This is a genomic window from Kushneria sp. AK178 (assembly GCF_053903105.1).
Window position 1 is genome coordinate 3379320 of sequence record NZ_CP096381.1, and the last position, 56683, is coordinate 3436002.

A 56683-nucleotide genomic window follows, 5' to 3' on the forward strand; every position below is an offset into this window, starting at 1 on the left:
ATCCTGCGAGAACCGACGGGTCTCGTTGGCAAACTCGTAAAAGCCGGGCTTGTCCTTGATGTAGATCTCCTCGGTCATCACCATGCAGGACTGGTCATCAAAGGTGCCGGCCGTGAACGCATAGCCGTTGTCGGGCGTATGGCGAAAGTAGAGCTGGCTGCCGCAGCGCAGGCAGAAACCGCGCTCGCCCTGCTCGGAGGCGTGATAGATGCCCACGGGCGAGCCTTCGTCAAAGACCGGCTCGCCGTCACAGACCACGCCCAGCATGGGCCCGCCCGTGGCCTTGCGACACAGCGAGCAGTGACAGACATGCACCTCGCCGCCGTGACGCACCGTGAACCGTACCTGACCACACAGACACCCGCCTGCTCGCTCCTTGATCTCGGTCATCTCTCTCTCCCTGATGGTGATCGGTGATCCGTTCTGTCGTGGATCGGCCCATTGACCGCTTCTACGCGCTCAAGGCGTCAAACGCCATGGCCGATAAGCACTATATAAGGAAAAACGATCGCCGATTGCCAGCCTCACGCGCATGGCCGCGCGACTTCCCGTTCATCACACACCGTTATTCGTCATGCCCCAAATCGTCAATGCGCCTTCACTGTTGAGTCCCGTCTACCGTTACGCGCATCGGCTGATGTCGATCATCCTGCTGCTGCTGTTGCTGTCCTGCCTGGCGCTGGCGCCCCTCCATGACCGGTGGTCGGCAGCCATTGTCATCGGGCTCCCTGCCTGTGCCGTCCCCCTTCTGGCCATGCGTCTCTGGCCGGATGCCCTGACGAGCCGGGTTCTGGCCGCGCTGGGCCTGATGATTTTCACCATGCTGCAGATTCATCTGCTCTCCGGGCTGATCGAGGCCCACTTCATGATCTTCATTCTGATCTCGGTTCTGCTGGCCTATCGCGACTGGCGTCCGATCCTGTGCGCGGCGCTGGCCATCGCCGGGCATCATCTGCTGCTGGGCTGGTGGCAGAGTCGAGGCGGGCCGGTGTATGTCATGCCGGCACACCACGTCATGCAGAGCTGGCTGAGCATGGTCCTGACCCATGCCGCCTATCTGGTTCTCCATACGCTGGTGCTGATCGCCATGGCCCGCATGATGCGCCGCGAGGCCGTGGCGGCACAGGAGCTGGGCGGGCTCAGCGCTCGTATCGCCCGCCACGGGAATCGCTTCGACCTGGGGGGCGATGATCGATCCATGATCAGCTCGCTGGGCGAGGCCTTCAACCACACCCTGGCGGCCGTGCGCGCGACCCTGACCGACGTTCGCAACAGCATCGGCACCATCGTGACGACCAGCGACCGGATCACCGAGGGCAATCAACAGCTCTCGGCGCGCTCGCAGCGCCAGAGTCGGGCCATGGCAGAGATCGTGACCACGCTCGAGCAGCTCAGCGGCCGGATTCATCACAACGCCCGTCACGCCGACACCGCCAGTGACGACGCCCAGCAGGCCTGCACGCGCATGCAGCGGGGGCGCGAGCGCACGGACCGCCTCGGTCAGGTCATGAACGACATGCGCGACAGTGCCGGACGTATCGCCGAGATCACATCGATGATCGATACCATTGCCTTTCAGACCAATATTCTGGCCCTCAATGCGGCCGTGGAAGCCGCACGGGCCGGTGACAGCGGCCGCGGTTTCTCGGTCGTGGCCGCCGAGGTCGGCGCGCTGGCCGGCAAGAGTGCCGAGGCCTCCCGGGAGATCGCCGCGCTGGTGGAAGAGACCCGCACACGCATTCAGGAAGGCCATGACTGTACCGTCGAGGTGCACGCCAGCATGGAAGAGATCGGTACGGGGATCGAGAGCGTGGCCGAACTGATGCAGCACATCCGTCACGGCAGCGACGAGCAGCGTCAGGACGTCAATCGGGTCAATACGGCGATGAGCGACATCCATGACGACATTCACCACAACATGACCCTGGTCAACACCTTCGGCGAGGATGTCGACGCGCTTCGCCAACAGACCGCCCGGGTTGATCGGGCGCTATCGGTCTTTATCCTGCATCGCGCGGAGCACGGCGCTGGCCGCGACACTGTCGACCAGGCGCCTTCCGACGCGACAGATGACCGGGAAACGATGTCGTGGAATAACGCGATGCCCCCGGCCGATGGCCTGCTACGCTGAAGGGGACACTGTCCCCCTGACCACCCCGGGAGTTGCGCATGACCATGGAACTGTACCTGTTGGGCTGGACGCTGGTGCTTGCCATCGTCCAGATCCTGCTGCCCGCGATGTATCGCAATCGCGAGACCGGCATCGACTACAACGCCGGGCCCCGCGACAAGGAAGGCCCACCGATGGGCGTGGTGACGGCGCGGCTGTTTCGCGCCCAGAGAAACCTGTTCGAGACCCTGCCCCTGTTTATCGGCGCCGTTGTGATCGCCCATGTGGGGAACCAGGAAGGCGCGATGACGGCGCTGGGCGCCTGGCTCTATTTTCTGGCGCGCGTCGCCTACGTGCCCCTTTACGCCATGGGCATTCCCTATGTCCGCTCGATGGTCTGGGGCATCAGCCTGCTCGGACTCGTGCTGGTGATCCTGCCGGTCATCTTCTAGACCGGATTGTCTACCCCCGCAGCACCAGTATCAAAACGCCCGGCGCATGGCCGGGCGTTTTGATGTCGATGTCAGTGCCGGACTTTCCGGCAGGCCATGAAGGCCGGACACGACAATGCCGCCTCGAGGGCGGCATTTCGAAATATCCGTAGCGTCTGCAGTGATCAGGCGGAGACGCGCTGGCCGATCTGATGATCGTTGATGGGGCGGCTCTCGCGGGCCATCATCAGCGTCAGCGTTCTGGACTTGTTCAGGGTCTGCATGGCGAAGGAGGGCGAATGCAGATCGTTCCAGTGCCCGACGGTGTCCAGAAATTCGCCGCATTCGGAGCAGGTGATCTCGTCCCACTCATTGCAGCTGTCCATCGGAGTGTGTTGATCGTGACCACAGCGTGTGCAGGAGATGTAATGTGTCATGATTCAATTCCTTCCCTGGTCGTGAGACCGGCCATCCTGGCCGGTATATGTGGCAATCCTTGCCCTGGCCATCCTGGCCGATATCTGCGGCAGTCCCTGCCGTGGCGCTCCTCGCCGTTCGGGCCGACGTCCCTGTCGACCCCATGTCAGCGTCCCTGCTGACCGTGTGAGAACACTCTGGCATAGCGCCGGGTAATGTACAAGCCTTGTACACAATAAATTTCTGTCGCCCTTAACCCCGGGCCAGGAAAGCATTTTTGATCGGATTCTGTATGACAGCCTGATGACCGCTGGCTGACACATGACCCATATTTATCACGACTTGTACAACGCTGTTTTTAATTGTCGTGGTGACGGCTGCTGGCGCTACGCCATGCCCGAGGGCCGGTCGAGGTTTTCCGGGCCGAAGGAGTCCGGCAGCAGCGTGTTCATGTCGTAGTGCCTGAGCGGGCGGCCTTCACCATTGACCACGACAATGTCGGTATCGGACGTGGCGAATTCGCGAATGCGCTGACGACAGTCGCCGCAGGGCGTACACAGCGCCTCCCCCGGCCCGATGATATAAATCGCCCGGATTTCGCGCTCGCCGGCGGCCACCATGGCGGCAATGGCGCCGGCCTCGGCGCAGAGCCCCTTGTAGTGGGCACTCTCCACGTTGCAGCCGGCATAGGGGGTACCGCTGTGACTGAGCACCAGCGCCCCGACCGGGTGACCGGAATAGGGCGCATGGGCATTGTCACGCACGGCGATGAGCGCGCGGCGCAGATGGTCGGGCAGCGGAGCAGGTACGGCGTCGGTCATGAAAATCTCCTGATAAGGGTGATGGCGCATTGTCGCAGCGCCTTCCGGCCGGCAACAGCCTCGCGGGGTGAATTCGACCGGCGCTGCGTCAGCCGGCTGCCTTCGGATCAATGCCCGTATCACCCGGCGTCGCCCATGCCCTCTCCAGCGACGCAACGAGAACAGGATGGACGGCGCCGCCGGGTCAGGATGGAGGCTATCCGGACCGTTTGATCCACTATCGCCTGACCGCCCCTGTACCGGGGCGGTCAGCGGCAGTAGCGGATTCGATCAAGCCCTCATTCACCGGCCACACGATCGCGGCGCTCTGCGTTGCCGCTGTCGTGAAGGAGAGAATCGACATGACAGCCACTGCCACTGATGCCAGCGCCCACCACTCGCGCGGTCTGACGCTGGCCACCCTCGGCATTGTCGTTTTGAGCTTCGATAGTCTGCTGGTGCGGCTGGCAGCGACCGACGGCTGGAACATCGCCTTCTGGCGCGGAGCGTTGATGGCGCTGATCATGGGGGCGCTGTACTGCCAGCCCCGCCGGCTGGCCACGCTCAACGTCCAGCGCGGCGCCTCACTGGTCTCCGCCGCCCTGCTGGCGGCCATCTCGCTGCTGTTCGTGATGGCGGTGATGCACACCCGCGTGGCCAATGTGGTGGTGATCCTGAGTACCGCGCCGCTGTTCGCGGCCATCTTTACCCGCCTGTTTCTGCAGGAGCGGGTGGCAACGCGTACCTGGGTGGCGATCGGACTGGCCATGCTGGGGCTGGTGATTGTCTTTGCCGGATCATTGACCGGTGAGGGGCTGCTGGGCGATCTCTACGCGCTCGGTGCCGCCATGGCAGTCGGCGCCAACCTGACACTGCTGCGGCGCTACCCGGTGCTGGACCGGCTGCCCCTGATCGCCGGCGGCGGCGTGATCACGGCCATTATTGCCTGGCCCATGGCGACACCGCTGGCGCTGGAGACACAGAGCTATGTCGTGCTCGCCATCATGGGCCTTTTGCAGATGCCGCTGGCCACGGCGCTGATCAACAATGCCACGCGCTATCTGCCCTCCGCCGAGGTAGCGCTTTTCTATCTGGTCGAGGCGATCCTCGGCACGCTGTGGGTCTGGTGGTTTCTCGGCGAGCAGCCTCCCGAGGCAACGCTTTACGGGGGCCTGCTGACCCTGGTGACGCTGCTCGTCAACGGCTGGCTGGGTGTACGGCGCGCCCGGGTCCGACGGGTCGCGACTACTTCCCGCTCCGGCTGACCCCGTCAGCAGCGCCTGCCGCGACGGCCGAACGTCAGGAGGTCAATGCCATGTCCGGAGCCGTGTCTGGCTCGACCGCCCCGGTCACATGGTGGCCCCGGAACTGCTCGGGTCGGGTAACGGCCGCCAGCAGCCGCCGGGCATCGGGCTGCCAGAGCACGATGTCCTGCGGCCCTCGCGGAGCGAATTTCAGCGACTTGCGCTTTTGCACCAGTGCCATCACCGGCACATCCAGCGCCGCGCCGATATGCAGGGGTCCGGAGTCCGGGCTGACCAGGTAGCGGGCGTGGTGCAGCATGGCGGCGAAGGTGCGCAGCGGCCGGGGGCGACACAGCGCGCCGTGCCGGCCCGCAGCCACCCTGTGTTCGAGGGCGTCGGCGCAACGCAGCTCTTCGGGGCCGATAAACACCACGTAGCGCTGTCCGGCCGATTCCAGGGCATCGATGCTTTCCTGCCAGAACGTCAGCGGCAGGCGCTTGTCGAGATGCCCGCCCACGAACAGCGCCACAAAGGGCGCCGCCCGGCCGGCACTGTCAAAATCGATGCCGAGCTCCTCCAGCTCGCCGCGCCCGATGCTGCACTCGCCGCGGCTCAGCATCATCAGCGGGCGATCGCGACAGGGGGTGCCCAGGGCGCGCGCAAACATCTGCGGTATGTCATAGGCATGCGTCTGATCCCCGCTGACCTCGATATCGAACCAGCGCTGGCCGCGCTTGCCCTTGCCCATGGTGTGGCGACTGCCGATACAGCGTACGAAGATCAGCCCGGTCAGCGAGCTGGGGCCGGCCTGCACGGCCAGATCGTATTTCTCCCTGCGCAGACGCCAGAGCATGGCGGGAAAGCGCCAGGGGCGGGTGATGGCATCACGCGACAGGGTCAGAAGATGATCCACGCCCTGATGGCGAAACAGCGTCTGCGTATTGTCGGTGGTGAGCAGATCGATCCGTGCCTCGGGAAAGCGCTGTCGAAATGTCTCGATAACCGGCGACATGATCAGGGCATTGCCAATGCGATAGTTGGGTCGTACCAGCAGTATTTTCAAAGGCCCCTGAAGCTGATCGGCTTCAACGCCCTCACTCTTTTGCAGGTATTTCGCCATGAGAAGGGTCACGCCGCGCCGTGCGCTCTTCTCGACGCTCTGCGCTATTTTCTTGAGCAATGTATTGGTGCGAATCGCTGTTTTCAGAGACATCCCATCACCTGATCAGGGCGTTCATGGCGAAAATTCTCCCACCATGATTAACAATTTATTAAAAAATGTGTTGCTGTTTTGACGCCGATAAAAGACCACGATGTCAGGCCATGGTTCCAGAGTTCAAGTAACTTTTTCTGAAAAAGACGCCTCAATAATGAAGGCAATATTAAAAAGTCGCTTTTATTAAATTTTCATTAAAACGGTCTTTTTTTCTTCCTTATGGCAACCATTTTTGGAAAACAATGTTTTTTAAATCGACTCAGCCATCGACGCTGCGCCCGCCAGGGCCCGGGCATGACCCCGATGCTCCGATCCCGCGGGTCGTGTATAACCGGCAGGGCAATGCCGGAAAAGACACAGCGCGCTATCTAACGCTATGCTGATACTCATCACCAAAACGGGGGACGGATTGTGACGACAGGCAAGAAGGTGGAACGCGACGTCGATTGCTGGCTGACCGACATGGATGGTGTGCTGGTACACGAAAACAAGGCCATTCCCGGGGCGGCCGAGCTGATCAACCAGTGGCGGGAGAAGCAAAAGCCCTTTCTGGTGCTGACCAACAACTCCATCTACACCCCGCGTGATTTAAGCGCGCGTCTGGCACGCAGCGGCATCGACGTGCCCGAGGAGCAGCTGTGGACCTCGGCACTGGCGACCGCGGCCTTTCTGAAGGATCAGTCCCCGGGCGGTTCGGCCTTTGTCATCGGCGAGGCCGGTATTACCACGGCCCTGCATGAAGCCGGCTTTATCATGACCGACACCGACCCGGACTACGTGGTACTGGGCGAAACCCGCACCTACTCGTTCGAGGCGATCACGCGCGCCATTCGCCTGATCAATGACGGGGCGCGCTTTATCGTCACCAATCCGGACGTGACCAGCCCCAGCCAGGAAGGGCCGCTGCCGGCTACCGGCGCCGTGGCGGCGCTGATTACCAGTGCCACCAAGCGCGACCCCTACGTGGTCGGCAAGCCCAACCCGATGATGTTCCGCTCGGCGCTCAACAAGCTGGGTGCCCACTCCATGCGCACCGGCATGATCGGTGATCGCATGGACACCGACGTGGTCGCCGGCATCGAGGCGGGCCTTCATACCGTGCTGGTGCTGACCGGCATTGCCGACCACTCCGAGGTCGAGCGCTATCCGTATCGCCCCAAGGAGATTCTCGATTCGGTGGCGGATCTGCTGGAGGATGACAAGGCCCCCCAGAGCCGGAAAAAAACGGACGACAACGCCAAAAAATCCGACAACGAAAAGTGATACCGCGCCGGGGTGGCAATCCGGGAGCGTCAGCCCCTGCCCGCCCCTCGGGGCGGGCGCAGTCGATTGGATCCAGCGTGATAACGTATTATCCGGCGCTGCCCTGCAGGCATTCGACGCCGATGCCGTAACGCCGTCCGGGCATCTTTCTTCGGAGATTTCACCATGCTGACCCTGCGCCCCGGTCATGAACGCGGCCACGCCGACCACGGCTGGCTCGAGAGCCATCACTCCTTCTCCTTTGCCGGTTATTTCGACCCGAACCATGTACAGTTCGGCCCCCTGCGGGTGATCAATGAAGACCGCGTCGCCCCCGGCGGCGGCTTTGGCCGGCACGGCCATCGCGACATGGAAATATTTTCCTGGGTGCTGTCCGGCGAGCTGGCCCACCGCGACACGCTGGGCAACAGCGCCAGCCTCAAACCGGGGCGCGTGCAGCTGATGACCACCGGCACCGGCGTGGAACACAGCGAGTTCAACCCCTCGGACAGTGAGCCGGTACACTTCCTGCAGATCTGGCTCCTCCCCCGCGAAACGGGTCTGACGCCACGCTACAGCGAGGCGGACTTTCCGCCCGAGACCCGGCGCGACCGGCTGCGACTGGTCCTCTCGCCCGACGGCCGCGAGGATTCGCTGCGCATCGAGCAGGACGCCTTCATCTACGCCACGCTGCTGGACAGCGATACCGCCCTGACCCACACGCTCGCCCCCGGCCGGCGCGGCTACGTGCACCTCGCGCGCGGCGCGCTCGAGGTCAACGACCATGCGCTTGAGGGCGGCGACGCCCTGAGGCTGGAAGACGAGGCGCAGATCACGCTGGCCCGCGGCCGCGACGCCGAAGCCCTGGTGTTTGATCTGCCCTGAATCGTTGGTCTGCCCTGAATCGACAAGAGACCTGGTTGTGTTCGATGATCACGCCAGATCACTGTCTACAGCGAGGCCCTCATGTCATTACCGAACCAGCCGTCCTCCGGGTCGGCCACCGTCTACAACTACGGCTCGATCAACATCGACCATGTCTATCGCGTGCCGCATCTGGTGCGCCCGGGCGAGACGCTCTCCAGCACCGACTATCAGATCGTGCTGGGCGGCAAGGGCGCCAATCAGACCATCGCGCTGGCCCGGGCCGGCGGGCAGGTGGCCCACTGGGGTCAGCTCGGCAGGAGCGACGACTGGGCGCTGTCAACGCTCAAGGACGCCGGCGCCGACATCGAGGATGTCACGCTGCTCGAGGGCGCCAGCGGCCATACCGTGATTCAGGTCGATGATGACGGCGAAAACACCATCGTGCTGTTCGGCGGCACCAATCAGCGCTTCACGTCCGAACGAATCGATGAGCTGGTCAACGGCGCTGACAGCAACGGCTGGCTGCTGCTGCAAAACGAGTGCAACGATATTGACGCCGTCATCCGTCAGGCGCTGGACCGGGGGCTGAAGGTCGCCTTCAACCCGGCACCGATGACGCCGGCCATTCGCGAGCTGCCGCTCGCTGCGCTGTCGCTGTTGTTCGTCAATCGCGGCGAGGCGGCCGCGCTGGTGGATCTGGCCGAGGACAGCGACACCGACAGCCTGATTCAGGCGCTGCAGCAGGCACTGCCGGGGACCGATATCGTGCTCACCCTTGGCTCGGAGGGCGCCTGGCGTATCGACGGCGCGCGCGGTGACACCCTGTATCAGCCGGCCCGCCCGGTGCAGGCCGTGGACACCACCGGCGCCGGCGACACCTTTATCGGCTACTACATGGCCGCCCTGCAGGCCGGCCGTGATGCCACCACCTGTCTCGAACGCGCCACCGCCGCCGCGGCGCTGGCGGTACAGCGCGCCGGGGCCGCCACCGGCATTCCCACTGTCGAGGAGGTCGAAACCTTTTTGCAGATTGCCGCCCGCTCCGAGTAACGCCGGGCCGGTGGCCGAGCGCGGACAGACGGCATCAAAAAAGGCCCCGCCGATGGCGGGGCCTTTCGTCTTCGCAGCGGGCGACGTGACTACTGACTGCTTGGCTCGCCGAGCAGGGTTTCGATCAGATCGAGGCCTTCGTTGAGCACCTCGTCGCTGATGGTCACCGGCATCAAAAAGCGGATCGTGTTGCCGTAAAGACCGCAGGAGAGCAGGATCAGGCCGCGCTCGCGCGCCGTCTTGCAGAGCCTGCCGGCAAGCTCGGTATCCGGCTCGCCATCGGGACGGACCAGGTCGATGGCCGCCATGGCGCCCAGATGGCGCGAATTGCGCACGCCATCAAAGCGGCGCTCCCAGTGCTGGAACCGCTCGCCAAGCTTGTCGCCCAGCGCCTGGCTCTTCTCGAGAATGTTTTCTTCCTCGAACACCTCCAGCACCGCCAGAACCGCGGCGCAGGAGACCGGGCTGCCGGTATAGGTGCCGCCCAGCGAGTTGCCGCCGGAGGCGTCCATGACGCTGTCGGTGCCCACCACCGCCGAAATCGGCATGCCATCGCCCATGCTCTTGGCCATGGTCATGATGTCGGGCTCGACACCGGTATGCTCGATGGCAAACATCCTGCCGGTACGGCCGAAGCCGGACTGCACTTCATCGACGATCAGCAAAATGCCGTGCTCGTCACAGATCTCGCGCAGCGCCTTCATGAAGCTCGGCGACGCCGCGTGGAAGCCGCCCTCGCCCAGCACCGGCTCGATGACAATCGCGGCGGTATCCTTCGGATTGGCATCGGTCTTGAAGGTCATCTTCAGCCCGCGCAGCGCCTCTTCCTCGCTGACACCGATCGACTCGACCGGATAGGGCGCGCGATAGACCTGCCCCGGCATGGGGCCGAAGTCGGTTCGATAGGGGGCCACCTTGCCGTTCATCGCCATGGTCATGAAGGTACGACCGTGATAGCCACCGGTGAAGCAGATCACGCTGGAGCGGCCGGTCGCGGCACGCGCCACCTTGACAGCGTTTTCCAGCGCCTCGGCGCCGGAGTTGGCCAGCATCACCTTGCCATGGCCGCGTACCGGCGTAATGTGGCTGAGCTTCTCGGCCACCTTCACGTAGCCCTCGTAAGGCATGACGGTCTGGCAGGTATGCATGACCTTATCGAGCTGCGCCTTGACCGCCTCGACCACCTTCGGATGGCGGTGGCCGATGTTGAGCACGCCGATGCCGCCGGCAAAGTCGATAAAGCGCTTGCCATCGGCGTCCCAGAGTTCGGCGTTGTCGGCGTGGTCGGCAAAATGGGTATCCGGGCTTGCCGCGCCGCTGGCGACATAGCGCTGTTTCAGCTCGTTGAGTTCGTGATTGTTCATCCCGCAATCTCCTTTGATGTGCAGCAATTACAGCCCGCCAAGACAGACATACTTGAGCTCGGTAAACTCCTCCAGTCCGTGGTGCGAACCCTCTCGACCCAGCCCGGACTCCTTGATCCCGCCAAAGGGCGCCAGCTCGGTCGACAACAGCCCTTCGTTGACGGCCACCATGCCGTACTCCAGCGCCTCCATCACCTGCCAGATGCGCCTGTAGTCGCGGGCATAGAAGTAGGCCGCCAGGCCGAAGGGCGTATCGTTGGCCATCGCGATGGCCTGTTCATCCTGGTCGAAACGAAACACCGCGGCCACCGGGCCGAAGGTTTCTTCATGGGCCACGGCCATCCCGGGCGTGACATCGGCCAGCACGGTCGGCTCATAAAACGAGTGTCCCAGCGCGTGGGGCTGCCCCCCTTCGACCCGCCGAGCGCCCTTGTCGAGGGCGTCAGCAACGTGGGCGCTGACCTTGTCCACCGCCGCCTGATTGATCAGCGGCCCGATGGTCATGCCCGCTTCCAGACCGTTGCCGACCCGGAACTCGCGCACCCGCGCGGCGAGCTTGTCGACAAAGGCGTCATACACGCCGGACTGGACCAGAAAGCGGTTGGTGCAGACGCAGGTCTGGCCGGCGTTGCGGTATTTCGAGGCGATCGCGCCCTCGACGGCCGCGTCAACATCGGCATCATCAAAGACGATAAAGGGCGCGTTGCCGCCCAGCTCCATCGCGGTCTTCTTGACCGTCGAGGCACACTGCGCCAGCAGTTTCTTGCCCACCGGGGTGGAGCCGGTAAAGGAGACCTTGCGCACCCGCGGGTCGGTGGTCAGCACTTCTCCCACCGCGGCGGGGCTTTTGGCGGTGACCACGTTGATGGCGCCCTGCGGGATGCCGGCCTCCAGCGCCAGGGCCGCAAGCGCCAGCGCGGTCAGCGGCGTCGCCTCGGCGGGCTTGATCACCACCGTGCAGCCGGCGGCCAGCGCCGGGGCGCACTTGCGGGTAATCATCGCCAGCGGGAAGTTCCAGGGCGTGATGGCCGCCACCACGCCGATCGGCTCGCGCATGACCAGAATGCGCTTGTCCGCGCCGTGGCCCGGCAGGGTCTCCCCGGCAATGCGCTTGGCCTCTTCGGCGTAGAACTCGATAAAGGAGGCGCCGTAACCGACCTCGCCGCGCGACTCCGCCAGCGGCTTGCCCTGTTCCAGCGTCATCAGCCGCGCCAGAGCGTCGGTGTTCTCGATGACCAGATCAAACCAGCGGCGCAGCAGGCGCGAGCGCTCTTTCGCGGGTGTTTTTCGCCACTCGGCCAGCGCCGCCTCGGCGGCGGCCACGGCGTCACGGGTCTCGTCAGCCCCCAGATCCGCCACCTCGGCGATCAGCTCGCCGGTGGCCGGATTGTTCACCGCAAAGCGCTGCTCACCCTCGAGCCAGCGCTCGCCGATCAGCGCGTCAGCGCGCTGGTTCGTGAATTCGATATCCAACATGTCTCTACCTCATGGCTGTGATGTCAGCGGTCGTAGACGTCCTGCATGACCCGGTCACTGAAGGCGCGTCCGTACCGATTGAGCGCAAAGAGATACATCGCAAGCCCCAGCCCCATCCAGCCGCCGAACACGACCCACTCGACCCCGGTCAGCGCCGAGGGGCTGCCCGGCAGATACAGACAGATCATGCCCAGCGACAGCACCACCGCCAGGGCGCCGACCACCCGGCCGTTGCCGACCCGGAAGGGGCGGTCCAGCCCGGGCTCGCGCTTTCTGAGCACCAGAAAGGAGATCGCGACGAACAGATAGGCAATCACGATGCCCAGGCCCCCGGCATCGACCAGCCAGACCATGGCCGGACGGCCCAGAAAGGGCGCGATCGTCGACAAAAGCCCCATCATGATGATGGCGTTGGTGGGAGTCTTGTATTTTGGATGCAGCCGGCCCAGAAAGGCCGGCAGCATGCCGGAGTGCGCCAACGCATAGATCGCCCGCGACCCGCCGATGTAAAAGGCGTTCCAGCTGGTGATGATGCCGGCGATGCCCGCCAGCACCATCAGCTTGCTGCCCCAGACGCTGCCCATGACCGCCGCCATGGCGTCCGGCACCGCCAGCGAGCTGCCCTGCAGCCCATCGTGATCGAGCATCAACCCGGTGCCCAGAATGATCAGCGAGTACCAGACCACCGCCATCAGTACCGAGGTGACCAGCACCTTGCCGATATCACGAAACGGCAGATCGATCTCCTCGGCGGCCTGGGGGATGACGTCAAAGCCCACGAACAGAAAGGGCACCATCACCAGTACCGCCATGATGCCGCCGATCAGGCCGCCGCTGGCTTCGTGATTAAAAAGCGGCGTCATGCTGGCGGCCTCGCCGGTAAACAGCGCCCCGGTCACGAACAATACGCCCACCACCAGGATCAGCCCGGTCACCAGCTTCTGGATCAGTGCCGCGGTGGTAATGCCGACATAGTTGATCGCCATCATGATCAGCGAGCCGATCACGCCGACCGCCACCCAGCTGGCCTTGACGTCCCAGCCGGCCACCGTCCAGAGATGGCCCACGTCGTAGCCCGGGACAAGCTGCTCGACCACGGTGGGCAGGGCGACGGCCTCAAAGGAGACCACGCTGACGTAGCCCAGCACGATGCTCCAGGTACAGATAAAGGAGGCGAAGTGCCCCAGGGCGCGATAGCTGTAGACATGCTCACCGCCCACTCTGGGCATGGCGGCGGCCAGTTCGGCGTAGGTCAGCCCCACCAGCAGCACGGCAATGCCACCGATGATAAAGGCCAGGATGGCGCCGAGACTGCCGGCGTCGAGAATGGCGCCGCCGGTCAATACGATCCAGCCCCAGCCGACCATGGCGCCGAAGGCCAGGGCCAGCACGTCGGCGCGGGCCAGAACGCGTACCAGTTCGCGGGGTTTTGTGGTGCTCTGCATGGTGTTATCCGTCATTGTTATGGACAGTCAGGGCAGTCGGAGTCTCTGTTGGCGCGGGGCCTTGTTGTTGCTCCTGATCACACGCTACCACTGTCCTGCATTCAAGAGGTGAACCACTCGGGCGTTTGACTGGACCACTGCGACGCCCCCTGACCATAATGGCGCTCCACTCCCCCGCCGGAAGGGTCGACTCCCACCATGCTGCGATCCGTTGAAGAGGCGCTGGATGACATCGCCGTGGCCTGGCAGCGTCAACCCGACCGGCTGAGCAAGCAGGTACGGCTGGAGCAGGCGCTGGCGGGTCTGATCCAGACCGGCTGGGAGGATGGCCAGCGCCTGCCGGCCCATCGCCATATCTGCCAGCGGCTGGGCCTGGCGCGCAGCACGCTGGCCGGCGTCATGGACAGCCTGCAGGCCCAGGGGCTGCTGGCCACCCAGCACGGCCGCGGCAGCTGGACCCACCGCAGCGCCCCTGCCGGGGCCATCGATAACGCCCCGAGCGCCGCCCTGTCGCAGCGCGCCCGGGCGCTGTTGCACACGGCCTCGGTCAGCCCCGTACAGAGCGGCGCCTTCGTGCCCGGCATTCCCGATATCGCCCGCTTCCCGATGCGCCGCTGGCGCGCGCTCTACGCCACCCTGACCGTGCCCCACAACGCGCTGCTGCTCTCCTACTCCAGCGGCGGCTACGGCCCGCTCAAGCGCGCCATTGCGGAATTTCTCCACCGCTGGCGGGGCATCGAGTGCGCCCTCGAGCAGATCATCATCACCGATGGCACCCATCACGGGCTGGAGCTGTGCGCGCTGGCACTGGCCGACCCCGGCGATCGGGTGGTGATGGACTCGCCCTGCTACTGGGGCGCGCGCAACGTCTTTCAGGCCGCCGGGCTTGCAACAGCCCAGTGCCCCTGGCAGCCCGGATCGGGCTATCGCGACCCGCCGGCACTGTCGGAGGCGCCGCGCCTTTTGTATCTGACCGGTGCCCGCCACTACCCCTTGAGCGTGCACATGCCGGTGGCGGACAAACGCGCGCTGATCGAGCGTCTCGCCCCCGGGGTCATCATCGAGGACGACTACGAATTCTTCGATACCCGCCATCGCGATCTGTTCTTTTCCCCCGACGATGGCCGCTGCGTCCTGGCCGGCTCCTTTTCCAAGCTGATGTTCCCGGGGCTGCGGCTCGGGTATCTGGTCGTGCCCCGCCCCCTGAGCGGGGCCATCAACCGGCTGCGCAGCGAGGTCTTTCGTGAAGGGCGCATGCTGGATCAGGCGGTGCTCGCCCGGTTCATGGCCGATGGCGATCTGGACCGCTGGTGTCGGCGCATCAATCGCGACTATCTGCAGCGCCAGCAGACCCTGCATGACCTGCTGATCGACCTGCCGGGCGTGCAGGATGTCTCGCCGCCTGCCGGCACCATTACGCTGTGCGTGACGCTCGCCCCAAACATCGACGACGTGCGCCTGAGCCGCTATCTGCTCAATCATTACCGGCTGGTGGTGCGACCGCTGAGCCCGGTCTGCAGTGAGGATGACCCGCGCCGGGGGCTGGTGCTGGGCATCGGCATGGTGGAGGGCGACACGCTGGTGCGCCTCGGGCAGCAGCTGGCCGAGGGCATCCGCCGGTTTGTCGAGCGTCGTTGAGCGCCGGCCCTGTCAATCAGTCCGCCGACACGGTAGTGGCCTCGCCATCCGCCTCGACAGTGGCCCCGTTACCGTCGTCACGAATACGCGCCTCGCTTTCCGGGTCGAACGCCACCATGCGCGACACGTCGAAGGCAAAACGGGTCGACTGCCCCGGGCTCAACGGCAGACCGGGGCGCATACGGGCGTTGATGCTGCGTCCGCCGAGTCTTGTCACCACATAGAGATCGGCACCGGTGGGCTCGACGAGATCGATCTCAAGCGTTGCCTCATGGATGTCGCCATCCTGGTGGTTGGCGCTGGCCGGATCGGTGATCGCCTCCGGACGCAGCCCGAGAATAACGTCCCGGTCACACCATTTCTCGAGGGCGGCGCGGTCGCGCACGATCGGCAGCGTTACGTCTCCCGTGGGCGCTTCGATGCGGGCCACCAGCGCCCCGTCCCGGCGTGTGATGCACGCGTTGATCAGATTCATCGACGGCGAGCCCATGAAGCCCGCCACGAAGAGGTTATTGGGATCGTCATAGACCGCCTGCGGCGTGCCCAGCTGCTGCAGCTCGCCGCCGCGCATCACCGCAATACGACTCGCCAGCGTCATCGCCTCGATCTGATCATGAGTGACGTAGACAATGGTGGTGCCCAGGCGCTGGTGAAGCTGCTTGATCTCGGTGCGCATGTCGACACGCAGCTTGGCGTCCAGATTGGACAGCGGCTCGTCGAACAAAAAGAGCTGCGGTTCACGCACCAGCGCCCGCCCCATCGCCACGCGCTGGCGCTGCCCGCCGGAGAGCTGCCCCGGCTTGCGATTCAAAAGATTCTCGATCTGCAACAGCTCGGCGGCGCGCTGGATCGCTTCACGCCGTCTGGCCTTTGGCACCTTGCGCATTTCCAGGCCGAAGCCGATGTTGCCGGCCACCGTCATGCTCGGATAGAGCGCATAGGACTGGAACACCATGGCGATATCGCGCCGTGACGGATGCAGATCGTTGATCCGCTCGCCGTTGAGCAGCAGTTCGCCCTCACTGATGTCATCCAGCCCGGCGATCATGTTCAAAAGCGTCGACTTGCCACAGCCGGACGGCCCGACCAGTACCAGAAAGTCGCCCTTCTCGATGGCAATGTCGATGCCCTTGAGCACATGGGTATCGCCAAAGCGTTTGTGGATATTGTTGATGTGTAGAAAGCTCATGTGATCCTCAACCCTTGACCGATCCCGACATCAGACCGCGCAGAAAGTATTTGCCCGCCAGGATGTAGACGATCAGCGTCGGCACCGCCGCCACCATCGCCGCTGCCATGTTGACGTTGTACGCCTTCACCCCCGTGGAACTGTTGACCAGGTTGTTGAGCGCTACCGTGATCGGTGCGCTGTCGCCGGAGGTAAAGGAGACGCCGAACAGAAAGTCGTTCCAGACATTGGTGAACTGCCAGATGATCGTCACCACGATGATCGGGATGGAGGCCGGCAGCAGAATGCGAAAGAAGATGGTGAAAAAGCCGGCGCCGTCGAGCTTGGCGGCCCGGATCAGCTCGTCGGGAAAGCTTTCGTAGAAGTTGCGGAAAAACAGCGTCGTGAAGCCGACCCCGTAGACGACGTGCACCAGCACCAGCCCCGTGGTGCTGTTGGCGATCTGCAGAATGCCCAGCACCCGCGCCATCGGCAGCAAAATGATCTGAAACGGAATGAAGCAGCTGAACAGGATCAGCCCGAAGACGATCCTGTGGCCGCGAAAGCGCCACTTGGTCAGCACGTAACCGTTGAACGCCCCCAGAAGCCCCGAGATCAGCACCGCCGGCACCACGATCCTGATGCTGTTGAAGAAATAGCCCTGCACACCGCTGCATTCGAGCCCGATGCAGGCGCTGCCCCACGCCTCGCGCCACGGCGCGACCGTCCAGGTCTCGGGCAGCGCCAGCATGTTGCCCTGCTGAATCTCCGCGAGCGACTTGAACGAGGTCACCAGCATGACGTAAAGCGGCATCAAAAAGAGGGCCGCGAACACCAGAAGCACGGCATAGAGCAGCGCCCGGCCCAGCGTGTTGCGACGCGCTACGGGAGAGACGGCACTCATGATCGCGACTCCCGCAGCTCACTGTAGAGATAGGGGATGATCAGCGCGGCAATCACCGCCAGCATGAACACGGCGCTGGCCGCGGCGATGCCCATCTCGTTGCGCGAAAACGCATAGGAGTACATGAAGGTGGCCGGCACCGCGGTGGCGTTGCCCGGCCCGCCGCCGGTCATGGCCACGATCAGGTCGAAGCTCTTGATCGCCAGGTGCGCCAGCACCACGATCGCGCTGAGAAAGACGGGGCGCAGCTGGGGAATGATGATGCGCCCATAGATCTTCCAGGTCGGCGCGCCGTCGATCTGGGCGGCCTTGATCATCTCGCCGTCGATGCCTCGAAGCCCGGCCAGAAACATCGCCATGATGAAGCCGGTCGCCTGCCAGACCGCCGCGATGACCACGGTGTAGATCGCCATGTTGGCGTCGATCAGCCAGTTGAAGCTGAAGCTCTCCCAGCCCAGCGAGTGCATGGTGCGCTCGAGCCCCAGCCCCGGATTGAGAAACCACTGCCACGCCGTACCGGTGACGATAAACGACAGCGCCATCGGGTAGAGATAGATGGTGCGCAGCGCCCCCTCGGCGCGGATGCGCTGATCCAGCAGGATCGCCAGCAAAAGCCCCAGCGCCGTACAGGTGACAATATAGAGCAGCCCGAACACCCAGATGTTGTGCAGCGCGATGCCCCAGGTCCAAGAGGACCAGAGCCGCGACCACTGCCGGGTGCCCGCCCAGCTGTAGTCCGGCAGCATTCCCGAGTTGCTGAACGAGATCCAGGTCGTCCAGAGAATGAAGCCGTAAACGAAAAAGAGCACCAGCACGAACGAGGGCGACAGCACCAGTTTGGGCAGCCAGTGCTGCAGGCGCTCACGCGCGCCGCCTCGCAGGGAAGGGGGTGTCGACATCGGAAACCTCGGGTCAGGACCATGGCCCCGCCGGAGATGGCGGGGCCGGATGCGTCATATCGTTACGCCATCAACGACGCGATCAGGAGCGTGCGCCCTGCACCGCCATCGCCAGCTGCTCGGCGGCGACGTCGCTGGGCATATTGCCGTTGACGAACGAGGAGACGATATCGAAGACCGCATTCTTGACGCTGGCCGGCGCGGCGTAACCGTGCGCCATGCTGCCCATCAGCGTGTCGCTGTCGGCAGCGGCCTTCGCCTGCTCATAGCCGCGCCGGGCACAGGCGTCGAGCTCATCGGACGACAGGTCGGTACGCGCCGGCACCGAGCCCTTGAGCTGGCTGAAGGCGATCTGGAATTCCGGCGAGCCGATGATCCCGGCCATGGTGCGCTGCATCGACTGCTGCTGCTCATCACTGGTGTCGAACATGATCATCAGGTCACTGTTGAAGGTCACCGCGTCCTGCGTGCCCGGCGTACGAAAGCACATGAAGTCCTCTTCCGGCGTGAGCCCGGCGTTGAGGAACTCGCCCTTGGCCCAGTCGCCCATGATCTGATAGAGCGCGTCGCCGTTGATCACCATCGCCGTGGCCAGGTTCCAGTCACGACCCGGGGAGTTGTCGTCCTTGTACTGGAGAAGCTCGCGGAAATTGTCGAACGACTCGACCATGGTGTCGGAGTCGAGCGCCTCGGGGTCGAGTTCGATCATGGCGCGGCGATAGAAGTCGGCACCACCGGTGGCGAGCACCACGTTTTCAAACACGGTCGCGTCCTGCCAGGGCTGGCCGCCGTAGGCCAGCCCGGTGTGGCCGGCCTCCTGCGCCGTCTTCATTGAGGTGATGAACGCTTCCCAGGTCTCGGGCGGCTCGATGCCGAGTTCGTTCATCATCGAGGTGTTGGCCCATACCCAGTTGGTGGAGTGAATCTCGAAGGGCGCGGCGATCCAGTGACCATCGCTTTTGGCGAAACGCTGGATCGGCTGCGGGAAGACCTCGTCCCAGTTATCGGCGCTGGCGACATCATCCAGCGAGCTCAGCGCGTCACGGTCGGCCCAGTCCTGGGCATCGTAGCCGAGCACCTGCGCCGCCGTCGGCGGGTTGTTGGAAGTGATGCGCGAGCGCAGTACGGCCATCGCATTGGTGCCGGCGCCACCGGCCACCGGCATGTTCTGCCAGCCGATACCCTCGTCGGCCAGCTCATCCTTGAGCGTGCCCAGCGCCTTCGCCTCACTGCCGGAGGTCCACCAGTTGAGCACTTCGACCTCACCTCCGGCATTGCTCTCCTGAGCGAAAGCCGGAGTCGACAGCGCAATGGCCAGCGGCATCGCGCCAACCAGCAGACACTTGTGAAACAGGGTTGTCATGGGGGGCGTCCCTTGTGTTGTTCTTTGAGAGAATCGAGATGGTTGTCCCATGGGGGTGCCATGAGATGACCAGCACCGAACGGGCTGTTACAGACTATTACCCGGATATTAGTGCCTTACAATACAACCAACGATGAAGGAGACCTGCCGCATCGCGCCAATTCTGTTCCCCTGATCTACCTTCGGCGGGACGCACTGTTATGATGGTGGTCCTGTCGTGGCAGGATGATTTGCCGCTCCCCTTTCCGACATGGAGCCATCATGGCGCAGCAGCTTCCCATCACCGCTCCCCCACCGCTGATCTGTTTCCAGGGCAACTGTGCCGGTCGCAACGCACTTGGCATGACCGGTGCCCTCGCCCTGGCGCAGCGTCTGGCGGCCATTTTCGAGACGCCCCTGCAGACGCTGGGCGCGCCGGGTGAGGCGCTGTCGGGCAGCTGGCAACAGATGCTGGAGAGCGTCACCCCCGATCTGTTGTCGCTGGCCCGGCATCTGGAGAAGACGATGGCCGGCGGCAAGCGCCCGCTGCTGACCATGAGCCGTTGCGCCGGGGGCCTGGCGACCCTGCCCGCAGTGGCCCGCCAGCATCCCGAGGCGTGCATCGTCTGGTTCGACGCCCATGGCGATCTCAACACGCCGGAAACGTCCGAATCGGGCTATCTCGGCGGCATGGTGATCGCCGGCGCAGCGGGACTGTGGGACAGCGGCCTGGGCAGTGATCTGTCGCTGGCGCAGGTCATCCTGACCGGCGCCCACCAGCTCGACCCCGGCGAACAGGCGCTGGTCGATGACAGGCGCCTGCGCTATCTGCATCCGGCACATTTGAACGCCGCGGCGCTGCGCGAGGCCATCAACGGGCGCCCCGTCTATATCCATCTCGACTGTGACGTGCTCCAGCCCGGCGTGGTGCCCAGTGACTATCAGCTGGGCGGCGGCCTGGCCCCGGAGGCGCTGGCCGAGCTGATGACCGCGCTGGCGAAAGAGGACGTGGTCGGCCTGGAAGTCGCCGAGCTCGAATCCCACTGGCCGGACAGTGCCGAACCGGCGGATCTGACGGTACTGGTGGAGATACTGATGCCGCTGGCCAGAACGCTGCTGTCCGATACGTCCACATGCGCGCCCTGATCCACGATTTTGAAACCGCCGGCGGCAGCGCCCGCCACTGCGGCGTGGTGCAGCTGGCCGTGCTGAGCGGCATCCTGGGCCATGACGGCGCCTTTTATCGCCGTTGGCAGTCCTGTGCCAACTACCATCCGGGCGGGCCGATCGATCCGGCCACCACCCGGGTGCACGGTCTGCGTGATGAGGATGTCGCCGCCTGCCCCGACTATCGCCGCGCCGTGCCGGCGGTCTACCGGGCTGCGGCGCGTCAGGGCTTTGACGCGCTGGTCATCGGTTTCAGCAACACCAGCTTTGATAACGTGATCGCCCGCCGGCTGGGGCTGCGCCCGAGGCGCAGTCTGGATCTCTTTATTCCCGCCTATCGGCTCAAAAAGCGCGACGGTCTGGCAAGCGCGTCACTGGGCAACATGTATCGCGAACTGACCGGCGGCGAGCCCACCCATGCCCATGACGCACTCTTTGACGTCACCATGACGGCGGCACTGATCACGCCGCTGATGGCCCGCTTCGGCTTCACCGAATTCACGGCCTTTCTCGACTGGGCCACCACCGGCCAGCCGGTGCCCGGCATGCGCCTGCGCCATGGCCCGGCGCGCGGCAGGACAATTGAATCCCTTGATGATGACGCCCTGACGCAGGCGCTGGACGGCTGGCGCGGCGGCAATATCGACGTCCTCGCCTCGCTCGAGGCCGAGTATGCCCGGCGGGGGCTGACGACCCGGCCCGAGCAGGGGCAGCTTTTTTAACGCCTTGCCTGATAGAGGATGACGCCATGACCCCGGTCATTCAGCAGGAAACCACCGGCTGCGGCATCGCGGCCTGCGCGGCGTTGGCAGGTCTCGATTATGAGACCGCGCGGATTCGGGCGGCCGCACTGGGCATTCACGCCGGTGATCGCACGCTGTGGTCACAGACGACGCACGTCAGACGCCTGCTGGCGGCACTGGGAATCGAGGCGGCCGAGGGAGAACGGCCCTTCACCGGCTGGAATGTGCTGCCGGATCGGGCGCTGTTGGCCATCAAGTGGCGGGAGGTCAACGGGGTGCCCTTCTGGCACTGGGTGGTGTTCGTCCGCGAGGCGGGAGCGGGTGTGGTGCTGGATTCAAAAGCCGCGCTTAAAACCAATGTGCGCCGCGACTTCGGCCGCATGGCACCGAAGTGGTTTATCGAAGTGACACCGAAGAATTACTCGAACGCCTGCGGATAGCGCTTTTTGGCGCGATACAGGCGAACGATGGTGACCAGACTGGTGACGATGACCAGCGCCTCGGCCAGCATGCCGCCCACCGCGCCGGCCAGCCAGTGGCTGACAAGCCAGGCCACGGCCGCCAGGGCCAGAAAGACGCGCATGGCGATGCCCTTGAGCAGAAACATGCCGGTGGTGCCGATCACCATGGCGACCAGCGCCGGCAGATCGGCCACGCCCTGCCAGGTCAGCACGGCGGCCAGCCCACTCACCGCCAGTACCGCCGTCATGACCCACCGGTTGCCGGGGTAGCGCCGGGCCAGCGCGATGCGCAGGATCACCACCAGCGACAGCGCCGCGGCCGTCCAGCTGCCCAGAAAGGCAAACTGCAGCGCGAACGCCACGTTGGCGAGAATCAGCAGGACCATCAAGCGCTCGTCGCGCTTGCTGGCAAAGGCCAGCAGGCAGAGCAGCAGCGAGACGAGACCGAAGAACTGTCCGGCCAGGGGGCCAATCGTGTCGAGCATCAGGGCATCGCTTTTTGTCGAGGGGCATGACCGGCAGATTATTCAGGGCATAAAAAACCGGAGCGCGGGGGCGCTCCGGTCGTGTCTGATCGCGACGGCGCCGGATCAGATGTCCAGATTCGCCACCAGGGCATTCTGCTCGATGAAGTCGCGCCGCGGCTCGACCTCATCGCCCATCAGGGTATTGAACATCATGTCGGCGCCGATGGCGTCCTCGATGGAGACCCTGAGCATGCGGCGGCTTTCCGGGTCCATGGTGGTTTCCCACAGCTGGTCCGGGTTCATCTCGCCCAGCCCCTTGTAGCGCTGGATGCTGAAGCCGCGGCTGGCCTCGGCCATCAGCCAGGTGAGGATGTCATGGAAGTTCTCGACCGATTTGGAGCGCTCGCCACGGGCGATGTAGGCGCCCTCTTCGAGCAGACCGTCCAGCGCCCGGTTGAGCGCCACCATGGCGGCGTAGTCGGCGGACTGGAAAAAGCCCAGCCCCAGCGGGTAGTCGGTCTCCACGCCGTGGGCGCTGAGCGTGGCCGCCGGCAGGAAGAGACCGCGCTCCTCGTTGTGCACCAGCCGCAGGATATAGCGCGGGCCGCCCTCGTAGGCGATGCGCTCGTCCAGATCGGCCTGCAGCGCGTCGATCCAGCCCTGCATGGCGTCCCGGTCGGCCAGCATCTCTTCGCTGACCGGCGCGGCGTAGATCAAACGCTTGAGCACGTCGGCGGGATAGACGCGGGCCAGACGGTCGAGGCGGTCCATCACGTCGCGGTACTGATGCACCAGCTTCTCGAGATGCTCGCCGCCGATGCCCGGGGCGTCGGCGTTGACGTGCAGCTGCGCGCCATCCAGGGCGGTGGTGGTCAGGTGCTGGATCAGCGCCGCCTCGTCCTTGAGATACATCTCGTTCTTGCCGCGCTTGATCTTGTACAGCGGCGGCTGGGCGATAAAGACGTGGCCCCGCTCGATCAGCTCCGGCATCTGACGGAAGAAAAACGTCAAAAGCAGCGTTCGGATGTGCGAGCCGTCAACGTCGGCGTCGGTCATGATGATGATCGAGTGATAGCGCAGCTTGTCGGCGTTGAACTCCTCGCGCCCGATGCCGCAGCCCAGCGCGGTGATCAGGGTGCCCACCTCGGCCGAGGAGAGCATCTTGTCAAAGCGCGCCTTCTCGACGTTGAGGATCTTGCCCTTGAGCGGCAGGATCGCCTGGGTGCGGCGATCGCGACCCTGCTTGGCGCTGCCGCCGGCGGAGTCACCCTCGACCAGGTAGAGCTCCGAGCGGGTCGGGTCCTTCTCCTGACAGTCGGCCAGCTTGCCGGGCAGCCCGGCGATGTCGAGCGCGCCCTTGCGGCGGGTCATCTCGCGCGCCTTGCGGGCGGCGTCACGGGCGCGGGCGGCGTCGAGCATCTTGTTGACGATCGCCTTCGCCTCATTGGGATTTTCCAGCAGATAGTCGGAGAGCTGGCGGCTCATCTCCTGCTCGACGGCCGTTTTCACCTCGGAGGAGACCAGCTTGTCCTTGGTCTGCGAGGAGAATTTGGGATCGGGCACCTTGACCGAGATGATCGCGGTCAGACCCTCACGGGCGTCGTCGCCGGAGGTGGTGACCTTGGACTTCTTCTGCAGCTCCTCGGCCTCGATATAGCTGTTGAGGCTGCGCGTCAGCGCGCCGCGAAAGCCCGCCATGTGGGTGCCGCCGTCGCGCTGCGGAATGTTGTTGGTGTAGCAGAAGATGTTTTCGCTGTAGCTGTCGTTCCACTGCATCGCCACTTCCACCGCGATGCCGTCTTCGCGCTCGGCATTGAAGTGGAACACCGGATTGACGGTCGTACGGTTGGTATTGAGGTGATCCACGAAGGCACGCAGGCCGCCATCATAGTGAAACAGCTCCTCGCGGCCGTCGCGTTCGTCGACCAGACGGATCGCCACGCCGGAGTTGAGAAACGACAGCTCCCGGAGGCGCTTGGCCAGAATATCGTAGTGAAACTCGATATTGGCGAAGGTCTCCGCCGAGGGCTTGAAGTGAATCTGGGTGCCGGAGCGCTCGGTGTCGCCCACGATCGAAAGCGGCGACTGCGGCACGCCGTGATGATAGATCTGCTCGTGGATCTGATTCTTGCGCCAGATGGTGAGCTTGAGCTGCTCGGAGAGCGCGTTGACCACCGACACGCCCACGCCGTGCAACCCGCCGGAGACCTTGTAGGAGTTGTCGTCGAACTTGCCGCCGGCGTGCAGTACGGTCATGATCACTTCCGCCGCCGATACCCCTTCGGAGTGGATATCGGTCGGGATGCCACGGCCGTCATCGGAGACGGTCACCGACTCATCGGGGTGGATGGCGACCCGGATTTCGCTGCAGTGGCCGGCCAGTGCCTCATCGATCGAGTTATCGACGATCTCGAACACCATGTGGTGCAGACCGGTGCCATCATCGGTATCGCCAATGTACATGCCCGGGCGCTTGCGTACCGCGTCCAGCCCCTTAAGAACCTTGATACTCGATGAGTCGTAAGCCTGTGGTTCGCTCATTGATGCTCCCGGGTCATCGTGGTGTCGGCATGGTTGCCAGACGACCGTGTTTCACGTGAAACCCTCTAACATCGGTGGTCTCGCCCCAGTGCCCCTCAAGCGAGGCGGGCTCGATACCGGTCAGAAAGGTCTGACAATTCATCTGTTCCAGCAGCCGACAGAAGGCACGACGGTGCTGCTCGTCGAGTTCGGCGGCCAGATCATCGATCAGATAGAGGCAGCGGTGGCGGTCTTCCTGTTCCAGAAGCCGCCCCTGCGCCAGTTTCATGGCGCTGACCACCAGCTTCTGCTGGCCTCTGGACAACACTTCGGCGGCCGGATAGCGGCCCATGCGCAGGCGCAGATCGGCGCGCTGAGGCCCCTGCTGGGTGAACTTCATCTGCCGGTCGCTCGCCACGCTCTCGAGCAGAAGCTCCTCGAGCGGGCGGTTCTTGTCCCAGCCACGGTGATAGCGCAGGCTCAGTTCCGGCAGCTCGATCAGCTCGGCAAGGGTGGCGTTGAACACGTCCGTGAAGCGCGCCATCCAGTCACTGCGCATGGCATCGAGTCGATCGCTCCAGTGCGCCAGCTCGCGGCTCCAGAGGGCCAGCGACTGCTCGTCGATTCTATCATGTCTGAGCAGCGCATTCCGATGTTTGAGCGCGCGTCTTGCGCGGCGCCAGACATCGAAAAAATCGGGATAGACGTAGAACACGCCCCAGTCGAGAAACTCGCGCCGTGCCGCCGGGGCGCCCTCGATCAGGCGAAAGGCGTCCGGGTTGATCAGCTGCATGGGCAGGTGACGGGCCAGCTCGGCGATGCGATCGACCTTCTCGCCGGCCACCCGCACGTTGAGCGCGTCACCGTCGCGGCGGCGCTCCACGCCCAGCGGCAGCGCCGGGTCACCGGTCAGACGACCGAACAGCGTCAGGGCGTTTTGATCATGGGTGATGGCGTGCTTGAGCTGGCGGGTGCGAAACGAGCGCCCCATGCCCAGGATATGCAGGCCTTCCAGCAGACTGGTCTTGCCGCTGCCGTTGTCGCCGAAGATCAGATTGACGTGCGCGCCGGGCTGCCATGTCACGGACGGCAGGTTGCGCAGCCCCTGAAAGTGAAGATGCTCAAGCGGCATGGCGATCCGAAGGGGACGCGCGCCCGGCCGGTGCCGGGCGCTGCAGTGACAGCAACGTCAGAGCCGCATCGGCATGACGACATACATGGCATCGCCGCCGCCGGGCGCTTCCAGCAGGGCACTGCTGTTGGGATCGGACAGCGTCAGCTGGACCTGATCGGTGTCGAGCACGCTGAGCACGTCGATCAGATAGCCGACGTTGAAGCCGATCTCCAGCGCGCTGCCGCTGTAGTCGATCGCCACGTTCTCTTCGGCCTCTTCCTGCTCGGGGTTGTTGGCCAGCACCCGCAGATTGCCCGCTTCCAGATTGAGCCGCACGCCGCGGTATTTTTCATTGGAGAGAATGGCGGTGCGCGAGAGCACCTGACGCAGCTCGCCGCGCTCGGCGAGGATCTGCTTGTCGCCGCCCTTGGGGATGACACGCTCGTAGTCGGGGAACTTGCCGTCCACCAGCCGCGAGGTGAAGGTGTAGGCGCCGGTGCGCACGCGCAGATGGCTGGCGCCGAGCATCAGCGTGACCGGCTCGTCGCTGTCATCGAGCAGACGCGACAGCTCGACCACGCCCTTGCGCGGCAGGATCAGGCGCTGGGGCTCGTCGAGGCTGATCTCGGCGCTGCGCGAGCAGACCGCCAGACGGTGGCCGTCGGTGGCCACGGTGCGCACCAGGTGATCGCGCAGCTCAAAGAGCATGCCGTTGAGGTAGTAGCGCACGTCCTGCTGCGCCATGGCAAAGCCGGTGGCGTCGATAAGCTGCTTGAGCGTGCGCCGCGGCAGGGTCAGCTCGGCACTGGCCTGACCTTCGTCGATGCTCGGGAACTCGGCCGCCGGCAGGGTCGACAGCGTAAAGCGCGAGCGCCCCGAGCGCAGCAGCGCCCGGTTCTCCTCGATGGTCACGGTGATCTCGGACTGATCGGGCAGCGACTTGCAGATGTCCATCAGCTTGCGCGCCGGCACGGTCACCGAACCGCTCTCCTCGACGCTCGAGGGCGCCACGCGACCGATCAGCTCGACCTCGAGATCGGTGCCGGTCAGCGACAGCTCGTCGTTGTCGGCACTCAGCAGAACATTGGAGAGCACCGGCAGGGTCTGACGGCGCTCGACCACCCCGGCCACCAGCGTCAGCGGGCGCAGCAGGGCTTCACGCGAAATGGAAAATTTCATGGGGCTCCACTCTTTTCAGGCTCTTGTTGCGGCCACGGTGTTGTCATGTCGATGACAGCGGATAAGGTCACGATGGGCCCGGCCGCCGGGGCCGGGCTCAACTGGTCAGAAGACGCAGCAGGTTCTTGTAGTCCTCGCGGATATCGGAGCTCTCCTCGCGCAGCTCCACCACCTTGCGACAGGCGTGCAGTACCGTGGTGTGGTCACGCCCGCCGAAGGCATCGCCGATCTCGGGCAGGCTGTGGTTGGTCAGCTCCTTGGCCAGCGCCATGGCCACCTGACGCGGCCGGGCCACCGAACGCGAGCGGCGCTTGGAGTGCAGATCGGCCACCTTGATCTTGTAGTACTCCGCCACCGTGCGCTGGATGTTGTCCACGCCGACCTGCTTGTCCTGCAGCGCCAGCAGATCCTTGAGCGACTCGCGGATGAACTCCTGGTTGATCGACTGCCCCATGAAGTGGGAGTCGGCGATCACCTTCTTGAGCGCACCTTCCAGCTCGCGCACGTTGGAGCGGATCTTCTGGGCGATGAAAAAGGCCGCATCGTGGGGCAGATCGGCCTTCGCCTGCTCGGCCTTTTTCATCAGGATCGCCACGCGGGTCTCGAGCTCCGGCGGCTCGATGGCCACTGTCAGGCCCCAGCCAAAGCGCGATTTCAGACGCTCCTCGACGCCGCTGATCTCCTTGGGGTAGCGGTCCGAGGTCAGGATCATCTGCTGACCGCCTTCCAGCAGCGCATTAAAGGTGTGGAAGAACTCCTCCTGGGAGCGCTCCTTGCCGGCAAAGAACTGGATGTCATCGATCAGCAGCGCATCCACGCTGCGATAAAAGCGCTTGAAGTCGTTGATGGCGTTGAGCTGCAGCGCCTTGACCATGTCGGCCACGAAGCGCTCGGAGTGCAGATAGACCACCCGGGCGTTGTCGCGCAAACCGGCCAGATGGTTGCCGACGGCGTGCATCAGGTGCGTTTTACCCAGCCCCACGCCGCCGTACAGAAACAGCGGGTTGTAGGCACCGCCGGGGTTTTCGGCCACCTGGCGCGAGGCGGCCCGCGCCAGCTGGTTGGACTTGCCCTCGACGAAGGTTTCAAAGGTGAAGCCGGGGTTGAGCCCGCTCTGATGGCGGATGCTGCCCTCGACCTGCACCTGGCGCTCGCCGCTATCGCTGCGCCGTCCGCCGGTGGTATTGCCGGAGGGCGGCGCGGCCGGAATCTCGCGCTCGTCCTGATAGTCGCCCCGCGGCGAGGTCGGCGGCGAGGGCGGCATGGGGGCCGAAGAAGCAGTGCGTGTCACGCCCGCCGACCAGGTCTCCGAGCCCTGCGCGGCGCCGTTGTCCTGCGGCGCGCCGCCGGCCTGCTGACCGCTGTCCGCGGGGCGCGGCGCGGGATTGGACACCGTGCGACGGCTGCCGATATCCAGCGACACCTTGGGCGGCCGCCCCTGGGCCAGCTCGCGCATCAGTTCGTTGATCCGCTTGAGGTACTTGTCGTTGACCCAGTCACGCACGAAGCGATTGGGGGCCAGCAGGGAGAGTTCGTGATCACTGGAACCGCTTTCGGCCTGCAGCGGACGGATCCAGGTATTGAACTGCTGCGAGCTCAACTCATCCTGTAAATGGTCAAGACATTGCTGCCAGAGAGCGATGGACACACGCGACCTCTTGATGGTGAGTCGTGCAAATGGGGCAGTAGTGTAACGCCCGAGGGAGAGGTTATCCACACCGGGTTGGGCGGCAGAACCGCCTGTGGATAACATTATCCCCGCTGTCGGGGCCTCCCCGGATCGGCCATCAGCCCTTTCAGGAATGATCCGGACAGCTTGTGCACAAAGTTATGCACAAAGCGGGCGTTATCGTGCGTGGATAAAAATTGCACGCAGTCGTTGAATTCTCTAGAATCCCGGCTCTTGACCCCCGTGCGCCTCGATTTTGAGGGCATCGGTGTCACCGATCACTCAAGTCTCAATTCGGGAATCGCCATCATGAAACGTACTTTCCAGCCCAGCGTGCTCAAGCGCAAGCGTAACCACGGCTTCCGCGCCCGCATGGCCACCAAGAACGGCCGTCAGGTCATCTCGCGTCGTCGCGCCAAGGGCCGCAAGCGCCTGAGCGCCTGATCCCTCAACCGGATCAGCACTCATGACCAGTCAGGGATTTCCCCGCGGTCTCAGAATCCTGACCGCCGGGGAATACCGTCATGTTTTTGAACATGCCAGTTTCAGGATTCACGGCAAGGGACTTCTGGCACTCGCCACCCCCAACGATCTCGGTCACGTTCGTGTGGGACTGGTGTTCAGCAAGAAGAACGTGCGCCGAGCCGTGGATCGCAACCGTCTCAAGCGTTTGACTCGAGAGTCGGTGCGACTGCGCCAGCAGTGGCTGCCGGCCGTGGATATCGTGGTACTCTCGCGCCGGGGCGTTCACGACATCGATTCGGACACACTGGCCAGACAGCTTCACGGCATGTGGCGACGCCTTGAAAAGGACGTCAAACGTCAGCTGGAGCATCAGCAATAATACGAGGCGCGACGAACCGTCGAGTGCGACCCGTCGTTTTCTTGCGCCGCGTCGACATTTTCCCACCGGGCAATCCCAATGGATCTGAAACGACTTCTTTTTGTCATCCCGCTGGCCGTACTTGCCTACCTGATGATCATTCAATGGAGCAATGATTACGGGCATAACGACCGACCGGATGAAGCGCCCCCTGCCATCTCCCAGCAAAGCAGCGACGTGGAACCCGGTGAGCAGTCACTGGATGCTCCCGAGGCGGCCAGCGAGCGCGCCAGTGCCCCGGAATCCGGCGATATGCCGGGCACCGCTGACGGCAGTGACAATGCCGGCGCACAGGATACCCGCCTGGTCAGCGTTCAGACCGATGCCCTTGATCTTCGCATCGACCCGCGCGGTGGCGATATCGTCTACGCCGCCCTGCCCAAGCATCTGCAGCGCCTCGAGTCCGATGCCCCCTTCGTGCTGCTCTCCGATGACCAGCGCCGCAGCTACATTGCCCGCTCCGGCCTGCAGATCGAGGGTCACCAGGGCCGGATCACCTTCGATCCGGAGCAGACCGGTTACCAGCTGGGCGATGACCAGCAGTCGCTTCAGGTCGACATGCGTGCGACCGTCAACGGTGTGGACATCATCAAGCGCTTCACCTTCGAGCGCGACAGCTACGCCATCCGGGTCGACTACCTGATCGACAACGCCTCGCAGACGCCGGTCAGCGCGCGCTTTATCGGCCAGCTGGCCCGTGACAACAGCGACGACCCGACCAGCGGCGCCGGCATCGGCATGCACGCCTATCTGGGTGCGGCCTTCTCCTCGCCGGATGACCACTACCAGAAGGTCGATTTCGACGACATCCAGAACGGCAGCTTCAACAATACCGACGTGCGCGGTGGCTGGGTCGCGATGATCCAGCACTACTTCACCACCGCCTGGGCGCCCAATCAGGATCAGCAGAACCTGTACTACGCCGACGTCGATCAGCGTGGCCGCAACGTGGCCGCCTTCGCCAGCCCCACCCAGACCGTGGCCCCGGGCCAGAACGGCGATCTCTCCGCCACGCTCTACGTCGGCCCCAAGGAGCATGAGCGCCTCGATGCCGTAGCGCCGCACCTGCAGCTCACCGTCGATTTCGGCTGGCTGTGGTTTCTGGCCAACCCGCTGTTCTGGCTGCTCACGCATATCCATGCGCTGATCGGCAACTGGGGTTTCTCGATCATCCTGCTGACCGTGCTGGTCAAGGCCGTGCTCTTCCCGCTCTCCGCCACCGCCTACAAGTCGATGGCCAAGATGCGCAAGATGGGCCCCGAGATGCAGCGCATCAAGGAGCAGCACGGCGACGACCGCCAGAAGATGTCGCAGGAGATGATGAAGTTCTACCAGAAGGAGAAGATCAATCCGCTGGGGGGCTGTCTGCCCATCGTGATCCAGATGCCGGTGTTCATCGCCCTTTACTGGATGCTGATGGAGTCCATCGAGCTGCGCCATGCGCCCTTCATGCTGTGGATTCATGACCTGTCGGCACAGGACCCCTACTTCATCCTGCCGATCATCATGGGTCTGACCATGTTCCTGCAGCAGCAGTTGAACCCGACACCGCCGGACCCCACCCAGGCGAAGATCATGAAGATGCTGCCGATCGTCTTCACCTTCTTCTTCCTGTGGTTCCCGGCCGGCCTGGTGATCTACTGGATCACCAACAACCTGCTCTCGATCGCGCAGCAGTACTACATCACCAAACGCATCGAGCGCGAAGGTGCCGAGAAGGAATAGGACCGCCCGGACCGGTGGTCTCCTTCACTCTCCGAACCCCCTGCTCCGGCAGGGGGTTTCTTTATCCGCCACCCGGTCCCGGGTTATGACACAATGGCGTCAGCCAGATCCCCTGCTGACCACGAAATGCCCGGGCCGTCATCACCATGCCAGACAGCGCTGTCATTGCCATCGAACTCTCTGCCGTCGTCATCGCCATGGAGTCGGCAACCCCCACCGTTTTGCTCACCCGCCCCAATGATCGCTGTCGCGCCCCCCTGCTGCCGGCCGGCGATTTTGACCCGTATCATCATCGCACCTTCGAGCTGGGCCTTCGCGAGCGCGTCGCCCGCCAGACCGGCCTGACGCTGGACTACGTCGAACAGCTCTACACCTTCGGCGATCGGGGCCGTCTCGAGCCGGACGCGCCGGCGCAGGAGATCACCCGCCATATCTCCATCGGCCATCTGGGGCTGGTCTCGCATCAGCAGGCCCTGCTCGACGAGCACGCCGTCTGGACCAGCTGGTATGACCATTTCCCGTGGGAGGATTACCGCCACGGCCGTCCGGCGATGATCGACATGATCATCGCCCCGGCGCTGTCACGCTGGATTGCGGCCAGCCCGGACGAGGCGCAGCGCGACATGCGCCGCCAGCGCGCCCGGCAGGCCTTCGGCCTCGAGGGCGCACGTTGGGTCGATACGCGGGTGCTGGAGCGCTTCGAGCTGCTCTACGAAGCCGGGCTCGCCCCCGAAGCGCAGCGTGACGACAGCGCTGAGGTCATCACCACCCTGCCCGGACAGCCGCTGATGTCCGATCACCGCCGCATTCTGGCCACCGCCATGGACCGCCTGCGCGGCAAGCTGCGCTATCGCCCGGTGATCTTCGATCTGCTGCCCGAGCATTTCACCCTCTCCCAGCTGCAGCTGACCATCGAGGCGATCATCGGCTGTCGCCTGCACAAGCAGAACTTTCGCCGCGCGCTGGACCGCACCGGTCTGGTGGTACCCACCGGCGCGGTGGATACCACCACCGGCGGCCGCCCGGCCGAGCGCTTTCGCTTCTGTCGCGAGCAGTGGCGCCAGCAGATGGCGCCGGGCGTACAGACGCCGCTGGCGCACAGCGAGTATCAGTAGCCCCGCGCGGTAACGCCGGCTACGCCGGCAGTTGTCCCCGCTCGCCCAGGTCCCAGAAGACGCCGGCCATGCCGACCAGTCCCTGGGTGACGATATGTTCCGGCAGGTGCTCGTTCGGCGCATGCTGCTGGCAGGCGGGGTAGGAGTGCGGCATCCACACGGTCGGCAGACCCAGCACGTCGGCGAAGCAGTGGTTGGGAATCGTGCCGCCCAGATTGGGCAGCAGATGCACCGGCTCGCCCAGGCTTCGCTGCATCGATGCCTGCACAAAGCCGACCCAGGGGTGGTCAGGGTCGAGCCGGGTAGCGGCATAGCCGCCTTCTGACGCCAGCGTGATCGCCTCGAACCCGTGGGCATCCAGATGGGCGCGCAGCCCTGCTTCCAGCGCCTGCCAGGGCGTGCCCTCCACGAAGCGCAGCTGACACACGGCCTCCGCCCGGGTCGGGATGGCGGCCATCGGCTGCTCGGTGGCACCGCTCGACAGCCCCAGTATCTCGAAGGTGTTGGTACCGTAGAGCTTCTCGCCGGGGGTCATGTCCGGCTCGCCCCAGTCGGCATTGATGGTGGGATCGCCGTCGCCCCCGCCCACCGGCAGATCGCGGATCAGCGCACGGACCGCATCCGGCATGTCGGGCGCGCGCAGACAGTCCGCCCGGATGACGCCCCGCTCGGAGACCAGCGTGCTCAGCGCGTGGGCCATGACCCATGCCGGATTGGTAATCACGCCGCCCCAGTTGCCGGAGTGACGCGCGCCGTTGCCGGTCTCCAGCGTCAGCCGGAAGCGATACATGCCGCGGGAGCCGAGAAACAGGGTCGGCATGTCATGGCGAATCCGGGGGCCGTCCGAGGCCAGAAAGAGATCCGCCGAAAGCACCTCGTGATGCTCGCGGCAGACCGCCTCGAGCCCCGGCGAGCCGATCTCCTCGCCCATCTCGAACAGAATCTTGAGATTGAAGCCCAGCCGCCCCGCTCGCGCCCGGATGACTGCCTCCAGCGCCGCCAGGTTGATGCCGTGCTGACCCTTGTTGTCGGCCGCGCCGCGCCCGTAGAGCCGACCGTTCCGGCTCGTCAGCTGCCAGGGCGTGAGGCCGTCCTGCCACTGATCGTCCTGCCCCGGCGTCACATCGCCGTGGCCGTAGAGCAAAAGCGTGGGCAGCGCCGGCGACTCCAGCCGATGGCCCATCAGCAGCGGCGGCCCGCCCGGCTGCGGGTTGTCGAGCGCGTGACAGGTAAACCCCAGCCGCGTCAGCGGCGGCGCGATCTCGTCCTCCAGGTAGCGCTCCAGCGTCTCGCGCGCCGCCGGGTCCTGACTGACGGTGCGACAGGCGATCCGGCGTGCGAGGTCCTCGGTGAAGGCTCCCGAGTGCCACGTTTCAAGGGCCAGGGCGAGGGCGTGCTCGCGGGTCTGCGACGACAGGGACATGGGGCCTCCAGACAGCGTCATGAAAAACAACAGGGGCGGTTGCCCGACCTCATCAGGCCGGGCTGACGTGCCGCCCGGTACGATCCGGCCACGCCAGTGCCACCAGCCCCAGCAGCAGCCCTGCCGCCGGCACGGCGAGCAACCACCAGAGCCCCAGGGCCCAGTGCACCAGCGCGCTGAAAGCGCACCACAGCAGGGGGATGACCAGCAGCCCCCAGCGCCAGCGGCGTGGCCAGGCCATGGCGAGCACCGCCGTGGCCACGGCGGTCATGTCCGGCGTGACGCCGGGCAATGCCACCGAACGCCATGTATCGGTCTCGTAAACCGTCACCCATGACAGCGCCAGCAGCAGCGCGCTTCCGCCCGCCAGCGCGATCGGCCCGGCCCGGGCCGGTGGCGATCGCAGGGCCGCCAGTAGCAGCACCGCCACCTGCAGGCCAAGGACCCAGGCGAAGGGCCCCACCGGCCAGTTGATGGGGGCGTAAAACCGCAGCATGAACAGCACCGCCGTCAGGGCCCAGCCGGCCGCCATCACGACCGGCACCAGCCGCCTGCCCGGGGCAGTGGGCTGATACAGCAGCACGGGCACGGCCAGCAGCACGGCCACCACCGCCCATAGCCCGGCGCCGAGCGCGTCATTGGTGCGCTCGAAAAGGCGCAGATAGACCTCGGGCGTGAACATCAAAAAATCACTGAGCGCGTAGTCCATCCGTTATAGCTCCTCAAAGACAGCGGCCATGCGCTGGCGCTGCGCCGCATCGGGCAATCGGCCGTAGAGCGCGCCCATGTTCTCGCGCATGTGCGCCAGCTGCGTGGTGGCCGGAATGGCGCAGGTCATGGCCGGATGCGAGACGATGAACTTGAGAAAGAATCCGGCCCAGCTGTCCATTCCCAGCGCATCGGCCAGCGCCGGCAGCGGCTGCGACCCGATGCGGTCGAACAGCCGCCCGCCCTGAAAGGGCCGGTTGGCAATCACCGCAATCCCCCGCTCGCGCGCCAGTGGCAGCAGCCGCTTCTCGGCCTCGCGATCGGCCATGTTGTAGGTCAGCTGCACGAAATCCAGCGGCTCGCGCGTCATGATCCGCTCGAGTGCCTCGTGGCGCCGGCCGTGGGAGGTGGTCACCCCGATATAGCGCAGCCGGCCCTCGTCCTTCATCGCCTGAAGCGTGGCCAGATGCCCCTCCCAGCCCAGCAGGTTGTGCACCTGCATCAGATCAAACCGCGCCACCCCCCAGAGCGCCTCCGAGCGGGCCACGGCCTCGCGCGTCTCGTCCTCGTCACGCGTCCACACCTTGGTGGCGGCGAACAGCGCGTCCCGGCGACCCAGCCGCTCGATCAGCGTCCCCACAACATCCTCCGCAGAGCCGTACATGGGGGACGAATCCACCAGCCGGCCGCCGCGCTGGAAAAAGAGCTCGAGAATCCGCTCGCGCTGATCCAGCAGCGCCGGGTCGGTGCCAACGTTGAAGGTGCGCCAGGTGCCCATGCCGATCACCGGCAGCGTCTCGCCGGTCGAGGGAATCGGCCGGGTAATCGGCGCCTCGTCAGGCCCGGCGAAGGCCTGCGGCCAGCGGGCGGCCAGCCCCGTGGCGGTCAGACCGGCAAGAAAACGGCGTCGCGGCATCGGTAATCGCATGAAGCACTCCCGGAAAGGGTGACAGCCTCCTTTATAGGCCATCGAGGCCGGTCGGGGCGAACCGCACCGTCGAGCGCCTCAGTCCCGACCAGGGCGCCCCACCTTTTTACTCTTGTTGATCAAAAGGGCGGGCAATGCCAGGCTCTAAAATGCTCATTGTGAGCCCAACCCTTCAGGAGCCTGCTCATGACCGTGACGCCTGCCCGACCGGATGCCCCGGCAACCCCGGATATCGAAGCGTTGCTGCCCCCCTGGAATGCCGACGTGGCCCGCCATACCGACGCGCTTTATGCCCTTGTCGAGGACCACGTCAGCGCCCGCGACTGGCCGGCGATTGCCCGTCGGGTCCATGCCATCCGCCGGCTGCAGCGCGAGCAGAACGCCGTGATTCTGGCCCACAACTACATGCCACCGGAGATTTACGCGCTGGTCGGCGACATCCGCGGCGACTCGCTGGCGCTGGCCCGTGAAGCGGCCAGAAGCGAGGCAGACACCATCGTGCAGGCCGGCGTGCACTTCATGGCCGAAACCTCGAAGATTCTCTGTCCCGACAAGCGCGTGCTGATCCCCGATACGCAGGCCGGCTGCTCGCTGGCCGCCTCGATCAGCGGCGCGCAGGTGCGCGAACTGAGATCGCGCTATCCGGGTGTGCCGGTGGTGACCTACGTCAACACCAGCGCCGGGGTGAAGGCGGAAAGCGATATCTGCTGCACCTCCTCCAACGCCCTCAACGTGGTGGAAGCGATTGCCGCCGAGTGGGGCGTGGATCGGGTCATCATGCTGCCCGATGAGCATCTGGCGCGAAACGTGGCGGCGCGTACCGATCTGTCGATCCTGGTCTGGCAGGGCAGCTGCGAGGTGCACGAGCAGTTCACTCCGGCGCAGGTCGGCGCCGTCCGCCGCCGCCATCCCGGCGTGCGGGTGCTGGCCCACCCCGAATGCCCCACCGACGTGCTGGCCGCTGCCGACTTTGCCGGCTCCACCGCCGCGCTGGAGCGCTGGGTCGCTGAGCAGCAGCCCGAGCAGGTGCTGCTGCTCACCGAGTGTTCAATGAGCGATAACCTGATCGCGCGCCACCCGCAGATCGAGTTCGTACGCAGCTGCAACCTCTGCCCCCACATGCAGCGCATCACGCTGGACGCCGTTCTGACCGCACTCGCCTTCGGCCGGCATGAGGTACACGTCGAGGCGCGCGTGGCCAACCGCGCCCGGCGCGCCATCGAGGCGATGCTGGCCCTTCCGGAGCCCGTGACGCCGGCCGATTTCACCCGGCCGGCCCGCGCAACGCCGATCGAGGTGGTGTCATGAACGCCTCCGACCATGACGTTGCCCCGCTGCCCGCCGTAATGCTCGACCCCATCGTCACCGCCGCACTGGCCGAGGACCTGGGGCGCGGCGGCGATATCACCTCCGAGGCGCTGATCGACGCCGATCACATCAGCCGCCTGCAGCTGCGCCCCCGTCGCCCCGGCGTACTGGCCGGCATGGACGTGTTGGCCCGCGTGCTCCATCACGTTGATCCTTATATTCGTCTTGAAGTGCATCGCCATGACGGCGAGCGCCTCGAGGCGCTGGCGCCCATCGCCACCCTTGAAGGGTCGACCCGCTCGCTTTTGAGCGCCGAGCGCACCGCACTCAACTTCCTGACCCGCCTGTCCGGTATCGCCACCCTGACGCGCAGTCTGGTCGACCGGCTCGACGGCAGTCCCGCGCGGCTGACCTGCACCCGCAAGACCACCCCCGGCCTGCGGGCGCCGGAAAAGCGCGCCGTGCGCCTGGGCGGCGGGGTCAATCATCGCCTGGGCCTCGATGACGCCATGCTGATCAAGGACAACCATATCGCCGCGGTCGGCAGCATTCGTGAGGCGCTGGCGCGGGCCCGGTCACGGCTGGGGCATCTGCGCATGATCGAGCTGGAAGTCGACACCCTCGAGCAGCTGGAAGAAGCGCTGGAGACGCCACCCCACGCGATCCTGCTCGACAACATGAGCCTTGATGACCTGCGCCGGGCCGTGACCCTGACCGCCGGGCGCTGCCTGCTGACCGCCTCCGGCGGCATCGAGGCCGACCATCTGCGGGCCATCGCCGACACCGGCGTGGACCTGATCGCGCTGGGCGCACTGACCCACTCCGCGCCGCAACTGGATATCGGGCTGGACAGCTTCGACGCCTGAGATCTGTCATGTCCGAAACTGTCCGCTTTTTGCCGTTTTTACCGTCGTTCCTCGGGTGTCGCGCTCATAAGCTGGATATGTTGTTCATCATTCAAGGAGATCGACATGTCCACGACAGCCCTGCTTCTTATCGATGTACAGGCCTCGTTTCCGGCCCGTAATGATTGGGATGACACACTGGCCGACGCCTGGCGTCCCTTTCAGCGGCGCCTGCTCGATCTGGCGCATGCCACCGACATCCCCGTTGTGCGCATCTTCCATGAGGCACCTGCCAGCAAAGGCGCCTTTGATCCCACTAATGGTCTGATACGTCCACTGGATGGTTTCGAGGATGAGGTTGCCGTGACCTTCCAAAAGACGGCACACAACGCCTTCAGCGATACCGGGCTGGAGCGCTGGTTGCGCCTTCGCCATATCGATCGCCTGGTAATCAGCGGCATCCGAACCGAACAGTGCTGCGAAACCACCGCACGAATCGGCTCGGATCTGGGCTTTGACATCGATTTTGTCAGCGAAGCGACTCTTACATTCCCGATGCAACGTGCCGGGCGTACCTGGCATGCCGACGAGATACGTGCTCGTACCGAACTGGTGCTGGCAGATCGCTTTGCACGTATCGTCACTGTCGATACCCTGGCAGCAGAATGGCGAAAACGGAGTGTGGCTTGAACGATCAATCCGGAAGTCCATCATTGGACATTGGCATACTGATGCTGCCCGGCCAGGTGCCACTGGATCTGGCCGGGCCGTTGCAGGTGCTGATCAGTGCCGCGCAGTTTGACGCACCGCTGAATCTGCATTTTTTCGGGCCACAGTCCTCACTGCCCTGGCTGGGGCCGCTACAGCTCTCCGGTATTGCCCCCCTGCCGAGCCAGCCACTGTCACTCGATTTACTGGTCATACCAGGCCAGTATCGGGCTCAGGCCACCAGTGACACCCGGCATCAGGCCGTCCAGTGGTTGCGTCAACAAGCACCCTGCTGCCGTCTGGTAATGGCGATCTGCTCTGGAGCACTGCTGCTGGCTGAGGCGGGAGTACTGGACGGCCGGCGCTGTACAACCCACCACGGACTGCTGGATGAACTCCGCCGGACCGCCCCGAAAGCTCGCGTTCGGGGCGACTGTATCTTCATCGAGGATGATCAAGTTCTAACCAGTGCCGGTATTTCTACCGGCATCGACACCATGCTGCACTGGCTGGCACAACAGCTGGGTCAGCATCTGGCTCAGCAGGTCGCACGGGAACTGGTACTTTACTGGCGCCGCAGCGGGCAGGAACCTCAGCTGAGTATCTGGCTGGAGGGGCGCAATCACGTTGATCACCGCATTCATCGACTGCAGGATGCACTGGCCGCGGATCTGGCCCGTTCCTGGACACTGACGGAGATGGCCGAACAGGCATCGATGAGTGAGCGCCAGCTAAGACGCTGTTTCAATGCCCGAACCGGCCTGACGGTCACGACTTACCTGACGCGCCTGCGTTTGCAACTGGCACGTCAGTTGATGTGCGATACGAACTGGGGAATGTCACGCATTGCGGAAGCCTGCGGGCTCGGCAATGAACGTCAGCTAAGACGACACTGGCAACGTTTCGAAAGCGGCTCTCCCTCGCAATGGCGACGTTTACAAAAGTACCCCGGGAATCATTGCACCTTTGCTTCATGAGTTTCTGCAAGCTTCATCATCTACTCCGCGCCGCAACTGGATATCGGGCTGGATAACACTGATTGAGAGATCACAAAAAGGCACAGAGGCACTTGCGTCGTGGCTGCTAGAATGGCGCATGACTTTTGTCGTCACGCTTCTCAAAGGATGAAGAGATGAGCATCGATCCCCATGCAGGGCAGCAGCCCGACGAGCAACGCCTCGCCCATCTGCCGCGTCTGGTGTCACGCTACTACAGCGAGCGCCCCGACGTGTCGGATCCCGCCCAGCAGGTGGCCTTCGGGACATCCGGCCATCGCGGCTCATCGCTGAAAACCAGCTTCAACGAGTGGCATATCCTGGCCACCACCCAGGCGATCTGTGACTACCGCCATGAGCAGGGCATCACCGGACCGCTGTTTATCGGCATGGACACCCATGCGCTGTCCGAGCCGGCCTTTGTTTCGGCACTGGAAGTGCTGGCCGCCAACGGCGTCGAAACCCGCATCGATGCCGGCTGCGAGGCCACCCACGGCGAGCCGGGCTATACGCCGACGCCGGCGCTGTCGAATGCGATTCTCAACCACAACCGCGATCGCACCAGCGAGCTGGCCGACGGCATCGTGATCACGCCGTCGCACAACCCGCCTACCGATGGCGGCTTCAAGTACAATCCCACCAACGGCGGTCCGGCCGATACCGGCATCACCAAATGGATTCAGGAGCGCGCCAACGAGCTGCTGACCAATGATCTCGACGGCGTGAAACGCCTCAGCCATGCCGAAGCGCTCGCTGCACCGACCACCCAGCGCTTTGATTTCATCGACAGCTATGTCGAAGGGCTGGAAAAGGTCATCGACATGGCCGCAATCCGCGATTCAGGGCTCAAATTCGGCGTTGACCCGCTGGGCGGCGCCGGGGTGCACTACTGGACGCGCATCGCCGAGCGCTATCAGCTGCCGCTGGAAGTGATCTCGACCACCGTGGACCCGACCTTTCGCTTCATGCGGCTGGACTGGGACGGCAAGATCCGCATGGACTGCTCTTCGCCGCACGCCATGGCCGGGCTGATCGAGAACAAGGACCGCTTTGACGTCTCCTTTGCCTGCGACACCGACCATGACCGTCACGGCATCGTTGCCCGCTCGACGGGGCTTTTGAACCCCAACCACTATCTGGCGGTGGCGATCGAGTATCTCTTCACTCATCGCCCGCAATGGCGCGACAGCGCCGCCATCGGCAAGACGCTGGTGTCCTCCTCCATGATCGACCGCGTTGCCGAGGGCATCGGTCGCTCGGTGGTCGAGGTGCCGGTAGGCTTCAAGTGGTTCGTGGATGGTCTGATGGACGGCAGCCTCGGCTTTGGCGGCGAAGAGTCCGCCGGTGCCTCGTTTTTGACCTTTGACGGAAAGCCCTGGTCGACCGACAAGGACGGCATCATCCTCGGCCTGCTGGCTGCGGAAATGACCGCCGTCACCGGCAAGGACCCGGGCGAACTGTATCAGGCGCTGACCGAGCGCTTCGGCGCGCCGGTCTATGCCCGCGTGGACGCCCCGGCCGACCGCGATCAAAAGGCGCGCCTGGGCAAGCTCTCTCCGGAGCAGGTCACGGCCTCCGAGCTGGCCGGCCATGCGATCACCCGCAAGCTCACCGAAGCGCCCGGCAACGGTGCGGCCATCGGCGGGCTCAAGGTGGAAACCGGGGCCGGCTGGTTCGCCGCGCGCCCCTCGGGCACCGAGGACGTCTACAAGATCTACGCCGAAAGCTTTGAAGGTGAAGACCACCTCAAGCGCATTCAGGAAGAAGCCAAGGCGCTGGTGGATGGCGTGCTCAAGGGCTGATGCCCCGGGGCGAGGCAATACAAAGGGCCGGCAATTGCCGGCCCTTTTGCGTTTTTTGATGACCTACTGACCGGAGTTGTCCGGGCGTTCCATCTCGAAGCGCACGTCATCATTGATGGTGTAGTAGGTGGCGGGCCCGCCGGCGCGCAGGATCGGCTCGGCGGCGGCGGTCTGATAGATGCCGTCCGCCAGCAGGTTTTGATCGATGTGCACACCGACCACCTCGCCCAGCACCAGCCAGTTATCGAGTGTTTCGCCAGCGGCGGATTCAAGCTGGATCAGCTGGGTCAGCCGGCACTCGAACGTCACCGGCGCTTCCAGCACCCGGGGCACCGTCACCACGCTGGACGCGGCCGGCGTCAGCCCGGCGAGGGCAAACTCGTCCACCTCGCTGCCCACGCTGGCGCTCGAGGCGTTCATCTTCTCCGCCAGCGAGCGCGTGGCCAGATGCCAGCAGAACTCGCCGGTGGCCTCGATATTGGCCACGCTGTCCTTCCAGCCGGCGCTGGCAAAGCCGATGATCGGCGGCGCAGCGCAAAACGCATTGAAGAAGCTGTAGGGTGCCAGGTTGAGCCGGCCCTCGCCGTTTTGCGAGGAGACCCAGCCGATGGGTCGCGGCGCGATGATCGACTTGAAGGGATCGTGCGGCAGGCCGTGGCCCCGGCGCGGCTCGTAGAAGTGGAAATCGCTCATGGAAGATCCTGTCAGCGGGCGCGCTCGGCGAGCGCGCAGAAAAATCGACATACTCGGTGTAGCCGTCGGGGAAGAGCGCGTCGAGCGTTAGCGGATCATCGGCGTCGGTAATGCCCGAAAGAGCCTCCCGGGAAAGGCGCCGTCGCCGCGTGAAAAAGCGGCGGTATCGATGCCGGAGCGTCGCGCCTCCCCGCCGCCGCTGTCGACAGAAAGCCCCGGCTTTCGCGCTCAAACGCCTCCCCCGGCCGCTCGATCAGCTGCAGAAAGCCCCGGTTACTGCCGCCGTGCTGCCATTCGACCTGCGCCCGGATCGGGGTCACGGTATCGCCCATGCCCACCAGGGTGGGCATATCGGCAGGCTCGACGCGCCCGGGCAAGCGCCCGGCCGCCTCGAGATAGCGCTGATCGCGGGTCATGGGCGTGGCCTGCGCGTGGTTTCAAGGGGTGGATTCGGGTTCCGTATCGTCCGGCCCCGACCTTGCCGGTGCGAGATACCGACCGGGCGCGGGTTTGTCCCCCGGGCGCGGCGCGACTAACCTTTTGAAAGCGCCGCTTTCAGGCGGCGAGTGAAGGATGGCGCTCTCAGCAACGGACGGCCGCAGGAGGCAACGATGTCAAGCCCGGAGCACAAGCAGAAAATCTGGAATCTGATCAAGGAAATCGGCGTCGGCATGCTGGTCACCCAGGATGACGGCATGCCGCGCGCGCGCCCCATGCACCTGGTGCAGGACGCCTACGACGGTACCCTCTGGTTCTACACCAAAAAAAGCGCCGAGAAGGCCTTTGAAGCCCAGTCGGATCGTGACGTCTGCATCACCTTCTCCGACCAGGAGGAGGGCGTCTACGTCTCCATGTCCGGCAAGGCGCGCCTTCGCCAGGACAGCGAGATCATCGACCAGTACTGGAACTCCCTGATCGCCGCCTGGTTTGACGGCGGCCGGGAAGATCCCGATATCGCCGTCATGGAGATCGACATCCGGTTCGGCGAGCACTGGAAAGCAAAGGAGAGCAAGGCGTACCAGCTCTACGAGATCGCCAGATCAAACGTCAACGAGGATCACACCCCGAACGTGGGCGAAAACGAGAAGTTCGGCCACTGAAACGGGCCGCAGCGTTTTGATACCTCACCGGTCCGGGCGTTTGCCCGGGCCGGTTTTTTGTGCCGGTGGCAGTGCATCGGGTAGCGGCGCTGACGGGGCATCGTCACTTGCAGCTCCGGACCCGGCAGCCGACAATCCTGCCCACACGACTTCTCTCAGGCTTTCCCATGCTCGATCAGGACACCATCAGCGCACTGGCCACCCCGCCCGGCCGCGGCGGCGTCGGCATCATCCGCCTTTCCGGCGCTCGCACCGCCGACATCGCTCGTGCCATGCTCGGCTTTGAGCCCACCCCCCGACAGGCCCACTACGGCCCCTTTCTGGGCAGTGACGGGCAGGTGCTCGACGAGGGCATCGCCCTGTGGTTCCCGGGGCCGAATTCCTTTACCGGCGAGGATGTGCTGGAGCTGCAGGGCCACGGCGGCCCGGTCATCATGGACTGGCTGCTGGAGCGTACCGTGGCGCTGGGCGCGCGGCTGGCGCGGCCCGGCGAGTTCTCCGAGCGCGCCTTTTTGAACGACAAGCTCGATCTGGCCCAGGCCGAGGCGATCGCCGACCTGATCGAGGCCAGCTCCCGCGCCGCGGCCGAAAACGCCCTGCACTCGCTGCAGGGCGAGTTTTCGAGTCGGGTGCAGGCGCTGGTGCAGCGCCTTATCGAGCTGCGTATCTTCGTCGAGGCCGCCATCGACTTCCCCGAGGAGGAGATCGACTTTCTCGGCGATGGCCGCGTCGCCGAGATGCTCGCAGGCGTGCGCGCAAGTCTTGCCGACGTCCGTGCCAGCGCCGCTCAGGGCGCTCTGATGCGTGAAGGAATGAGCGTGGTGATTGCCGGTCGTCCCAACGCCGGCAAGTCGAGCCTTCTCAATGCCCTGACCGAGCAGGAGACCGCGATCGTCACCGACATCGCCGGCACCACCCGCGACGTGCTGCGCGAGCATATCCATCTCGACGGCATGCCGCTGCACGTCATCGACACCGCCGGGCTGCGCGATACGCCGGATGCGGTGGAAAAAATCGGCGTGCAGCGTGCCTGGGCAGAGATCGAAAAGGCCGACCGGGTGCTGTTGATGGTCGACAGCCGCGACAGCGACACGCTCGACCCGATGGCGATCTGGCCCGAATTCGTCGAGCGACTGCCCGACCCGTCACGGCTCACCCTGGTGCGCAACAAGATCGACGAAAGCGGCGAGACCGGTGACCCCGATCTTGATACCACACCGCCGGTGATTCGCCTGTCCGCCACCACCGGTACCGGCGTGGCGCATCTCAAGGCGCACCTGAAGGCGGTGATGGGCTATCAGTCCACCAGCGAGGGGCGCTTTTCCGCGCGTCGGCGCCATCTCGATGCCCTGGATCGCGCCGGGCAGGCGCTGACCCACGGCGTCGAGCAGCTCTCCGGCGCCGGGGCCGGTGAACTGCTCGCCGAGGACCTGCGCAGCGCCCAGGATGCACTGGGCGAAATCACCGGCGAGTTCACCGCCGATGAGCTGCTGGGCGAGATTTTCGGCAGCTTCTGTATCGGCAAGTGAGCACCCTGCCGATACGGCCGTCCGATCAGGCGCTCCGGAGACCGCTTGACCGGCATAACCGCCCTATACTTCGGGCATGTCGCCCGCCTGCATTAAAAGAGAGTTGCCATGCCACTTGATCGCGTGCTCGATGCCCGGGAAGCCTTTCTTGACTATGTCCTGATTGATGTCTTCACCGATACGCCCTTTCAGGGCAATCCGCTGGCCGTGTTTCCGGACGCCGGCGCCCTGAGCACCAGCGCCATGCAGCGCATTGCCCGCGAACTCAATCTGTCGGAGACGGTTTTTATCGCCGCCACGCCCATGCCGGGCATTTTTGAGCTGCGCATCTTTACACCGCATCAGGAGCTGGCCTTTGCCGGCCATCCCACCATCGGCGCGGCCTGGCTTCTGCGCGAGATCGGCTGGCATGACGATCAGCTGCCCCTGAAGTTTCACGAGCCGGCCGGCGAGGTGCCGATCCGGTTCGACGGCGAACAGGCCTGGCTCAGTACGCCCAACCCCCTGAGCATCGAGCCGAGTGCGCTGTCATGCTCGAGTGCGGCGGCCCTGCTGGGGCTTTCGCCGGAGGCCGTGGTCGAGGAGCCGGTGGTCGGCTCCAGCTGCGGCGCGCCCTTTCATCTGATCCGGCTGTCCGGCCTCGAGGCGCTGGCCGATGTGCGGGCCGATCCGTCGCAGCTGCCGGCGGCGTTGAAGGACGCGCATGGCGCCAACGTTTATCCCTACGTTCAGGAAGCGGCGTACCACATCCGGGCGCGCAAGCTGCGTATCAGCGATCAGGTGGTGGAAGACCCGGCCACCGGCAGCGCCGCCGCGCCGCTGGCCGGCTACCTGGCAGGACAGTCGCGGGAGAGCGGCCTGCTGGAATACACCATTTTGCAGGGCATCGAGATGAGTCGCCCCGGCCGTATCGGCGTGCTGGTGGACAACACCGACCGGGGCGTGAGGGCCATTCACGTGGGCGGCACGGCCGTGGTCATCGGCGAAGGGCGGCTGCGAACCTAAACGCCGCTTACCCCGTTTTCAGCGCAGACAGGAGACCCCATGGCCGCAGAACATCATCACGGCGAATACAAGGTACCCGGCGGCAAGCTGCTGGTGGCCGACATCACCACCGACAGTGACCGGCTCGCCTCGGTGCGGCTGTCGGGCGATTTCTTTCTCGAGCCCGACGACGCCCTTGAGGCCATCAACGCCGCACTGGTGGGCGCCAGTGTCACCGCCGGCGCCGGAGAGCTGACCGAGCGGGTGCAGCAGGCACTGCCGGAAGGGGTCGTCATGGTCGGCCTCTCCGCACCGGCCGTGGCCACCGTCATCCGCCGGGCGCTGGCCCGGGCCTCCGACTGGGGCGAGCACACCTTCCATTTGATCCACCGTGGTCCGGAAGCGCCGGCGCTGCACATGGCCCTCGATGAGGTACTGACCCGTGAGGTGGCCGAAGGTCGGCGCGGGCCGACGCTGCGGGTCTGGGAGTGGGACCGGTCGGCCGTCATCATCGGCAGCTTCCAGTCGCTGGCCAACGAGGTCGATACGGCGGCCGCCGATGAGCTCGACATCGAGGTCATGCGGCGCATCAGCGGCGGCGGGGCGATGTTCGTCGAGCCCGGCAACACCATTACCTGGTCGCTGATCGTGCCGGAGAGCCTGGTCGAGGGGCTGTCGTTCGTGGAGAGCTACGCCTTTCTCGATGACTGGGTGCTCCAGGCGCTGGCCGACATGGGGATTCGCGCCTGGTATGTGCCGATCAACGACATCACCTCGGAAGGCGGCAAGCTGGCCGGCGCCGCACAGAAGCGCCTGAACGGGGCGGTGCTGCACCATGTCACCATGGCCTACGACATCGACGCCGAACGCCTGACCCGGGTGCTGCGCATCGGCCGCGAAAAGCTCTCCGACAAGGGCACCGCCAGCGCCGGCAAGCGGGTCGACCCGCTGCGACGCCAGACCGGCCTGTCGCGCGAGGCCATCATCGAGCGCATGACGGCCTCCTTCGGCGCGCGCTTGACGCTGGTGCCCGACGAGCTTCGACCCGATGAGCTGAGCGCGGCGCAGGCACTGGCCGACTCGAAGTTTCACGATAAGGCGTGGCTGCACCGGGTGCCGTAGCGCGCGGCCCGACCGAAGACACGGGGTCAGTCAAAGACGATGTCGGCGATCGGCTCGGCCTTGTGCTCGGGTTCGACGTGGATGGTGACGCGCACATCGCCCAGCGCCTGACGCAGGCCGACTTCGATGCGATCACAGATTTCGTGGGCGTGAAACACCGTGGTGTCGCCCGGCACCACGAGATGGAAGTCAACAAAGGTGGCGCGCCCGGCGTGGCGAGTGCGCACATCGTGGGCCTCGACGGCCCCCTCGCCGGTCGAGGCGATCACGCCGTGAATGCGCGCCAGCGTCTCCGGCGAGACCGCCTCGTCCATCAGCCCGCTCAGGGATTCACGAATGACCTTGGCGCCGGACCACAGGATGTTGATGGCCACGATAATCGCCACCAGCGGGTCCAGCAGCCACCAACCCGTCGTCATGGCCAGCACCACGCCCACGATGACACCGGCCGAGGTGATCACGTCGGTGAACAGATGACGGCCGTCGGCGACCAGCGCCGGTGAGCGCTCGCGGCGGCCGAAATGAATCAGCGCCCGGGACCAGACGGCGTTGATGACGGTGGCGGCCAGACTGATGACGATCCCCAGGGTCGGCAGCGCCAGCGGCTGCGGGTCCATGAGCCCGGTCACGGCCTCGCGCAGGATCAAAAGCGCGGCGATGATGATCATCACCCCTTCCAGCACGGCGCTGAAAAACTCCGCCTTGTGATGGCCGTAGGGGTGGTTGTCATCGGCGGGCATGGCAGCGACCCGAATGGCGATCAGCGCCGCCACCGCCGTGACCACGTTGACCAGACTCTCGAGGGCATCGGAGAGCAGCGCCACGGAACCGGTCAGCGCATAGGCCAGCGTCTTGAGCCCGAGGACAGCAAAGCCCACCAGCAGGCTGCCCCAGGCAAGTTTCATGGTGGTCGACAAAACCCTGTCCTCACGGTATTGAGCGCCCTAGCGTAATCGTCGTCGACGGGGCGAACAACGTGAATTCCGCGGCGCGGGGTACGGATAAACCGCCTGACCGGGTGTCCCTTTGTTACACTGGCCGTGCTGTCTCCCGTCCCGTTCACTGACTGATCCGATCCGACACCCATGGCACTGCGCCGACTGCTGCTCGATTTCCTGGCGACCCACCGCCGCGCCTATCTGCTGGCCATCACGGCCCTGCTGGCGGTGGGCCTTCTCAACATGGCGCTGCCCTGGTGGGCCGGTCGCATCATCGATGCCCTCAACGAGGGGCGTATCGACATGCCCGGACTGTGGCGCAGCGCCGCGCTGCTGGTGGCGGTAGCACTGGCCATGTATGGGCTGCGCTATCTATGGCGCATGCTGCTCTTTGGCGCCTCCTATCGGCTGGGCGTGGCGCTGCGCGATCGGTTCTATGAAAAACTGACCCGGCTGGACCCGGGGTTTTTCCAGCAGCGCCGCAGCGGCGATCTGCTGGCACGCTCGACCCAGGACATCGACGCCGTGGAAGTGGCCGCCGGCGAAGGCGTGCTCTCCAGCGTCGACGGCGCGCTGACGCTGGTGCTGGTGCTGGCCATGATGGTCATCGTGATCGATGCGCCGCTGGCGCTGATCGCGCTGATTCCCTTTCCCTTCATGGCCTGGGGCTTTTACCGCATCGCCAGCCGGGTGCAGGGCTATTTCGGCCAGTCGCTGACGCGCTTTTCCGATCTCAACGACCGCACCCAGGAGGCGATCGCCGGGCTGCGCCTGCTGCGCCAGCACTCGCTGATCGAGGCCGAGATCGAAGACTTCGATCGACGCGCCGAGGCCCATGCCCGCGCCCACTATCAGGTGCAGCGCATGGAAGCGCGCTACGACCCGGTGGTGTTTCTGGCGCTGGGCACTGCGACGCTGGCCACCATCGCCGCCGGCAGCTGGCGCTATCTGGGCGGGGCCATCACGCTGGGCGAGCTGACCAGTTTCACGCTGTATCTGGTGCAGCTGATCTGGCCGATGTTTGCCCTCGGCTGGTGTCTCAACATCCTGCAGCGCGGCGAGGCGGCCGCCCGGCGGCTGACCGAGTTCTTCCATGAGCGCGAAACCATCGTTGACGCGGGCGAGCTGACCACGGTGCCCTCGCCGGCCATCGACGTGGCGATCGAGTCCTTTACCTACCCACTGTCGCACACGCCGGCGCTGGCCGATCTTCACCTGGCGATCGCCCCGGGCGCGAGCGTGGGCATCGTGGGCGCCACCGGCAGCGGCAAGTCCACCCTGATCCGCCTGCTGCTGCGCCAGTATCCGCTGGAAAGCGGCAGCCTGCACCTGGGCGGACAGTCGCTGGGTGACTACCGGCTGGACGCGCTGCGCGCGATGTATGCCTACGTGCCCCAGGACCCCTATCTCTTTGCGGCCACGCTGGGCGAGAACGTGGCACTGGGTGTGCCCGAGGCCAGCGATGAGGCGATCCGTCAGGCCCTGACGGCGGCGGCCTTCGGGCCGGATCTGGACCGCCTGCCCGAGGGGCTCGACACCCGCATCGGCGAACGCGGCGTGACGCTCTCCGGCGGTCAGCGCCAGCGGGTGGCGCTGGCGCGTGCCCTGCTCTCGCCGGCGCCCATTCTGCTGCTCGATGACACGCTCTCGGCGGTGGATCAGACCACCGAGCAGCAGCTTCTGGAAACGCTGGCGGCCGAGCGCGAGCGCACCTGCCTGATCGTCAGTCACCGGCTGTCGGCGGTGCGCCACGCCGATCATATCGTGGTGCTGGATCAGGGCCGCGCCGTCGAGCAGGGCCGACACGACGCGCTGCTGGCACAAGGCGGTCACTACGCGCGCCTGTGGCAGGAGCAGCAGATTCGCGGGGCGGAGACAGCGTCATGATCAATCGTCGCCTGCTCGCGCTGATGCTGCGCCCGCTGCTCAAGGATCGTCGCCGCCTGCTGCTGGCGCTTTCGCTGCTGCTGACCGCCACCGCCATGGACGTGCTCGGTCCCTGGCTGACCAAGCACTACATCGATGCCTATCTGGTACCGCGCGATCTGCGCGTCGAGCCGCTGACCCTCTTGCTGCTGCTCTATGTCGGCAGCCAGATCCTCGCCGCGCTGGGACGCTATCTGCAGACGCTCTATTTTGCCCGCATTGCGCTGGACGCCGTGCATGCCCTGCGCCTGCGGGTCTTTCGCCACGTCATGCGCCTGCCCCAGCACGTCCATGACGCCACGCCCACCGGCGAGATGGTGGCGCGGGTGACCAACGATACCGATGATCTGCGCGAGCTCTACGTCGAGTTTCTCGCCACGGTGCTGCAGAATGTGGTGCTGTTGATCGGCATTCTGATTGCCATGGCGCTGATGGATCTCAAGCTGATGCTGATCGCCGCTACCCTGATCCCGGTGGCGGCGGTGATCATCGGGGGCTATCAGCGCGCCAGCGGCCCGGCCGCCATGGCGGTGCGCCGCCTGCGCGCCGGACAGAACGCACGCATCAACGAGGCGATCGGCGGCATGAGCGTTTTGCAGGCGTTCAATCAGGCCGGGCGCTTTCGCGCGCGCTATCACGAGCTTAACGTGGCGCAGTATCACGCCCGGCTGCATACCATCCGCATCTCGGCGCTTTTGTTGCGCTCGGCGCTGGATCTGGTGGGCGTGATCATCCTGGCGGCGCTGCTGCTCGGCTACGGCATCGACGCTCTGGCAGGCGGCGCCGAGATCGGTGTGCTCTATGCCTTTGTCACCTGGCTGGGGCGCGTCAGTGAGCCGCTGATCGAGATCACCCAGCGCTTTAACATCTTTCAGCAGGCGGGCGTGGCCGGCACGCGGCTGCTCTCCCTGATGGATCGCCCGCAGGCCGCCGCCGGGGAGGATCAGCAAGCGGTCAGCTCGGCCGACTACCGGATCCAATCGCTGGCGTTTCGCCATCACGGCGCCGAGGCCGATACGCTCGAGGCCATCGATCTCGATATTCCCGAGGGACATTTCATCGGCCTGGTCGGCCCCACCGGCAGCGGCAAGTCGACACTGCTGGATCTGCTCGGCGGTCTGCAGCCGGTGAGCGGCGGTCAGCTGCTGCTGGACGGGCGACCCATCGAGACGCTGGCGCCGTCGGTGATCAATGCGGTGATGGCCAGCGTCCCCCAGGAGCCCTTCATCCGCTCGACCACGCTGCGGGACAACCTGCTGATGGGCATCGAGGCCGATGACGCCGCCATCGCCCGCGCCATCGATGAGGCGCAGCTGCGCGAGCTGATCGCCCGCCTGCCCGACGGGCTCGACACGCCGCTGGGCGAGCGTGGCCTGACGCTGTCCACCGGCGAGCGCCAGCTGCTGGCACTGGCCCGGGCGCTGCTGCGCCGGCCGCGCATCCTGCTGCTCGATGAGGCCACCGCCAGCGTCGACAGCCTGACCGAATCGCGGCTCAATCGGGCACTGGCCGCACTCAAGGGGCGGGTCACGATGGTGGTGGTGGCCCACCGGCTCTCCACCATTGCCGGCGCCGATGAGGTCGTGGTGATGCAGGCCGGGCGCATCATCGAGCGCGGCGCGCCGGGGCAGCTGCTGGAGAATCCGGACGGGGCCTACTACCGGCTCTGGCATCAGCCGACCCCCGCAGCTGTCTGAGGTCAGACTTTCGGGATAGATGATGGCTTGCCGTGGCCGGGCGTCGATGCTATTTACGTACCATGCTGAATGTTTAACGGCATCCGGCTGATTCGGGCCACGGCCCGGGCGAGGCGTCATGACAACGACTGATGGCCGGCACAGCCGGTGATTTTCCCGGCATTAAGCCTTCATGACCGTTCGGCCCCGGCCGATACCGGCCACACTATTCTCCCGGGTGAGCTGTCCCGGACCGATTTCGGAGAGCACCATCACCACGCCATCCGTGCCTTCACCGCCCCTGCGGGTCTGCCATGAGTGCGATCTGATCAGTACCGTGCCGAAGCTTTCGTGCTCGGAGAGCGCCCGCTGCCCGCGCTGTCAGCACGAGCTGATGGCCCGCAAGCGCGCGCCCGCCCAGCAGGCGCTGGCGCTGGCCGTTGCCGCGGTGGTGGCGCTGATCACGTCACTGGCCTTTCCGTTTATCTCCTTTTCCGCCCGCGGGCTCGAGCGCGCCATCAGCCTGACCGATGCCATGGCGATCCTCTCGACCGGCAACTACACCGTGCTGGCCATCGTGCTGTGGATGGTGCTGCTGCTGCTGCCGATGCTCTATCTGGGCATGGTGATCGTGATCCACACCGCCTTTCTGCTGGGCCGTCGGCCGCCGCGCGGCAAACTGATGCTGCGCACCCTGCGTCATATCGAGCACTGGATGATGGCCGATGTGTTTCTGATCGGGGTGCTGGTCAGCCTGGTCAAGATCCTGTCGCTGGCCAGTATCGGCTTTGGCGTCTCGTTCTGGGCCTTCTGTCTGTTCGTGGTGCTGATGCTTCTGATCTCGCGCAGCGTGGATCGCGACTGGCTCTGGGAGCTCATGGCGCCGGAGCCGGCCCCGCCGGCGCGGGCACGGGCCGGGCACACCGCGCAGGCGCAGAAACTGGTGGGCTGTCCGGTCTGCAGTACGGTCAACGACTATCACCATTACCAGCCGTGCTACTGTCGTCGCTGCGGCGAGAAGCTGCACATGCGCCACCGCCACAGCGTGCAGAAGACCCTGGCGCTGCTGGTGGTCTCTGTCATTCTCTACATTCCGGCCATGATCCTGCCGATCATGACCGTGTCGAGTCTCAACGATACGACCACCCAGACAGTCATGGGCGGCGTTTTGCTGCTGCTCGATCATGGCGACTACCCCATTGCCGCCATTATCTTTCTGGCCAGCGTCGTCATTCCGGTGGCCAAGCTGATGGCGCTGTTCTGGCTGTGCGTCAAGGTGGCCCGGCCACAGCCCTGGCGGCCCGAGGTACGCATGACCCTTTACCGGGTGACCGAGTTCATCGGCCGCTGGTCGATGATCGATGTCTTCGTGGTTGCCCTGCTGGCGGCGCTGGTCCAGCTGGGCGTGCTGATGCACGTCTCGGCCGAGCCCGGCATCATCGCCTTTGGCGCCGTGGTGATATTGACCATGATTGCCGCCATGAGTTTTGATCCGCGCCTGATCTGGGACGCCGCCGATCATCCGGACATCGATGAAAGCGATCACTCCACATTCTCCCCTCAGCCGGTGGTTGCAGGGAAAGCACAGGACACGGGGCAATGAGCGAGACCGAGACCACCGCGCAACGCAAAAAGCATCGCCATATCTCGCCGGTCTGGCTGATCCCGCTGATCGCGCTTTTTATCGGCGGCTGGATGCTGTATCACACGATCTCCTCGCGCGGCCCGGAGATCACGCTGATCATGAACAACGCCGAAGGCATCGATGCCGGCAATACCATGATCAAGGCGCGCAACGTGGACGTGGGCGAGGTCACCTCGGTGTCGCTGTCGGAGGACACCTCGCACGCCGTGATCAAGGCGCGCATGAACCCGGACACCGATCGGCTGCTCAACGACGAGACGCAGTTCTGGGTGGTCAAGCCGCGTATCGGTCGCGAAGGCATCAGCGGCCTCAACACCGTTCTGTCGGGCGCCTACATCCAGCTGCAGCCGGGGCATTCGGACAACGCTCAGGACAGCTTCGAGATGCTCGAGCAGCCGCCGGTCGCACCGCCGGATGCCCGGGGCCTGCGCCTGCATCTGACCAGCGCCGCAGCCGGCTCGCTCAACGTGGGCGACCCGGTGCTGTTCCAGGGCTTCACCGTCGGCCGGGTCGAGAATCTCGAGTTCGATACCGAAGACCGGGTGGTGCACTATCAGCTCTTCATTCAGGAACCCTACGAGGACCTGGTCACCAGCAATACCCGCTTCTGGCTCTCCTCGGGGATCAATTTCGATCTGACCTCAGAGGGCTTCTCGCTCGGGCTGGGCTCGCTGGAGTCACTGGTCAGCGGCGGCGTCACCTTCGGCGTGCCGGAGGATATCCCGCCGGGCGAGCCGATCGGCCACGACAGCGAACTGGTCTTTACCATGTACAGCGATGAAGAAAACGCCCTGCAGGGCAGCTTCAGCCACTATCTGCGCTATGTGGTCATGATCGATGACACCGTGCGCGGGCTCTCCCGCGGCGCGCCGGTCGAATATCGCGGCGTGCGCATCGGCACCGTGGATACCGTGCCCTATCGCATCGATCTGCTGCAGGAAAACCAGGTCGAGGGCTTTCGCATTCCGGTGCTGATCCGCATCGAGCCACAGCGGATGCAGGCGAAGGTGGACGAGGAGTCGCTCAAGGACTGGCGCGCCCGCATCAACGCCATGTTCAACAACGGCCTGCGCGCCTCGCTCAAGACCGGCAACATCTTTACCGGCGCGCTCTTTGTCGATACCAACTTCGTGGACAATCCGCCCGAGCGCTCGATCAACGAGTACAACGGCGTGGCCGTGTTCCCCAGCGAGCCCGGCAGCTTTGCCCAGATCGAACAGAAGGTGACCGGTCTGCTCGACAAGCTCAACAACCTGCCGGTGGAGTCATCGCTGGATCGCCTGGATTCGACGCTGGCCAGCTCCGAGTCGCTGATCAAGGAGCTCAACGAGACCGCCAGCAGCATCAATGAAGTGCTCAACGACGAGAGCACCCGAGGCCTGCCCGGTGACGTTCAGCGCACGCTGCGCAGCATCGAGCAGACGCTGTCGAGCTACTCGAGCGAGGCACCGGCCTACGGCGAGCTGACCTCGACGCTGAGAAGCCTCGAGCAGCTGATGCGCTCGCTGCAGCCGGCGGCGCGTACCATCAGCGAGAAACCCAATTCGCTGATATTCAATCGCGGCGAGATTCAGGATCCGCAACCGAGGGCCCGTCAATGATGATGTCACTTCTTAACGCCTCGTATCGCAGTGCTGCCCTGGTCGTGGTGGCGATGCTGGCCGGCTGTGCCGGCCAGACCACCGAGTTTCACCGCTATACGCTGCCGCTGGCCGATCAGCGCGTCGCCGAGCCGGGGGTATCGCTGCCGGACAGCGCCCCGACGGTGGCGGTGTCGTCGGTGCGGCTGGCGGACTATCTCGACGGTCAGGGCGTGGTCTATCAGACCAGCGATATCGAGGTGAACGAGGCGCAGACCAACCTGTGGGCCGACAACTTGAGCGCCCAGCTCACCCGCAGCCTGCAGCGCACCCTGGGAGATCAGCTCGGTGATCACCGCGTGCTGGGCGAGACCGTGGCCGGCGATCGCGCCGATACCGGGGTGCGGGTCACACTGTCACGTTTTCAGGGCCGCTATGACGGCATGGCGGTGCTGGCCGGGCAGTATCAGCTGCGCGATGCCGGCGGCAACCTGCTGACCCAGCAGCACTTCGATGTTCAGCGCCCGCTGGAAGAGGACGGCTATCCGGCACTGGTGCGCACCCTCTCCCGCGGCTGGGAAAGCGTGGGCGAGCAGATCGCCGCCGAGATCGCCCGTCAGGAGCAGCGGGCAGCCGACGCCGCGGCCTCATCAAACCGCTCGCAGCCGCGTGCCACGCCGGCGGAGTCGTCCTGAGTCGCCGACCGATCCCGGAGCGTCACTTCTGTGAAACGACAAGGGCCCGCCATGATGGCGGGCCCTTTTTTATGGCTCGACCCCGGCTGTGACCGGCCCCCGGTTTCCAGGACGACGCTTTTCAAAATGACTCGTTTCAGGGGGACTCGGGCATCCACCAGTCACTGGTGTGGGAGGCGCCGTCACCATACAGCGCCGCCAGCGCGTTGAAGGTCTCATCGAGCCGTGTTTCCAGCTGCCAGGGCGGGTTGAGCAGCAACAGTCCCGAGCCGTACAGCCCGCGCTCGCCGGACGGGGCATGGTGGATCAGCTCGCTGCGCCATACCTTGTTGATGCCGTGGGATCGGATGCCGTCGAGCAGGCGCTGATGGCGAGCGTCACCCAGCAGCGGATACCAGATCAGCACGATGGCGTGGCGCGCCTGCTGCACGACCCGTGACAGCGTCGCGGCGACCGCCTCGAACTCGCTTTTCACCTCATAGGCGGGGTCGATCAGCACGCACAGTCGGGGCGTTCGCACCGGCAGCTGATGCACCAGCCCTTCCAGACCATCGCGCTTGAGCCGGCGCACATGGGGCGTTTCGAGGGCGGCCGCCTCGAGATGGCGATGCTCGCCGGGATGCAGCTCATACAGGGTCAGCCGATCGTCGGGTCGCATGGCGCGGGCCAGCCACCAGGGCGAGCCCGGATAGCGCGACAGCGTCTGCGCATCCTCCTGAAGGGTGGCCAGCGCCTCGCACCAGCGCCCCAGCAGTCCCTTTTGCTGCGCCCTCGCCTGCCACAGCGGCAGCACCCCCTCGCGATATTCATCAAGGTGGGCGGTCTCGGGCGCCTGTAGCGGGTAATCGCCCCGCCCGGCGTGGGTATCGATCAGGCTCAGGGCCGAGCGCTTTTCCATGAGGCGCTCGGTCAGCGCATACAAGGCCAGATGCTTGTGCACGTCGGCAAAGTTGCCGGCATGCCACGCATGTTGATAGGAAAGCACGCTCCCTCCTTGAAAGAACGTCGCCGCAGTCACGGGACTGCGGCGACGATACGGCCGGCAGGACTGCCGATCCGGTGATCAGCTGTTGCCGTTGGGGACCAGCGTGATCGTGACGCGACGATTCTGCGCCCGGCCTTCGGGCGTATCGTTACTGGCCACGTAGTTGCTGGCGCCGTAGCCCTGCATGATCAGGCGATTGAAGTTGACGCCACCGCGGGCCAGATAGTTGCCCACCGTCTGGGCGCGCAGCTCGGACAGGCGCTGGTTGTAGGCGGCCGAACCGGTCGAGTCGGTATAGCCGGCAATGTTGACCAGCGTATCAGGGTATTCGTCAAGCACCTTGATGACGCCATCCAGCGGGGCGTGAATCTGCGAGGAGAGCTCGCTGGAGTCACTGCCGAAGGTGATGGCGCTGGGCATGTTGAGCTGGATCTGAT

At 65.0% G+C, this 56683-nt stretch carries 52 protein-coding genes (2 of these 52 only partly in view); 28 read left to right on the top strand and 24 right to left on the bottom strand.

Annotation, left to right across the window (positions count from 1 at the left end; genetic code table 11):
• On the bottom strand, nucleotides 1-390 hold the 5' portion of the coding sequence (locus M1D97_RS15565; RefSeq protein ID WP_456268611.1) for a GFA family protein. Its footprint begins 33 nt before the window's first position; only the first 390 of its 423 coding nucleotides appear in the window; it begins with the start codon at nucleotides 388-390; its stop codon lies off the left edge, out of view.
• Nucleotides 391-574: 184 nt separating this feature from the next.
• On the opposite strand from M1D97_RS15565, the gene M1D97_RS15570 reads away from it, so the two are divergent.
• A complete protein-coding gene (locus M1D97_RS15570; RefSeq protein WP_456268612.1) occupies nucleotides 575-2131 on the top strand; it encodes a methyl-accepting chemotaxis protein in 1557 nt (518 codons plus the stop codon).
• A gap of 38 nt (nucleotides 2132-2169) precedes the next feature.
• The gene (locus M1D97_RS15575) at nucleotides 2170-2562 is read left to right on the top strand and encodes an MAPEG family protein (protein WP_456268613.1); all 393 of its coding nucleotides are present in this window, start codon (nucleotides 2170-2172) and stop codon (nucleotides 2560-2562) included.
• A 164-nt stretch (nucleotides 2563-2726) separates the two neighbouring features.
• On the opposite strand, the gene M1D97_RS15580 is transcribed toward M1D97_RS15575, so the two are convergent.
• Both M1D97_RS15580 and cdd read right to left on the bottom strand, forming a co-directional pair.
• Entirely contained in the window at nucleotides 2727-2978 is a 252-nt protein-coding gene (locus tag M1D97_RS15580; RefSeq protein ID WP_456268614.1) for a hypothetical protein, read from the bottom strand.
• Between the two features lie 366 nt (nucleotides 2979-3344).
• A complete protein-coding gene (gene cdd / locus M1D97_RS15585; protein ID WP_456268615.1) occupies nucleotides 3345-3779 on the bottom strand; it encodes a cytidine deaminase in 435 nt (144 codons plus the stop codon).
• A 341-nt stretch (nucleotides 3780-4120) separates the two neighbouring features.
• Here cdd and M1D97_RS15590 point away from each other — a divergent pair, with 341 nt between their 5' ends.
• Nucleotides 4121-5023, top strand: a complete 903-nt coding sequence (locus tag M1D97_RS15590) for a DMT family transporter (RefSeq protein WP_456268616.1) — start codon at nucleotides 4121-4123, stop codon at nucleotides 5021-5023.
• 34 nt (nucleotides 5024-5057) lie between these two features.
• Here M1D97_RS15590 and M1D97_RS15595 read toward each other — a convergent pair whose 3' ends face one another.
• Nucleotides 5058-6215: a glycosyltransferase family 9 protein gene (locus M1D97_RS15595; protein WP_456268617.1), complete on the bottom strand. Its 1158-nt coding sequence runs from the start codon at nucleotides 6213-6215 to the stop codon at nucleotides 5058-5060.
• A 414-nt stretch (nucleotides 6216-6629) separates the two neighbouring features.
• On the opposite strand from M1D97_RS15595, the gene M1D97_RS15600 reads away from it, so the two are divergent.
• From M1D97_RS15600 to M1D97_RS15610, 3 genes are all read left to right on the top strand, one after another.
• Entirely contained in the window at nucleotides 6630-7481 is an 852-nt protein-coding gene (locus M1D97_RS15600) for an HAD-IIA family hydrolase (RefSeq protein WP_456268618.1), read from the top strand.
• A gap of 165 nt (nucleotides 7482-7646) precedes the next feature.
• Entirely contained in the window at nucleotides 7647-8345 is a 699-nt protein-coding gene (locus M1D97_RS15605) for a pirin family protein (protein ID WP_456268619.1), read from the top strand.
• Between the two features lie 81 nt (nucleotides 8346-8426).
• A complete protein-coding gene (locus M1D97_RS15610; protein ID WP_456268620.1) occupies nucleotides 8427-9377 on the top strand; it encodes a ribokinase in 951 nt (316 codons plus the stop codon).
• Between the two features lie 89 nt (nucleotides 9378-9466).
• On the opposite strand, the gene gabT is transcribed toward M1D97_RS15610, so the two are convergent.
• Genes gabT through M1D97_RS15625 form a run of 3 tightly spaced genes read right to left on the bottom strand, consistent with a single transcriptional unit; the run spans nucleotide 9467 to nucleotide 13662 of the window.
• A complete protein-coding gene (gene gabT / locus M1D97_RS15615) occupies nucleotides 9467-10741 on the bottom strand; it encodes a 4-aminobutyrate--2-oxoglutarate transaminase (RefSeq protein ID WP_456268621.1) in 1275 nt (424 codons plus the stop codon).
• 27 nt (nucleotides 10742-10768) lie between these two features.
• On the bottom strand, nucleotides 10769-12217 hold the full coding sequence (locus tag M1D97_RS15620) for an NAD-dependent succinate-semialdehyde dehydrogenase (protein WP_456268622.1): 1449 nt from the start codon (nucleotides 12215-12217) through the stop codon (nucleotides 10769-10771).
• A gap of 23 nt (nucleotides 12218-12240) precedes the next feature.
• Nucleotides 12241-13662, bottom strand: coding sequence for an APC family permease (locus M1D97_RS15625; RefSeq protein WP_456268623.1), 1422 nt, complete (start codon nucleotides 13660-13662; stop codon nucleotides 12241-12243).
• A gap of 198 nt (nucleotides 13663-13860) precedes the next feature.
• Here M1D97_RS15625 and M1D97_RS15630 point away from each other — a divergent pair, with 198 nt between their 5' ends.
• Entirely contained in the window at nucleotides 13861-15300 is a 1440-nt protein-coding gene (locus M1D97_RS15630) for an aminotransferase-like domain-containing protein (RefSeq protein ID WP_456268624.1), read from the top strand.
• 16 nt (nucleotides 15301-15316) lie between these two features.
• On the opposite strand, the gene M1D97_RS15635 is transcribed toward M1D97_RS15630, so the two are convergent.
• From M1D97_RS15635 to M1D97_RS15650, 4 genes are all read right to left on the bottom strand, one after another.
• On the bottom strand, nucleotides 15317-16489 hold the full coding sequence (locus M1D97_RS15635) for an ABC transporter ATP-binding protein (protein ID WP_456268625.1): 1173 nt from the start codon (nucleotides 16487-16489) through the stop codon (nucleotides 15317-15319).
• Between the two features lie 7 nt (nucleotides 16490-16496).
• A complete protein-coding gene (locus M1D97_RS15640; protein WP_456268626.1) occupies nucleotides 16497-17372 on the bottom strand; it encodes a carbohydrate ABC transporter permease in 876 nt (291 codons plus the stop codon).
• The gene (locus M1D97_RS15645) at nucleotides 17369-18271 is read right to left on the bottom strand and encodes a carbohydrate ABC transporter permease (protein ID WP_456268627.1); all 903 of its coding nucleotides are present in this window, start codon (nucleotides 18269-18271) and stop codon (nucleotides 17369-17371) included. Before M1D97_RS15645 ends, M1D97_RS15640 begins: the two co-directional genes overlap by 4 nt.
• A gap of 82 nt (nucleotides 18272-18353) precedes the next feature.
• Nucleotides 18354-19634 (bottom strand): ABC transporter substrate-binding protein, encoded by a 1281-nt coding sequence (locus tag M1D97_RS15650; RefSeq protein WP_456268628.1) that lies wholly within the window; start codon nucleotides 19632-19634, stop codon nucleotides 18354-18356.
• Between the two features lie 261 nt (nucleotides 19635-19895).
• Here M1D97_RS15650 and M1D97_RS15655 point away from each other — a divergent pair, with 261 nt between their 5' ends.
• From M1D97_RS15655 to M1D97_RS15665, 3 genes are read left to right on the top strand one after another with little or no spacing between them, the layout of a single operon-like run.
• Complete coding sequence (locus M1D97_RS15655) at nucleotides 19896-20759, top strand: arginase family protein (RefSeq protein WP_456268629.1); 864 nt, start codon at nucleotides 19896-19898, stop codon at nucleotides 20757-20759.
• Complete coding sequence (locus M1D97_RS15660) at nucleotides 20747-21502, top strand: 3'-5' exonuclease (protein WP_456268630.1); 756 nt, start codon at nucleotides 20747-20749, stop codon at nucleotides 21500-21502. Before M1D97_RS15655 ends, M1D97_RS15660 begins: the two co-directional genes overlap by 13 nt.
• 26 nt (nucleotides 21503-21528) lie before the next feature.
• Entirely contained in the window at nucleotides 21529-21963 is a 435-nt protein-coding gene (locus M1D97_RS15665) for a hypothetical protein (protein ID WP_456268631.1), read from the top strand.
• Here the strand turns inward: M1D97_RS15665 and M1D97_RS15670 are convergent.
• From M1D97_RS15670 to dnaA, 5 genes are all read right to left on the bottom strand, one after another.
• Nucleotides 21942-22469 (bottom strand): YgjV family protein, encoded by a 528-nt coding sequence (locus tag M1D97_RS15670; RefSeq protein ID WP_456268632.1) that lies wholly within the window; start codon nucleotides 22467-22469, stop codon nucleotides 21942-21944. The two genes, M1D97_RS15665 and M1D97_RS15670, sit on opposite strands and share 22 nt — an antisense overlap.
• 105 nt (nucleotides 22470-22574) lie before the next feature.
• The gene (gyrB, locus tag M1D97_RS15675) at nucleotides 22575-24992 is read right to left on the bottom strand and encodes a DNA topoisomerase (ATP-hydrolyzing) subunit B (protein WP_456268633.1); all 2418 of its coding nucleotides are present in this window, start codon (nucleotides 24990-24992) and stop codon (nucleotides 22575-22577) included.
• Nucleotides 24993-25005: 13 nt separating this feature from the next.
• Complete coding sequence (gene recF, locus M1D97_RS15680; RefSeq protein WP_456268634.1) at nucleotides 25006-26103, bottom strand: DNA replication/repair protein RecF; 1098 nt, start codon at nucleotides 26101-26103, stop codon at nucleotides 25006-25008.
• Between the two features lie 57 nt (nucleotides 26104-26160).
• Nucleotides 26161-27264, bottom strand: a complete 1104-nt coding sequence (gene dnaN, locus M1D97_RS15685) for a DNA polymerase III subunit beta (RefSeq protein WP_456268635.1) — start codon at nucleotides 27262-27264, stop codon at nucleotides 26161-26163.
• 97 nt (nucleotides 27265-27361) lie between these two features.
• Nucleotides 27362-28912 carry a chromosomal replication initiator protein DnaA gene (dnaA, locus tag M1D97_RS15690; protein WP_456268636.1) on the bottom strand — a complete coding sequence of 517 codons (1551 nt, stop codon included), beginning with the start codon at nucleotides 28910-28912 and terminating at the stop codon, nucleotides 27362-27364.
• Nucleotides 28913-29242: 330 nt separating this feature from the next.
• Between dnaA and rpmH the strand changes: the two genes are divergently transcribed.
• The 4 genes from rpmH (at nucleotide 29243) to M1D97_RS15710 (ending at nucleotide 32656) form a co-directional block, all read left to right on the top strand.
• On the top strand, nucleotides 29243-29377 hold the full coding sequence (rpmH, locus tag M1D97_RS15695; RefSeq protein ID WP_086623304.1) for a 50S ribosomal protein L34: 135 nt from the start codon (nucleotides 29243-29245) through the stop codon (nucleotides 29375-29377).
• 22 nt (nucleotides 29378-29399) lie between these two features.
• Nucleotides 29400-29777, top strand: a complete 378-nt coding sequence (gene rnpA, locus M1D97_RS15700) for a ribonuclease P protein component (protein ID WP_456268637.1) — start codon at nucleotides 29400-29402, stop codon at nucleotides 29775-29777.
• Nucleotides 29778-29855: 78 nt separating this feature from the next.
• Nucleotides 29856-31541, top strand: coding sequence for a membrane protein insertase YidC (gene yidC, locus M1D97_RS15705; RefSeq protein WP_456268638.1), 1686 nt, complete (start codon nucleotides 29856-29858; stop codon nucleotides 31539-31541).
• Between the two features lie 146 nt (nucleotides 31542-31687).
• Nucleotides 31688-32656 (top strand): NUDIX hydrolase, encoded by a 969-nt coding sequence (locus M1D97_RS15710; RefSeq protein ID WP_456268639.1) that lies wholly within the window; start codon nucleotides 31688-31690, stop codon nucleotides 32654-32656.
• Nucleotides 32657-32675: 19 nt separating this feature from the next.
• Here M1D97_RS15710 and M1D97_RS15715 read toward each other — a convergent pair whose 3' ends face one another.
• From M1D97_RS15715 to M1D97_RS15725, 3 genes are read right to left on the bottom strand one after another with little or no spacing between them, the layout of a single operon-like run.
• A complete protein-coding gene (locus M1D97_RS15715) occupies nucleotides 32676-34079 on the bottom strand; it encodes a M20 family metallopeptidase (RefSeq protein WP_456268640.1) in 1404 nt (467 codons plus the stop codon).
• A 52-nt stretch (nucleotides 34080-34131) separates the two neighbouring features.
• Nucleotides 34132-34788 (bottom strand): hypothetical protein, encoded by a 657-nt coding sequence (locus tag M1D97_RS15720; RefSeq protein WP_456268641.1) that lies wholly within the window; start codon nucleotides 34786-34788, stop codon nucleotides 34132-34134.
• Nucleotides 34789-34791: 3 nt separating this feature from the next.
• Nucleotides 34792-35715: an aldo/keto reductase gene (locus M1D97_RS15725; protein ID WP_456268642.1), complete on the bottom strand. Its 924-nt coding sequence runs from the start codon at nucleotides 35713-35715 to the stop codon at nucleotides 34792-34794.
• 186 nt (nucleotides 35716-35901) lie between these two features.
• On the opposite strand from M1D97_RS15725, the gene nadA reads away from it, so the two are divergent.
• The 5 genes from nadA to pgm all read left to right on the top strand — a co-directional run bounded on the left by nadA (nucleotide 35902) and on the right by pgm (nucleotide 41373).
• Nucleotides 35902-37023 (top strand): quinolinate synthase NadA, encoded by a 1122-nt coding sequence (gene nadA, locus M1D97_RS15730; RefSeq protein WP_456268643.1) that lies wholly within the window; start codon nucleotides 35902-35904, stop codon nucleotides 37021-37023.
• Complete coding sequence (gene nadC, locus M1D97_RS15735) at nucleotides 37020-37889, top strand: carboxylating nicotinate-nucleotide diphosphorylase (protein WP_456268644.1); 870 nt, start codon at nucleotides 37020-37022, stop codon at nucleotides 37887-37889. Before nadA ends, nadC begins: the two co-directional genes overlap by 4 nt.
• 105 nt (nucleotides 37890-37994) lie before the next feature.
• On the top strand, nucleotides 37995-38558 hold the full coding sequence (locus M1D97_RS15740) for an isochorismatase family protein (RefSeq protein ID WP_456268645.1): 564 nt from the start codon (nucleotides 37995-37997) through the stop codon (nucleotides 38556-38558).
• Entirely contained in the window at nucleotides 38555-39553 is a 999-nt protein-coding gene (locus tag M1D97_RS15745) for a GlxA family transcriptional regulator (RefSeq protein WP_456268646.1), read from the top strand. The genes M1D97_RS15740 and M1D97_RS15745 overlap by 4 nt, the downstream gene beginning before the upstream one ends.
• 155 nt (nucleotides 39554-39708) lie before the next feature.
• On the top strand, nucleotides 39709-41373 hold the full coding sequence (gene pgm / locus M1D97_RS15750; protein WP_456268647.1) for a phosphoglucomutase (alpha-D-glucose-1,6-bisphosphate-dependent): 1665 nt from the start codon (nucleotides 39709-39711) through the stop codon (nucleotides 41371-41373).
• 63 nt (nucleotides 41374-41436) lie between these two features.
• Here the strand turns inward: pgm and M1D97_RS15755 are convergent, their stop codons facing one another.
• Together M1D97_RS15755 and M1D97_RS15760 are read right to left on the bottom strand one after the other, a co-directional pair.
• Entirely contained in the window at nucleotides 41437-42066 is a 630-nt protein-coding gene (locus M1D97_RS15755; RefSeq protein ID WP_456268648.1) for a flavin reductase family protein, read from the bottom strand.
• 95 nt (nucleotides 42067-42161) lie between these two features.
• A complete protein-coding gene (locus M1D97_RS15760; RefSeq protein WP_456268649.1) occupies nucleotides 42162-42482 on the bottom strand; it encodes a glucosylglycerol 3-phosphatase in 321 nt (106 codons plus the stop codon).
• A 195-nt stretch (nucleotides 42483-42677) separates the two neighbouring features.
• Here M1D97_RS15760 and M1D97_RS15765 point away from each other — a divergent pair, with 195 nt between their 5' ends.
• From M1D97_RS15765 to M1D97_RS15780, 4 genes are all read left to right on the top strand, one after another.
• Nucleotides 42678-43166, top strand: coding sequence for a pyridoxamine 5'-phosphate oxidase family protein (locus tag M1D97_RS15765; RefSeq protein ID WP_456268650.1), 489 nt, complete (start codon nucleotides 42678-42680; stop codon nucleotides 43164-43166).
• A gap of 167 nt (nucleotides 43167-43333) precedes the next feature.
• A complete protein-coding gene (gene mnmE, locus M1D97_RS15770) occupies nucleotides 43334-44695 on the top strand; it encodes a tRNA uridine-5-carboxymethylaminomethyl(34) synthesis GTPase MnmE (protein ID WP_456268651.1) in 1362 nt (453 codons plus the stop codon).
• Between the two features lie 108 nt (nucleotides 44696-44803).
• Nucleotides 44804-45700 carry a PhzF family phenazine biosynthesis protein gene (locus M1D97_RS15775; RefSeq protein WP_456268652.1) on the top strand — a complete coding sequence of 299 codons (897 nt, stop codon included), beginning with the start codon at nucleotides 44804-44806 and terminating at the stop codon, nucleotides 45698-45700.
• 39 nt (nucleotides 45701-45739) lie between these two features.
• Complete coding sequence (locus M1D97_RS15780) at nucleotides 45740-46801, top strand: lipoate--protein ligase family protein (RefSeq protein ID WP_456268653.1); 1062 nt, start codon at nucleotides 45740-45742, stop codon at nucleotides 46799-46801.
• Nucleotides 46802-46827: 26 nt separating this feature from the next.
• Here the strand turns inward: M1D97_RS15780 and M1D97_RS15785 are convergent, their stop codons facing one another.
• On the bottom strand, nucleotides 46828-47706 hold the full coding sequence (locus tag M1D97_RS15785; RefSeq protein ID WP_456268654.1) for a cation diffusion facilitator family transporter: 879 nt from the start codon (nucleotides 47704-47706) through the stop codon (nucleotides 46828-46830).
• 180 nt (nucleotides 47707-47886) lie between these two features.
• Between M1D97_RS15785 and M1D97_RS15790 the strand changes: the two genes are divergently transcribed.
• From M1D97_RS15790 to M1D97_RS15810, 5 genes are all read left to right on the top strand, one after another.
• Nucleotides 47887-49626 (top strand): ABC transporter ATP-binding protein, encoded by a 1740-nt coding sequence (locus M1D97_RS15790; protein WP_456268655.1) that lies wholly within the window; start codon nucleotides 47887-47889, stop codon nucleotides 49624-49626.
• Nucleotides 49623-51362, top strand: coding sequence for an ABC transporter transmembrane domain-containing protein (locus tag M1D97_RS15795; RefSeq protein ID WP_456268656.1), 1740 nt, complete (start codon nucleotides 49623-49625; stop codon nucleotides 51360-51362). The genes M1D97_RS15790 and M1D97_RS15795 overlap by 4 nt, the downstream gene beginning before the upstream one ends.
• 172 nt (nucleotides 51363-51534) lie before the next feature.
• Nucleotides 51535-52944, top strand: coding sequence for a PqiA/YebS family transporter subunit (locus tag M1D97_RS15800; RefSeq protein WP_456268657.1), 1410 nt, complete (start codon nucleotides 51535-51537; stop codon nucleotides 52942-52944).
• Nucleotides 52941-54587, top strand: a complete 1647-nt coding sequence (gene pqiB, locus M1D97_RS15805) for an intermembrane transport protein PqiB (protein WP_456268658.1) — start codon at nucleotides 52941-52943, stop codon at nucleotides 54585-54587. The genes M1D97_RS15800 and pqiB overlap by 4 nt, the downstream gene beginning before the upstream one ends.
• On the top strand, nucleotides 54584-55261 hold the full coding sequence (locus tag M1D97_RS15810; RefSeq protein WP_456268659.1) for a PqiC family protein: 678 nt from the start codon (nucleotides 54584-54586) through the stop codon (nucleotides 55259-55261). Before pqiB ends, M1D97_RS15810 begins: the two co-directional genes overlap by 4 nt.
• A 136-nt stretch (nucleotides 55262-55397) precedes the next feature.
• Here the strand turns inward: M1D97_RS15810 and M1D97_RS15815 are convergent, their stop codons facing one another.
• Together M1D97_RS15815 and M1D97_RS15820 are read right to left on the bottom strand one after the other, a co-directional pair.
• Nucleotides 55398-56246 (bottom strand): 23S rRNA (adenine(2030)-N(6))-methyltransferase RlmJ, encoded by an 849-nt coding sequence (locus M1D97_RS15815; protein ID WP_456268660.1) that lies wholly within the window; start codon nucleotides 56244-56246, stop codon nucleotides 55398-55400.
• Between the two features lie 78 nt (nucleotides 56247-56324).
• Nucleotides 56325-56683, bottom strand: the 3' portion of a protein-coding gene (locus M1D97_RS15820) for an OmpA family protein (protein ID WP_456268661.1). The gene runs 307 nt beyond the window's last position; 359 of the gene's 666 nt are visible here — the last part of the coding sequence; its start codon lies beyond the right edge, outside the window — the gene reads right to left on this strand; it ends in the stop codon at nucleotides 56325-56327.

What these genes read in the sequence shown, in the direction of transcription:
- M1D97_RS15580 (WP_456268614.1), bottom strand. Translation starts at nt 2,978, where the DNA reads ATGACACATTACATCTCCTGCACACGCTGTGGTCACGATCAACACACT.
- M1D97_RS15670 (WP_456268632.1), bottom strand. Translation starts at nt 22,469, where the DNA reads ATGCTCGACACGATTGGCCCCCTGGCCGGACAGTTCTTCGGTCTCGTC.
- M1D97_RS15650 (WP_456268628.1), bottom strand. Translation starts at nt 19,634, where the DNA reads ATGACAACCCTGTTTCACAAGTGTCTGCTGGTTGGCGCGATGCCGCTG.
- M1D97_RS15720 (WP_456268641.1), bottom strand. Translation starts at nt 34,788, where the DNA reads ATGGACTACGCGCTCAGTGATTTTTTGATGTTCACGCCCGAGGTCTAT.
- M1D97_RS15625 (WP_456268623.1), bottom strand. Translation starts at nt 13,662, where the DNA reads ATGCAGAGCACCACAAAACCCCGCGAACTGGTACGCGTTCTGGCCCGC.
- recF (WP_456268634.1), bottom strand. Translation starts at nt 26,103, where the DNA reads ATGCCGCTTGAGCATCTTCACTTTCAGGGGCTGCGCAACCTGCCGTCC.
- nadA (WP_456268643.1), top strand. Translation starts at nt 35,902, where the DNA reads ATGACCGTGACGCCTGCCCGACCGGATGCCCCGGCAACCCCGGATATC.
- gyrB (WP_456268633.1), bottom strand. Translation starts at nt 24,992, where the DNA reads ATGAGCGAACCACAGGCTTACGACTCATCGAGTATCAAGGTTCTTAAG.
- M1D97_RS15810 (WP_456268659.1), top strand. Translation starts at nt 54,584, where the DNA reads ATGATGATGTCACTTCTTAACGCCTCGTATCGCAGTGCTGCCCTGGTC.
- mnmE (WP_456268651.1), top strand. Translation starts at nt 43,334, where the DNA reads ATGCTCGATCAGGACACCATCAGCGCACTGGCCACCCCGCCCGGCCGC.
- M1D97_RS15590 (WP_456268616.1), top strand. Translation starts at nt 4,121, where the DNA reads ATGACAGCCACTGCCACTGATGCCAGCGCCCACCACTCGCGCGGTCTG.
- M1D97_RS15765 (WP_456268650.1), top strand. Translation starts at nt 42,678, where the DNA reads ATGTCAAGCCCGGAGCACAAGCAGAAAATCTGGAATCTGATCAAGGAA.
- M1D97_RS15785 (WP_456268654.1), bottom strand. Translation starts at nt 47,706, where the DNA reads ATGAAACTTGCCTGGGGCAGCCTGCTGGTGGGCTTTGCTGTCCTCGGG.
- M1D97_RS15575 (WP_456268613.1), top strand. Translation starts at nt 2,170, where the DNA reads ATGACCATGGAACTGTACCTGTTGGGCTGGACGCTGGTGCTTGCCATC.
- rpmH (WP_086623304.1), top strand. Translation starts at nt 29,243, where the DNA reads ATGAAACGTACTTTCCAGCCCAGCGTGCTCAAGCGCAAGCGTAACCAC.
- yidC (WP_456268638.1), top strand. Translation starts at nt 29,856, where the DNA reads ATGGATCTGAAACGACTTCTTTTTGTCATCCCGCTGGCCGTACTTGCC.
- M1D97_RS15755 (WP_456268648.1), bottom strand. Translation starts at nt 42,066, where the DNA reads ATGAGCGATTTCCACTTCTACGAGCCGCGCCGGGGCCACGGCCTGCCG.
- gabT (WP_456268621.1), bottom strand. Translation starts at nt 10,741, where the DNA reads ATGAACAATCACGAACTCAACGAGCTGAAACAGCGCTATGTCGCCAGC.
- pqiB (WP_456268658.1), top strand. Translation starts at nt 52,941, where the DNA reads ATGAGCGAGACCGAGACCACCGCGCAACGCAAAAAGCATCGCCATATC.
- M1D97_RS15570 (WP_456268612.1), top strand. Translation starts at nt 575, where the DNA reads ATGCCCCAAATCGTCAATGCGCCTTCACTGTTGAGTCCCGTCTACCGT.
- M1D97_RS15610 (WP_456268620.1), top strand. Translation starts at nt 8,427, where the DNA reads ATGTCATTACCGAACCAGCCGTCCTCCGGGTCGGCCACCGTCTACAAC.
- M1D97_RS15790 (WP_456268655.1), top strand. Translation starts at nt 47,887, where the DNA reads ATGGCACTGCGCCGACTGCTGCTCGATTTCCTGGCGACCCACCGCCGC.
- M1D97_RS15710 (WP_456268639.1), top strand. Translation starts at nt 31,688, where the DNA reads ATGCCAGACAGCGCTGTCATTGCCATCGAACTCTCTGCCGTCGTCATC.
- M1D97_RS15775 (WP_456268652.1), top strand. Translation starts at nt 44,804, where the DNA reads ATGCCACTTGATCGCGTGCTCGATGCCCGGGAAGCCTTTCTTGACTAT.
- pgm (WP_456268647.1), top strand. Translation starts at nt 39,709, where the DNA reads ATGAGCATCGATCCCCATGCAGGGCAGCAGCCCGACGAGCAACGCCTC.
- dnaN (WP_456268635.1), bottom strand. Translation starts at nt 27,264, where the DNA reads ATGAAATTTTCCATTTCGCGTGAAGCCCTGCTGCGCCCGCTGACGCTG.
- M1D97_RS15665 (WP_456268631.1), top strand. Translation starts at nt 21,529, where the DNA reads ATGACCCCGGTCATTCAGCAGGAAACCACCGGCTGCGGCATCGCGGCC.
- cdd (WP_456268615.1), bottom strand. Translation starts at nt 3,779, where the DNA reads ATGACCGACGCCGTACCTGCTCCGCTGCCCGACCATCTGCGCCGCGCG.
- M1D97_RS15640 (WP_456268626.1), bottom strand. Translation starts at nt 17,372, where the DNA reads ATGAGTGCCGTCTCTCCCGTAGCGCGTCGCAACACGCTGGGCCGGGCG.
- M1D97_RS15620 (WP_456268622.1), bottom strand. Translation starts at nt 12,217, where the DNA reads ATGTTGGATATCGAATTCACGAACCAGCGCGCTGACGCGCTGATCGGC.
- M1D97_RS15800 (WP_456268657.1), top strand. Translation starts at nt 51,535, where the DNA reads ATGACCGTTCGGCCCCGGCCGATACCGGCCACACTATTCTCCCGGGTG.
- M1D97_RS15725 (WP_456268642.1), bottom strand. Translation starts at nt 35,715, where the DNA reads ATGCGATTACCGATGCCGCGACGCCGTTTTCTTGCCGGTCTGACCGCC.
- M1D97_RS15795 (WP_456268656.1), top strand. Translation starts at nt 49,623, where the DNA reads ATGATCAATCGTCGCCTGCTCGCGCTGATGCTGCGCCCGCTGCTCAAG.
- M1D97_RS15645 (WP_456268627.1), bottom strand. Translation starts at nt 18,271, where the DNA reads ATGTCGACACCCCCTTCCCTGCGAGGCGGCGCGCGTGAGCGCCTGCAG.
- M1D97_RS15740 (WP_456268645.1), top strand. Translation starts at nt 37,995, where the DNA reads ATGTCCACGACAGCCCTGCTTCTTATCGATGTACAGGCCTCGTTTCCG.
- M1D97_RS15655 (WP_456268629.1), top strand. Translation starts at nt 19,896, where the DNA reads ATGGCGCAGCAGCTTCCCATCACCGCTCCCCCACCGCTGATCTGTTTC.
- M1D97_RS15760 (WP_456268649.1), bottom strand. Translation starts at nt 42,482, where the DNA reads ATGACCCGCGATCAGCGCTATCTCGAGGCGGCCGGGCGCTTGCCCGGG.
- rnpA (WP_456268637.1), top strand. Translation starts at nt 29,400, where the DNA reads ATGACCAGTCAGGGATTTCCCCGCGGTCTCAGAATCCTGACCGCCGGG.
- M1D97_RS15660 (WP_456268630.1), top strand. Translation starts at nt 20,747, where the DNA reads ATGCGCGCCCTGATCCACGATTTTGAAACCGCCGGCGGCAGCGCCCGC.
- M1D97_RS15635 (WP_456268625.1), bottom strand. Translation starts at nt 16,489, where the DNA reads ATGAGCTTTCTACACATCAACAATATCCACAAACGCTTTGGCGATACC.
- M1D97_RS15595 (WP_456268617.1), bottom strand. Translation starts at nt 6,215, where the DNA reads ATGTCTCTGAAAACAGCGATTCGCACCAATACATTGCTCAAGAAAATA.
- nadC (WP_456268644.1), top strand. Translation starts at nt 37,020, where the DNA reads ATGAACGCCTCCGACCATGACGTTGCCCCGCTGCCCGCCGTAATGCTC.
- M1D97_RS15780 (WP_456268653.1), top strand. Translation starts at nt 45,740, where the DNA reads ATGGCCGCAGAACATCATCACGGCGAATACAAGGTACCCGGCGGCAAG.
- M1D97_RS15630 (WP_456268624.1), top strand. Translation starts at nt 13,861, where the DNA reads ATGCTGCGATCCGTTGAAGAGGCGCTGGATGACATCGCCGTGGCCTGG.
- M1D97_RS15605 (WP_456268619.1), top strand. Translation starts at nt 7,647, where the DNA reads ATGCTGACCCTGCGCCCCGGTCATGAACGCGGCCACGCCGACCACGGC.
- M1D97_RS15715 (WP_456268640.1), bottom strand. Translation starts at nt 34,079, where the DNA reads ATGTCCCTGTCGTCGCAGACCCGCGAGCACGCCCTCGCCCTGGCCCTT.